Origin of the sequence: Microcoleus sp. AS-A8 (assembly GCA_039962225.1) — a bacterium.
In the GTDB taxonomy this organism is placed as follows: domain Bacteria; phylum Cyanobacteriota; class Cyanobacteriia; order Cyanobacteriales; family Coleofasciculaceae; genus Allocoleopsis.
This window is the reverse complement of sequence record JAMPKV010000020.1, coordinates 57,672-98,998: the sequence shown is the minus strand read 5'-3', so window position 1 is coordinate 98,998 and position 41,327 is coordinate 57,672. Positions and strand designations below refer to the sequence as shown.

Here is a 41,327-nt window from a genome sequence, read left to right as displayed (position 1 = left end):
CTACGTCAACAGATGGCGAACGCTTGATTAAATTGGAGCGCACACGGCAAGAGCACAATTGCCCTGAAGGGTAGGGATGATGGTTGGCGATCGCGCTTAACTAAGTGCCATTCGGCTATGACCCAATACAATCTAGGTCATGCCTATCACGCTCGCATTCTGGGAGAGCGAGCGGAAAATCTAGAACTAGCTGTTGCTTACTACGAAAGAGCCTTACAAGTGCGTACTCAAGGCTCATTTCCCGAACAGTGGGCAATGACCCAAAACAGTCTAAGTTCTGTTTCCCGATCGGGGATAACATGGAGAGAGATGCGATCGCAGCTTTGACTTGTTCCGAAGGAACCTCTAAGTATCTTTGCAGTTGTTCTAAGTTGCGATGTCCAGAAATCTTTTGAATCACGCGCAATGGGATGCCCGCGTTACTCATTTGAGTTAACGCAGTGCGGCGAAAGCTGTGGGTACTCACGCCCTGTAGACCTACTCTAAAGCAGGAGCTTGTCAAATGCCCGTATATAACCATTTCAGAGAAGGTAGATTTGGGAAAATATAGCCTCTTCAAGCTCTTCTATCTAGAACCTGAAAGCCTTTGAGAATATCGCTTTAAAAAATAGGCTACACTTCATGACAACGTCCTGCTTCTAAACCGACGTTTGTGTAAAAGTGCTCTCGAGTGACAGGAGAGTCGATGTATTAGAAAACCGTCGTTTTAAGAACACAGACCTAACTACCAGCTTAGTTTTATTCCCAAAAAACGCTCAGCCCACGCCATTTGGCTTAGAGCCTATCCGAAAAATCCGTTACGCTGTAAAATGACGTAATGAACACTGATAAAGTCTCGTCAATCTCAACTCCGGTGTAAGGCGAAAGCTAACAGTGACTTGCTAGCGATCGCCAACAAATCCGGTGATGTGTCAATTAATTTCCGCTACTTGAACAACACGCTTGCAGCGCTCAAGTACAACCTCTCAAGAGTTTACGGTACAAGATCAGGCAAGCCGCTAGCTGAATAAATGCCAAGTAGCATTCTGGCTGTTTTTCCCAACGGATGAGCAAACGTCGGAAGCGATTAAACCAGGAATGACCAACTTCTACGACCCATCGGCGTGGTGGATGACGGTTCTCTTGCTGTGGGCGCGGGGATTGGCGCATCTTTTTGTGGAATGTGAGGAATGTATCCTCGTTCTTGTGCTTCTTGCCAACAAGAAGAGTAATCGTAACCTCTATCTAGACACAGATGTTGTTCTACTTGTTGGCTGTCTGGTCTTTCAACAACCACCGCATCTAACAACTGTGCTAACTTCTTCATATCATGTCGGGCGTGCTCCGCTCAAAACTACTGCTAGCGGCACACCCCGACCATCGGTCAGGAGATGGCGTTTGCTACCAGCTTTGCCCCGGTCTGTGGGATTTCTTCCTGTGGCAGTAGCTTCTCCCTCGATCCCCTTTTTCCTAACGGGGCTTTGACGATACAGCCTCTACTCAGATTGCCACTGCCAATCAATTCCCAAGACTTGGTCATACTCTTGCAACAGCACTGCCCAAGCTTTTTGTAAGCAACCATGCTCCACCCATTCACGAAATCGATCGTAGGCGGTAGATTTCGGTCCAAATTCTGGCGGCAGCGCACACCACTGCCCACCCGTGCGAGCTAGATAAATCAAAGCCTCAAACAGGCGACGGTCATTGACACGCGGTCGTCCTGGTTTCTTGCGCGGTTTATCAATCACCAGCACTGGTGCAAGGCGTTGCCATAATTCATCAGGTGTCCGCCAGATAGTAGCTGGTTCGGTTTGACTTTGTTGAGCGCTGTCCATTACGTCATTTTACAACGTAACGGATTTTTCGGATAGGCTCTTAGTAAAATTCCGTAAATATACCAGGTGAGATTCGATGCCTCTTCGGTTAGCCTCGATAAAGACCATCTGGGAGACATCCCCGCCATGCCCATAACCGAATCGCTATCAACCGCTGTGCTTGTGAAGGAAACTCGGAAGCGCCTAGGGCTGACTCAATTGCAGTTTGCCCAATCGTTGGGAGTATCGTTTCAGTCAGTGAACCGCTGGGAACGGGGCAAGACAAAACCTTTGCCGATCGCTCTTAAGCAGATTGAGGTGATGGTCAAGGAGATGGGTAATCGCGGTCAGGATTTGTTGGAGCGGTATTTTGCCGAGTAGGAACCATTATTGAATCATGAGTAAGCTCAAGGATTTCTCAATTGCAACTGCCAGAATGATGCCTGTTATCATCTTGGCAGATGTCAGCGGTAGTATGAGTGCCTACGGCAAACTGGCAGCGCTCAATCGGGCGATTGCTGAGATGATCGCAACTTTTGCTGACGAGCAGGATGCTCGTGCAGAGATTCATGTCGCTGTCATCACATTCGGCGGAGACGGAGCTAAGCTCCACCAGCCGTTACAGCCTGCCTACCAAATTCAATGGACAAATATGGGAGCTAAAGGTTCTACACCGATGGGGGCAGCCTTTGAACTGGCAACTCGCCTCCTGGAAGACAAAACCGTAATTCCCAGCCGCTCTTATCATCCCAACCTGGTTCTAATCTCTGATGGACAGCCCACTGATGAAAGGGGGCGTCCTTCCGACAATTGGAAGGAACCGCTTCAGCAGTTACTCAACTCAGAGCGATCGTCCAAAGCACTGCGTTTGGCAATGGGAATTGGTCCCGACGCGGATGAAGAGACGCTTAAGGCATTTCTCACAGGTCAACACCCTGAAATTCCAGTATTCCGGGCTGATGAAACTAGAATTCAGAAATTTTTCCGTTGGGTTACAGTGACTCTCACCAGCCGCTCCAGAAGCGTGAACCCTAATAGCATTGCTCCCATCGATCCCGATAATCTTGATGACCTTCTAGAATTTTGATGTCACCTATCTCTCAGTCAAATTTGGCATGGTTTGGAGCGTCAGTGCGGGGACGGTTACATACTAAGCAGGATCGCCCTAACGAAGATGCTTGGATGGGAGCATCCGGTGCTTTTGGAACAGCCATTACCATCAGTGATGGCGTGGGATCGAAACCATATGCTCGAACTGGGGCAAAGATGGCTTGTCGAGCGGTGAAGGATGCTTTAAAACCTTGGGCAAGTGCAGAGAATGCACCCTCTGCAACCTTGCTGCGGTTAGTGCATCTCTTCTGGGGATTGCGTGTCCTACCCAATAAAGAAGAGGATAGTGCTGCAACTTGTCTATTTGCCGTTGTTGTGCCATCGGGTAAATTAACGATCGCCAAGCTGGGAGATGGAATTGCCGCAATTCGGAATGCGGATGGCAGCCTGGAGATTGTAGGGGATGAACGACAGGGATTTAGCAATCAAACAACAGGATTAGGAATTACTAAGTCAACCAAGGATTGGGCAGTCATTACCAAACCATGTCTCCTACCAGACACAGCAGTGTTATTAGCGACCGATGGGATTGCAGATGATTTGCTGGGCGATCGCATTGGGGATTTCATCCATACTTTGGTAACTGAGTTTGGCTCAATGGCTCCCCTGCAACGTAGACACGCCTTAGAGCGGGAGCTACGAAACTGGGCTACCCCTAATCATTTGGACGATAAAACGCTGGCAGTACTTTGGTGCAGCAAAGCTGAGGATGGGATGAGATGAACGTTGAAGGCAAACGAGTTGTCGATGAGCACCGAAATGTCTACGAGTTAGAGCGAGAGTTGGGCAGAGGTGGGCAGGGAGCGGTGTTTTCAGTCAAGGGGGGCAGACGAGCCATCAAAGTTCTTTTCGATCGCTCCAGTAGCCAACGTGAGTTGCTGCGACGACAGTTGAAATACATTCAACAGATGAATTTGGAGTTGCGGGAACTAGCGATCGCTCGTCCATTAGAAATGCTACAGCCGCCTCATTTGGGATATGTGATGGAATTGCTAACAGGCATGATGCCTCTATCTCGGCTCATCAATATTCCTCGAAATGTTGATTCACTGGCAGAGTGGTATTTAAGTGGGGGTGGATTGCGTCGCCGTTTACTGCTGCTGGCACGTTGTGCTGAAGTCCTCTCACAACTTCACAGTAAGGGACTGGTCTATAGCGACCCATCGCCGAACAATATCTTCATTTCTGCTGAGGTTGATGCCTGCGAAATTCGTTTGATTGATGCAGATAATCTTCATTACGAAAGCTCCACATTCACAAGGCGATTTCACACACCGGGTTATGGTGCGCCTGAACTAGTGCTGGGGCGAACGGGGGTAAATACATTAACTGATGCCTACGCCTTTGCTGTCATTGCCTTCCGAACCCTCTGCTTAATTCATCCCCTGATGGGAGATCTGGTTATAGATGGTGAACCAGAACTAGAACAGCAAGCCCTGGAGGGTTCTCTACCTTGGGTTGACGATCCTGAGGATCAAAGTAATGCCACGGTTCATGGACTTCCAAGAGACATAGTGTTATCTCCCAAGCTGACAAAGCTGTGCCAACGATGCTTCGGAGAAGGGTTACTCAAACCGGACAAGCGACCGGGAGTTAGTCAGTGGGTAGAGGACTTGTATTCTGCCGCCGATTTCACCCTGGAATGTCCAGAGTGCCACAGTACCTATTACGCAAATCAAAAATGCTGTCCCTGGTGTGGCTCCCCGCGACCTACCCTTGTGCAACTGCTGATTAAACGCTGGGAGCCTTTACCGGATGCCAGAGAGCATCAAAGATTTCTCTCGAATCAGAAGATATTGGCAGCTCTGGCATTTAGCGAACATCAGCCGCTTACCCTCACGAACCGGACTATTAGCGGCAGGACGGGAACCGATAGCCATGTACCTGCGATCGAACTTCGCCTTGAGAAAGCTAATATTCACGTCCGCAGCGTCAACGGGCAATGCTTTTGGCTGACTGCCGATGGGGAACAACAAAAGCCAGTTGAAGTGCAAGATTCATGGAAACGAATTCCGACTGATATGAAACAATATGGCACCTGGCTACTGCACTTTGCTCCAGTCGAGCGCTCACACCGTCTTGCCACCTTCAGGTTTATCCCCGGAGAACGCCAATCATGAGAGTCAGTGATATTCATAGTGGACGGATATACACCATTGAAGTTGAGCGGGGCGATCGCTCCCCATTTGAAGGGCAAGAACTTTTAGCTGTCAAAAACGAAGTTTTCCTCTACAGGTCTGAATTGACAAATGACATTCTTCTCTGTCACGGTTTAGACATTTGGGACATCAGAGGTAAAGATCAACAAAACCAGACTCGTCTGGAAGGCATTCTTGAACGAAATCTGCCCATCCTATGCTGGTTAATGGAAACCCGTCCGAAGGGTCAGTCTTCAACACAACTTTCCATTCAAGTTCACGAATTTCCGGGTAGACTCTACATCCGGGATGAAATGCAGTTTGGCGTTGATGAAAAGATTATTGAGGATGTTCGCAATCGGCATCTGCGACGTTCTGAACCCGTTGAGAAAATTATTGAATGGCTGAACGGTCAAGTTTTCTTGCCACCTGCGAATGAAACAGGAAAAGCGCGGGTTCTGATGCGTACCGGGAAGAATTATCAGGATGGACTGGAAAGTTCCTTTCAGGTGTGTGGCAACAGTACTACAATCGACCTGCGTCGAACTGAGGATGGACGGGTGAGAGTTGAGCGGGTTGCCAGGGCACGACAACCCAAAGACTTTGATGAACAGCGTCCCTTAATCTTGGTAGAGTCACCCATGTCCTTCTGTGACATCTCGATTGCAGGGACACTGCGAGGAGACATTCGCACGGAACTGGATGCGCTTACCAGGAATGCAGATACTTATCTATCCCTATGGCGGGAATATAACGAACTGGAACAGAAGGGAATTCTGCGGCGAGTACAAGAGTTTAGCTGGATTACCTACTCCTCTCAGGAGATGCTGGCAAATGGCGACTACCGCTTTAGAATGCAGATTCAGGGGAATCTGGAGCAGCAACTGCAATTGCTTAGAGATTTATCTGAGTTCTCCCTGGAAGCCAGTGATAAAGAACCTGATCTGAGCAGTCTGGAAAGTGCAGCCAGCAGCCAGAAAGCATTTTTCGGGCAAGTCATCGACATTGATCCTCAGAACTATACTCTGGATATTCGACCACCCGATCCAGATGAATTGCTTTCTCCACCGCCGAAGGGTTTCTTGTTCATTTCTCTTCAAGGCGATCGCACTCGTTTAGGGCGACGCAAGCGAGCGGAAGAGCTTATCCGGACAGCCACCTGTCCGATGCCTCAACTGGGACTCATTCTGCAAAATCAGAAAGTTCCCACCTCAAATCGTCGAAAGCACAAGCCCCTTTCCAGGGCAACACTCGATGTTTTTAACGGTTCGCCAACGACTCGTCAGGAAGAAGCACTGCGAGTTGCTATCAATACCCCTGACATTGCTTTGATCCAGGGACCACCAGGAACGGGCAAAACCAAAGTCATCACTGCTCTCCAAGTCAGACTGGCTGAAATTGCAGAAGACGCGAATGTAAGCCTTTTCCATCGCCTGTTGCTGACTAGCTATCAACATGATGCAGTAGAAAATGCGGCTGAACGGACAGTTGTGTTTGGACTTCCAGCAGTACGGATTGGCGGTAAAGCTAATCGCCGTGATGTACCAGATAATGTTGACCGCTGGCGTCGAGATCGAATTGAAACGCTTCAAGGCAAACTCTCCCAGTTTCCCGAACTGCCGGAAACCGTGCGATTGCGACAGGTACAGAATTTAGTGACGGGTTATGTCTTGACTCCTGGAAATTTACAGCAGACTGCAAGACTGCTTGAAGAGATTTATAACTTGACGAAGGGCAGAATTCCTGGAGAACTCAGCGATCGCTTGCTAGAACAGAGCCGCATCCTTGCTTTAGGAAAGCCTGTTACCAATTTAGTAGATACTGAGGCGAGGGAATCAGCGCTCCGGGCAGTCCGCTCGCTCCGTACCGAGCCGATCTCGTTCTCAGATGATGGTCCGACAACTGCGTACAAAGCTTTGCGTCGTCTTGAACCGCTGAACCTGTTATCGGATAGCGATCGCAGCTTGCTGGAAACAGCAGACAATTGGGATAATTCTGAGTCCCCCAATACTGACCCCCCCTTTCTGCATGACCTAGCATCTTTGCAAAGCCGTCTGTTAGACCAACTAGCTCCTGCTGCTAGTGCTCCAGTCACAACTCCTGTTGCTGACCCAGACATTGAAGCTCTGCTAGAACAGGTTCGAGAGGCACTAAATGAACAAGTTCGCCAGTCTCAATCCGGTGTCGAAGCTGTTTTAGAAGAATACCTAAACGATTTAAAAAGTGACCCCAGCGGTGTGCGAGAGATGCTACGGGATTACACCGTCGTTCTAGCTGCAACTTGTCAGCAAGCAGTCGGCAAGCAGATGGAATTAACAACAGGAAATGTAGACAGCGTTTTTGAAACAGTCATTATTGATGAGGCTGCTAGGGCGAATCCGCTGGATTTGTTCATTCCCATGTCCAAAGCAGAGCGGCGGATTATCCTTGTAGGCGATCACCGCCAACTACCTCACATCTTGGAGGAAGACGTAGAACGGCAACTCAGTTTATCTAGCGAAGCAACCCAGGATGCATTGAGAAAAAGTTTGTTTGAACGATTATTCAAGCAGTTGCAGGAATGGGAAAAGATTGATGGCATCAAGCGTACTGTGACGCTGGATACCCAATATCGGATGCATCCTGTGTTGGGAGAGTTCGTCAGCCGTACCTTTTACGAATATCATGGGGAACCTCCGATTAAAGCGGGTAGACCTGAAAAAGATTTTTTTCACAATCTCCCTGGCTATCAAGATAAGGTGGTTGCATGGATTGATGTTCCCTTTAACCTGGGAAGTGAAAGCAAAGGACAAAGCAAATCTCGGCGTGTTGAAGCTAAACGAATTGCGGACGAATTAAAACGCTTAATTCAATACGATTCCCATCTGACCTTTGGGATCATTGCCTTCTACAGAGCGCAGGTTACGGAACTTTGGCAAGCCCTTTGTGAAGTTGAATTAGCGGAAGTTTCGGATGATGGCACTCATCAGATTGCTCCGGCATGGCGAGAAACTACCAACTACGAGGGCAAACTCGTTGAACGGTTAAGGGTTGGCACTGTTGACGCATTCCAGGGTAAAGAATTCGATGTCGTATTTCTCTCTGTAACGCGCAGCAACAACATTAAAGCGGAGAGTCCAGAAACCTATTTGCGGAAATATGGTTTTTTACTTCTGGAAAACCGTCTTTGCGTTGCCATGAGTCGTCAGCAACGCCTGCTAATTGCCGCAGGTGATTTAGAGATGCTGAGGGCAGAAGCCGATAAACCGAAAAGCGAGCGCCAAGCTATTCGCGAATTAATTGGCTTCTACGAACTCTGTAAAACTCCTCAAGGAAAAGTTTTCTAGGACGAGCGCTATGCCTTTCCGCAAATATACCCCAATTCTCTACTACAATCCCCGCCCTGCTGTTCGTTGGAGTCGGCGACGATATTTTCTCTACCCTGTCCGAATGTACCGAGTCGTTGCACCGCGTGTCTCATCCCGTAAACTCAACATTTTGGAAAAGGCAGTTTTGGGAATGTGTCGCGCTGGAGTAATGGGAGTAGCTGAAATTGGCAGCCATTTGGATATTGGAAAGGATCTAGCAGCCCTCATCATCACTCAACTCTCCGATCAGGATTATGTTGATTCGCGTGGGATGCCAACTCCGAGGGGACTAGAAACGCTAGAGGGTGAAACTTTTATTACTCAGGATGCCACTGCTGGATTCGTCTTTCAAGATCCCTGGACGGGCGACTTATTTCCGCGTTTTGAAGAACGTGAAGCGTATGCTGACGTTCGTTTCAATCATGCACGCTTTCCAGAATTAATCCTGGGTACAACTGGCAAACCCGACTATCAACAACCGTTCATGCCACTATTCATTCAGGGTACAGCAAAAATGCAACCCTCTCCCATTGAAATTCTCAACGCTGTTCAACAACACCGCAGAACACTTAGAAATTCTAGCCGCATTAGAGATGATGATGACGAAATTTGGGCTTCCCAGCAACTTCCTGCTCTCGATCGCATTTCTTTTATTGATGAGGAACCAAGCGATTTGTGGTTGGCTACCTGTCTGTACCTACCTGAAAAAGGTTTAAGCGCAAACACATGGAATGTTTGCGATCCTTTTGGATTGGGTGACAGCCCACTACTGCGTCGCAGGCTAGAAAAACACATTCGAGAACAGACCATTCCGAAATTGCAATCGCTCCTAATGGACCTGCTTGGTGAGCAGCGTGAGGAATCCATCAATCTTGATGATTGGCTCAATTTGGCTGATCGCGAAGCTGGTTTAAAAGTTGAGTATAAATTGACCCCTGCAATTAGAAAATGGGAGGAGTTATTTGAAGATTTGGTCGCCGTCGAGCGAGCGTATATCGAAGCACAGGAGTTGATAGACTCCAAAATTCTTCTCGATAAGCTAAAGGATATTTTGGTCAAGTCGCAAATAGCGGCTGAAAGGCTTTTCAAAGTACTTCAGAAGGAACATCCCACGAAAGGTTACTGGAAGAGAATCTCTGAAAGAAGAGAACATAATCGTGAACCCCTTAATCGTTTTGCTCAAAATGCAGGATTCATAGAGCCACTGCCCGAAGGTTTGCTGAGTGTCGATCGCAAGGCAATCCGAAAAGCAGCAGATGACGGGAATGGATCGTTACGCGCTCTTATGCTGACTGCACTTCTAGCAACTCCAGATAACTCAGCGCATCCGTTACGATTAGCATCTCAACGGCATCCGGATCTGCTGCATTTGCTAGACCAGTTGGCACAGAAGCGCAATTCTTATGCTGGACACGCTACGAGCCAGTACGCTACTGCTCAACCACTAGAACTTTCAGATATTACACAACAAATCGATACCGTGTACAAGTTGGTTGCTGCAACGCTGCAACTGTCCTATCAACCGTAAACTTTCATCTTTTTGGAGAACAACATGGGTAAAAACCGCAGTAAGGCAGGTTTTCCGGGTAATCAAAGCCACTTTGGGAACAAAAACTCTGGAGGAAACGGTAAGAGCAATGCCAATTCTAGTAAACCAAATCCATCAACCTCAGCAAAGCCAGAATTATCCCAAGAACAAGTTGATGCTCTATCGAATAAAGCATTGGAACAACTTACAGAAGCAGAGCTAGAAGCCGCATTGACTTCCTCAATCCCAGAGAATTTCAACATCAAAGATTGGTGGCAGAAAACGCAAATCTTTGATGCCGCTACCAAACACTTGGAATTTGAAGTTCAGCAATTAGACAATCGGAAGCAGGAGTTAGATATTCAGCAAAGCCAGCTACAGGCTGAACTAAATGCTTCAAAAGAACAACATCAAAAACTAACTGAAGAATCCGTCCTTATACAGCAAGAACGAGAACAACTGCAACAGCATATCGTAGAGTTGAACCAACGGGAGCGACAACTTAGAGAACAAGAAGCCAATGCAGCAGCAGGTTTTCTTGCACAAAATCGTGCAGCCTTAACTCAATTGGAACAGCAAGTTCAGCAACTCAGCCAAGAATTAGCTCAAGCATACAACAAAAAAATTGAGATTCAACAACAACTAGAAATTGATATTACCCAGAAATATGCCGAGTTTGAGCAAGCAATTTCTATAACTCGCCAGGAAATTGAAAATGAACGAAAACAACTGAGGAAAGAACGAAACAAGTTAGAGATAGATCGAGAATTGTTGAACGAGGATCGGGAGTCTTTTGAAGAAAAAGTTGCTCAACGAGCCGCCGCAAATATTGAGAGTTTGGAAGCTCATCTGCGAGTGTGGAAAGAGCGTTACGAGAAATCTCAGGAATTACAACGCAGTTTAGAAACAAATCTGCGTAAGGCTGTTGATGCTGCAAAAAGGTTTGGTCAGCGTAGTCCAGAGGAAATCTTGGCAGAACTGGAAGACTTGCGTCGCCGAAATGATGAATTAGAGCAAAAATTGGCTGAACGCCCTACAGAAGCTACTGCAAAACGCCTAGAAGATTTGGAATCTCACAAGGAACAGTGGGAAGCTGAGCGTTTTCGACTAATGACTAGAGTGCAGGAGTTGGATCGATCGGCAGCGACTAATCGAATTGCAGTCGTTAATTTGGAAACCCTACGAGATGAAAAAGAAGCTCTGGAAGCCAGCAATAATCGTCTTCGGGCAGTATTAGACGAGTTGAGGGTGAACGTCAATGATGCGATCGCACAGTCCAAAGAGCGCAGTCCGTTTGAGAAATGTGTCCAGATGGATAAAGATGAAAGGCTGCAAACTGCCCCTGTTACCTCACACGAACCAATTAACCTTACAGAGTTTGCTGAAGACCTTCGTTATCGAATCGCGTTTTCTCCCCTAGAGAAGGACAAGCGGCTGTACTACTCAGAGCAGGACATCCGCACATTCTTGGGCGGTATCGCAATGAGCAAACTTCACATTTTACAGGGTATCAGCGGTACAGGCAAAACTAGTCTCCCGATTGCGTTTGCTCGTGCTCTGGGACAGCGGGGACGAAACAACTACAAACTGGTTGAAGTGCAGGCAGGGTGGCGCGATCGCCAGGATCTAATTGGCTATTTCAACTCTTTTGAAGGAAAGTTCTACGAAACCGAGTTTCTGACTGCTTTATACGAAGCTCAGTGTCCAGAATTTCAAGACCAGATCTACATCATCATTCTAGATGAGATGAACTTGTCCCGACCAGAGCAATACTTTGCAGACTTCCTATCTAAATTAGAGCAGGATTCTCCAGAACTTAGATTGAATACCGATCTAGAACGTCCTTCACCCAAACTCTTCAAAAAGAATGACACACAAATTATTCCACCTAACGTCTGGTTTGTTGGAACTGCTAACCAGGACGAGACTACATTAGAGTTTGCCGATAAGACATACGATCGTGCCCATATTATGGAACTGGAACGCAGTCACGCAAACTTTAACATTCCCAATAAACCTTCGGCAAGACATCCAATTTCCTACAAATTGCTAACTGACGCATTCAAGGAAGCTCAACGACAACATTGTGGAGAGGCTGCCAAAGCCTTTCAGTTCCTAAATGAAGCTCTGTCTGAGCTGCTAGGACGTAAATTCAAGATTGGTTGGGGAAACCGCCTACAACGACAGATGGATGACTTCATTCCTGTGGTGATTGCAGCAGGAGGTTCTCTGACTGAGGCAACCGATCATATTCTGGCAACTAAGATTTTGCGGAAGATATGCGATCGCCATGACATTCAGCCGGAAGGCTTGAGAGAACTTCAGAAGGCAATCGAGACTGACTGGTCAAGCTTGGATACAGGTGAACCAGAAAAGTCGTTGAAGATTATCGAAATAGAATTGGATCGGCTTGAGCGGGGAGCATATTGATTATGCAATTCCACAATCGGCTGACTGGAAAAACGAGCAGAATGCTACCCCAGAAACCAGTACTTGGTCAGTGGCAAATTTTGACTGACGCAGAATCGGCGATCATCAATGCTGTTCAAATTTCGCCCCAGTCCAGGCGATATGTCTTTCCAGATGCTAACCAGCATTTTTCGCTGCGCCTGTCCAATGAAATTTCACACGAAAGAGTTTTTCCTATTTGGCAGATTCCCTCTGACCTGTTGCTAGAGAGCATTCGGTTTTTTGGATGGGAGCGGCAAGCATTAGTTGATCAAGATAGTGCATGGGAAGAGTGGGTGAACATATCGCCTCTAGTGCAGAAGCCTGACATTGAGAAAACAATTCGTCTCCAGCGCCTAGAAGAACTCATTAAAAAGCATCTTGGGCATATTGAGGAGATTTGCCATCGTCCCAGAACTTATCTCAAGATGGAAACCGAGCGACTGCCTGTCTCCCGTGTACAGCGAATCTCGCCTCATGCTACGGAATTTTTGACGGCTCATACTGAGGACTGGGAGAAACGCACCTTTCGTAAGGTACGCCCTAAACGAGTTTTATGTCTAATTCGGGAAGATTTGTTAGACATCTATGAGAACAAAGTCACTGCCCGATTGATTGAGCATCTACTGAAATACCTCCAGACACGAATCCTAAAGGTGCAAGCTCTTCAGAGAGAATTAGAGCAGGCAGACGATTTTTCTAAAGATACTCAGAAGATTCATTGGAGAAATCGAGACCGAATTTGTAACCTGTGGGGTGAACAATTTGAGGCTGGAACTGCTCTAAAAACGGCGGAAGAAACTCTCAAAATACTGAAACAATTGAAATACAAGTTACTCGGCTTGTTAGATACAGAACTGTACCGTACCCTTCCAAAACATGCCGATGTTGGCAACACCCTTAAACGAACAAATATTCTGATCAACGATCAGCACTATCGCTATGTCGATCGCCTTTGGCAAGCTTGGAGTCCTTGGAAACGCGGACAGATGAAAAATGCCCAGCAGGTCTTTGATGCTTTTCAGGAAGTTTTTAAGGGATTTGAGGCATTTTGTTTATTACTGATTAGCCGTGCTTTAACAGGAAACAGTAAGGCGAATGATGAAGGATTAGGATTTAAAACTAGCAATTCTCGCCTTCCAAATCCTGGTGATTCCATCCAATTCAAAAGTTTGAGAGGTAATATTAGCCTAACATGGCAACGGGATGGAATTTTCCTGCTGGAAGCAGAGGGGATTCAACGTCTACGGTTAGTTCCACTTCTGCTACCACTGACTGCTACGTCAGATGAAGATACAGTTAATCCTATCCTTAGCGAATTTGCATCAATTTTTTCTAATCAACACCGAGAGCAGACAATCATTCTATATCTAGGGGGAGAAGATAAGCAGCAGGAGCTTTTGTTCTCATTGCAGCGACAAACTAATACCTTGGGCAATGACCGCTTTACAGAAGAATTGGCTCTGGCTCTATTGCCCGTCAGTCCATTGGAAGTAGTCAGTGTTGAGCGAGTTGCTCGTGCAATTCAATGGTGGTTTTGCAGCCAACATTATCAAGCCTATCCCTATACAATTGAAGGAAAATTGCATCCCCTGCTACTGGAACAAAATACCTGGATTGTTCAGCAAGGACGAGAATACAAACTGTTTCGTCCACCTGCTCCAGATGAGCAGAGCCTTTTCAACGAGCGTCTCTCAAAACTAATTAATCAAGCTAAGTCTCGCGGATCAGCAGCTAAGGGGGAGTTAGTTGAACTGCAAAAGTTTAATAACTTACCTATTCAAACACAAGACCGATTCAAGCCACTGTTGATATGCCCAACCTGTTATCAGGAGACTGATCGCTTCACGCACCTAGACAGTCAATGCTTCCGCTGCGACTGTGAAAAGTGTGGTAGTACTTGGGGAACTCGAACTTGTAGAAACTGTGGCGAAAGATATCCTTACATTCAGATGTCTAGTTCAGACAGCATTCACTCACTCCATCACCAGCAAGTAGGATGGATCGATGGCGCGTTTGGCAGAAATACTCTAGCTATTCCCTGTTGGAATGATAAGAGTGGCAGCAACTTTATTTGCTCTTCTTGTGGAGCTTGCAGTCGAGCCGCATCAACTCACTGTGGGAGCTGTAGCCGTTGCGATAATCCTCGCGACCAAGGAATGCCTTAAGGTTTCATCCCCCACCCTCCACTCTAGGAATCATACAGCCTTGAGCGACCGAAAAAGGGAATTAGCGAGGGCAGGCTGAGAGCATGGTAGAAAAATGCTTGCCAATTGAGGGTGAGCTGCCTGACCTGTTGCTCAAAAAAGCTTCGCTTCTGGGCTTGCAGGCAAAATACTCTCAAGCCGCTAAGTTGCTACTATCATTGAATCGGGAATACCCAAATCGTCCAGCTATCCTTAAGCGACTCGTTTTGGTCTTCGAGCAGTTGCGAGATACTGGGAAAGCAGTAGCTTTTTTAAGGGCTTACTCAAAGGTATGCCCCTAACGATCTGTGGGCTACACGCAAGCTTGACCAGTTCGCTGCCCTTGGGTTCCGTTAATCCTCTAGTTTCTTAGGAGCCATTACGAACAGATGCCGTTGCCTCAACAGTAGAAGAGTTCCACTCGGTTGGCTCATTGTGACGTAGCTCGCAAATCTCACTATAAGAACACCCCCGACAGTTTTCCTGAGACGGCACAGCAGGATAATGTCCATTTAAAATGCCCTGTACCAGCGTTTGTACTTCCTGACTTGCTATTTTCAGTTCAGTAGCATCAAAAGTGTGCAATTGGTTGTGCCGCAGATAGGCGATGTGAGCCTTTTGGCGTGCTAAAGCCCAGGCATAAGCCCAAAGCTGAAAACGGTGGTGCTGGGGAGTTACCTCTTGGTCTGTTTTGAAGTCTAACACCCAGTCATTGCCAACTAGATCGACAACACCGTTAAGCCTTAGCTGTTCCACGGTTAATGTCACAGCCTGTTCCCGACTCGCCAATGCCTCCTGGAACAAAGCAAAAGCTGGGTCTCGATCGAAACGTTGTGCCAGCGCGATCGCTTCTTCTACCCATTCTCGACTAACACTTCCCTCAGCGAAACGAGCCAGAGTGTCTGCATCTCGAATACCGCGTTCCAGTGCCGAGTGAACGAGAGTTCCCACCTGCGACGCACGAGCAACACCCTCACCCAACCCCGGATGTCCCTCGACAAAGCGGAACTGAAATCGCTTAGGACAGCGGGCATACTCGCTCAATGCGGTTACTGGCAATTCAAATAGTCCCGAACCAACCGAGTTAATTAGAAGTTGGGGCAATGCGTCAGGTATCGGCGGTGCTGGGGGGACGGGAGGCAGGGCGTTAGCCGGATTAAAGGGAAGCTCTTCAATCAAAATACCTGCCGCCTCAAGACCGGGACGCAGCCGCTCTAACCCTGTCCCACGAGTATCGGCGGCTGTTAGAATGAGCTGGTCGCGGACTCTCGTTAAAGCCACGTACAAAACTCGCAGCGCTTCGGCTTCTTCTCTCTGTTTTCGCAAGTGTTCTAAGCACCGATAAAGCACAGGTTTTTGCTTTTCCCCAGCATCATTTTCCCAAGCGAGGGCAACTCCGAATTCTGGGTCAAAGTAAATTGGCTCAGTGTTGGTGTTAGGCTTTGAGCGTGTCAGGTCAGTCACGACAACAACAGGCCACTCCAAGCCTTTCGCTGCATAAATCGTCATCAAAGCCACAGCATCGCCAGCTTCCAAAGGCAGTCGAGGGACGTTGACCTCTTTATCAACCAAACGCTTGAGACGGCGCACCACACCAAACAAGTCGCCCGTTCCTTGCTCCAAACTCCGCACCAGTTCCCGAAATCCTCGCCAGTCAGCTTCCCGTCGAGCAGCTCCTGGTAAGTTAGCAATAACGGCGGTGTATCCTGTTAATCGGTCTGCTATCTGTAGGAGGCGTGTCGGCGGTTCTTCGTTGCGTTTAAAAAGGAGCTGATTGAGGACGTTCACCGCTATTGAAAGTTCTGGAACATCTGCGCCTTTAACGTGCTGCCACCAGGACGTTTCTTTCGGCAGGGTTTGGACAACGGCAAACAGGACGCGATCACTTACAGCAAAAAACGGACTCCGCAGTACAGCAATCAGCGCTAGGTCATCATTCGAGTCAGCCAAAAACCGCAACAGCGCCCAAGCATCTTTGGCTTCTCGCGTAGCCATAAGATTACCGCCTCCCGCTGGAGCAATGGGAATTCCTACAGCCGCTAGCGCTTCCCCATAAATTTCCAAAGGTTCCCAGGTGCGTGAGAGAATCGCAATATCTCCCGGTGTCAGCGGACGCAATTGGTTAGTGCGTTTATCATGAATTGGTGTTTGAGCATCAATCATTGCCTTAATCCGCTGGGCAATGTGGTGTGCTTCAACCAACTGGCGTTGGGCTTTGTTTACTCCATCTTCCCCTTGAACGACTTCAACCCGCAGATGAGGATGAGGGTGAGGGGCTTCGTTACGATGTGCGCTTAAGTCTTGGTGGAGTTCGCCTAAAACGGGTGCAAATATGCCGTTAATCTGAGTGATGAGGGATTGATGGGTGCGGAAACTTTTGTTGAGTATGACTTCAACGCCATCCGTATTCAGGATGCGATCGCGAAACTGATTGAAGACTCTAACATCGGCTCGCCGGAAACCATAAATGGATTGTTTCACATCCCCGACAATCGTTAGCTGGCTGTGGTGAGTCAAGACCTCCAGTAACTCGGCTTGAGTGGGGTTGGTATCCTGAAACTCATCAACTAAAAAAACCTGCCAGCGCTGTTGGTAGTAAGATTGCACTTTTAGGTCAGACAGCGCCCGGAGGGCGTGAACTTCTAAGTCAGCGAAGGTCAGGATTCTCGAACGGCGCTTTACACTGTTCAAGTAGTCCAGGACTGACCCATACGCTTCTCGCAGTGCTGGGAGCATTTCGAGGAGTTGGGTGTCTATCGAGCCGAATTCGAGAGTTATTAAGTCAGCATCCAGTGCCTTTTCGACTTGACCCCGCAGGTTCTTGAGGACATCTTTAACGATTTCTAAGGCTCCTGCCTGCCAATTTTTTTTGCTCCCGACGTTGAGTTTAATGCTGTTGATTGCTGCCAATGACTCTTGGAGGTTCTCTTTGCTCTCTATAGCCGTCATGGCTTGCACTGCAACTTGTCGAAATTCCTCAAGGCGATCGCCTGCTTTTCCTACAAATTGATTCAGGGTGTTTCGAGCTTCTTCCCAACTCGGATGGTTTAACAACTCCTCTAATGCCTGCTGTTGTAACTGCGCTGCCAAGTTCGACCAATTTTGCGTTCCCTTACACAAAGCGCGTTCGGCAGCAATGGGGTCTGCAATTAAGCTCTCCAATGCCTTAGACATTAAAGAGTAGGGAATTAGCTCATATAAGCGAGCCGGTAACTGAGCTAATGCAGCTTCCAGACAATCCGACAGCCAAAGTTCGCCCTCTAGTTCGTCTAGGATGGTAAAATCTGGTGGAACCCCCGCCTCGTTAGGGTGTTCGCGACAAATGCGGCTGGCGAGGGCATGAAGGGTACTAATCTGAGCGGCTTCTAATTCCGCTAACAGGTCAGTTCGATCCGGAAGCTGTTTGGCGACTAAGGCACGAATGCGCGATCGCAATTCCTTCGCAGCCTTCTCAGTAAAGGTCACTGCGACAATTTCCAACGGGGAAAAGTCGTTCTCCCGCAAATAGTAGAGGTAGCGTTCAGCCAGCATATGGGTTTTACCCGTTCCCGCACCGGCTGTTACGGCAACGCTAGTTTTGGCATAAGCGGCGGTTTGCTGTTCAGTCGTCAGACTCATGTTGAAGCTCTAATAATTGTTTGCGGCTCAAGCGGGTTCCCTTGCGACAAACCAAGTCAAAGGGACAGGTTCTACAGGCATTTCTGTCAACATCAGGTTCAACGGGGTAGTGTCCCATCTCCAGATGAGATTTGACCCGCTCGGCAAAAGCTGCTAGTGCTGCCTCGTCTCGTTTGGGTTTAATTGGCTTGCGCGTCTTTAGCGAGTAGTAGTAGGCATCAGTGACTGTCTCACTGGGAAAAAGCGTTCCCACCACATCCATATATATAGACAGTTGGATATCCAACTCCGCTTTGCCAAGCGCGTTTTTTACTCCTGCTGGTTTTGTAGAACTAGTTTTGTAATCGAGTAGAGCCAGCCCGTTGGGAGTTCGGTCAATTCGATCTACTTGTCCCTTAACCCTGAGTCCCTGCCATAGGGCTTCCTTAAACTCCGTCTCTAGAGAAACTATCTCCACACCCGCTTCCAGAAACTTTGGCTCGGTAAGATTGAGGCTCAAAACCTTGAGATGCTCGTCTCGGCGCACATCCCACGCAGAAAGGGCGGGGAATTCTAAATCCTGCTCGGCTTGCAGGAATGCCATTTTTAGTTGTTCGGGTCCAACCAAATGCAGGTCAGCAGCACTTGTTACAGGAGCTAGGGCTAACTCTAGGCTGCGGTGGTAGAGTTGTCCTTTAAGTGCAAAACCCAAATCCGACTCAGCTTCCTGTAGTTCCTTGAGACGGAGTACCTGTTGAGCGAACCATTTGAAGGGACATTGCCCTAGAGTTGTGAGTTGGGAGGCGCTGAAGACTCGCGAAGTCGGGTCAATCGCTAGACCAACCACCCCGTCAAACTCATTGGCTGGCTCTGGACTCTCACGCCGCTGCTCGATGCCCCAAGCACGGACAGCATTTGCAAATACTGAGTCGGTTAGTAAAGCAAAGCTAGGTTCTTGAGCGTCGAGCAAACCATCTCGTCTGAGGTAAAGCCGACGGGCTTCTTCCAAACTGGCAATTGGTAACAAAAGAGGAGGAAACGCTTCCAAGCCCAACTGTTTTAGATAGGGCGTTGGCAGGGATGGCTCTTTCCCAATTAGCTGGGGATAGGAGAAAGTCACGGTGGTTCCTGCCACCTGCAAAAGCGTCCAGAAGGAAAATGCCTCCCGTTGAGCGGATTGGGCAGCGGTTTCAAAAAGAAATCCGTGTCTGACTAACCGTTTGCGTTCGTGGAAGTCCAGCACCGGGTCATTTTCAATTGGGGCAGGCAAAAGTCCCTCGGCGGTTCCCAGGACGAAGACGTGTTGGTAGTGAGCGCCAAATAGAGAGAGTGGCGTGTGCAACTCTACCCCACCCCGACCGGGTTGGGCTGGAACGCTTAGCAGCGCCAGGGTGTCAGTAACATCTTGAATAAAGTCCTCCAGACTAATCCTCTCGGTTTCCGGTTTAGCCAGGTCTACCAACGCTTCCTGCACTCGATAGAACGCAACAATTTCTCGCGCCCAACGTCTGCCACGTCGTCGCAGCTCAAAGGTATTGAGTACGTCTTGTAAGCGCTGCACCCACTCAGCACGTCTATCCCGTTTCGGCCAGTCAAGTAATGACAGGTCAACTCCCAACTTCTGCCAATCGTTGCGATTGCTGGGATGGCGCTTGCGAGCCTCTGCCCAAATATTGGCAGATAACTTTCCAGCCATTGGGTGACTCAGCAGTTTCGCTGTAGACTCGAAGGGGAAGTTATCTCTGATGACTTCGAGTAATAGTTGTACCCACGCACCCAACCGAGTTTCCCGCAAGGGGATGCCGTAGAGAGCGCGGACGGGTAGGTCATATTCCCAGGCAATATCAATTACGGTAGGACCGTAGAAGGCATCATCGCGGGCAACCAGCACGATTTCATTAGCAGCTACTCCCTCGTGCAGCAAGTTTTTCACCTGAGCAAGAACTCCCCGCACTTCAGCTTCCAGGTTGGGATAGACGTGAGCGCTGACCCCAACTGGGACGGCTGTGCTATCAAGAAAACACGCTGATAGCTGCTCTCCCAAGAGTTCGCGATCGCTCCAGGTGTTTGGCTCTCCTACTATTTTCCTTTTGAAGTCTGAATTTTGAATCTTGAATTCATCCACTACCCAGCCTTGTTGCTGTAGCCAGCCTATGGCTTCTCGATTACTGGTGAAAATATCCTCCTCGGTACAGGGCAAAATCATCACGCTGCCCTCGCCAGCTACAGCATTCAAAAATGCCAATTCGTCCCTACGGGGATGGAAGTAACCATAGATAAAAATTGACTGTCGTTCGGGTTGGAAGCGGGTGGCTTGCCAAAAAATTTCTGCTGGGTCAATTGCTCCAACGGCTCTCAGCCTTACCTGGTAAGCATCGGCTAAACGTGCTAACTGCTGCACCCGCTCACCCAAAAAATTTTTCAAAGCCTCCAAATCTACACCAGCTCGGAGGATGGCTTTGAGGGCTGGTGTAAGAGCGCGAGCGGTTCCTTCGATATCTAAGGGATTGATGACTTCACGAACAGCACTACGCAGGGTTCGGTAGGCTGTTAAGGGAGAGGCGACAGTCAAGCCGTTAGTGCGAACCCACTTCTGCGCTAAGGTTTCCAAGTTTTGGTGCGGGACTTGCAACGCTCGCGCTGCTTGTGGCGTGGGAGCGAGCGCTCTGAAATGAGGGCGATTGGCTAACTGCTGGAGTAGCGGCTGAGGTATTGAACTGAGATAGAGAGTTCGCTGCATTTACCTGCCGCTAAGTTCTGAAATGTTCCTGACTATACTGACACTGGTCATAGATTAATGGCTAACGATTATTGAATAGCGATCGCTGAAGAAGGAACGAAGTCATTTACCCTACAAGGGTAAATGACACCCGCCTACACCGTTCTGGCACAATCTTGGAGTTGGTGCAACATACGTAATCCATCACAATCCTCTGGGAGTGTAAGTTCTTCTTTAAGTGTTCCCACCCGTAGAGGCGAGTTTGACAACTCTCTCAAATGAATTTATTGATTCCAAGCTATTCGACTCAACGCAATAGGCTCGTTTTTGTTAGGCTATCGAAACTCTACACCTCAACTTGTCGGTCACCCCGTTGACAAATTCCAGCCGACTGGAATTTGTCAACGTATCAAAATAACGTAATATAATCCGTGTCCTGGTAACAGGACACGCTCGCATTTTCTTTTCGCACGCTTGCTGGGAAAAAGGGAACAGAGGGTATCCGTTAAAGGGAAAAGTCGAAAAACGGGTTCCCCATATCACGACTGCGGCATGACCTACGCAGCATGAGGTGAAAGCAAGAATTCTTCTAGTTCTACGCCAGACGACGCGAGAAACTCGCTTGGAGGCTATCGAGATGAGTTGCTTAAAATGCTTTTAACTTTGTCTATTGACCACCACATAGGTTGGTTCTGTCACGCGGTATGTTCCACCTGCTCTTGCTTCTAAAAAGGCCATCCCTTTATCAAAAATAACCTTGTACTCCTGACCATCTTGTCGGTAGATTTCCAGATCGCGGCCATGAGGGAGATCAAAACGTTCGTGCCAGCGTTTAACGTGAACTTTAAGATTATTCTTGGTCGGCTGGAGTCGAGTGAACACTGTTGTTAACTTCTTTGATAGCTCGGAAGCATCCCTAGCATCCCTATCCTCAACAGTTAAAATGAGTACCTGAGACTCAGAGTCTAATCCGTCGCCTTGCAACAGGTCGGCCAGAATTTCGGCTCCTGCCACTCTCAAGTAGCGATCGCGATACACAAGCTTCTTCACCTTGCTCCCCAACAAAACACGCTCTATTTCAAGTTGCTTTCGGAGTTCTGGCAGGCTGAGGTCGCCGTGCCAGTTGGGGTTTGTAGGTTCTAGGGAGAGTACCCAGGTATCTGGGTCTTCCAGCTCTTCTGGTTGGATAACTCTGGCACGCTCACGCAACTCTGATAACCGATTGAGAACCGTCTCAACGCCTTCAGAGCTGCGGGTTTGAAACCATACCCGCGATTCATCCTCTAAGTGCTGGTACAACTGTAGCGCTATCCGACTGGTTTGTTTGGTGCTTAAACAGAGAATTGGGAAAGCCTCAGCATCAGCAGACGCCTGGTAAAGCTTCACTAGACCTTGGTCTATCCACTGCTGTAAGCGTTTACGCCATACCTTGACGTGATCTCGCTTCCCTAAGTCTGAATCGGAAACCGCATTGGGTTCTGGTAGATGACTCACAATCAATTCCAGTGGAAAGCCACTACGCTCCATTGAGTAAACTGCATCTGTTAGCAGATTTAACCAAGGCAGAGTTGAACCCTTATTCAAACCCAACTCATCTGTTAGCTGAGGCAAATAAATCAGGCTATCTGGTCCAGCCATCCGGCAAAGTGCAGGCAGATTATCTGCAATCTGAGACAAACTGACTCGGTTGGCATTGGGGGCAAAATTTTGCAGGTCTTCATCAGGACTAACCCGCTCAACTATCGGTCTGAGAAAGTTTGCCACCAGATGACGGTTCAACTGGGCATGAAATGGCTGGTTTGAGTAAGTTTTCAAGCAGTCATAGCAACTGGTTTCACAAGTGCAGGAAGAAACGATTTGATCGGTTTTTTTCAAGACTTCATCGAAGCGATTGGCAATGCGCCTGCTGTATCCTGCTCCCCCTGGAACATTGTCATAAATAATAATCTCAGCTCGTCTGTCTGCTAGGGGTACAAACAATCCATCCAATTCTGTTCGAGGTACATCAATCACTTGGGCAGCTGCCGCCAGCAGTGCATAGGTGAGAGAGAGCCAAAACTGCAAACCAGGGTTCTGATTGTCTGCATTTAAAGCAATTGTTCCGTCATCTTCGTATTGAATATCTGACCCAAACAGGGGTATGGGTTTTGTATTGAGGTCGAAGACAATTTTCAGCAAATCGCTGCGGAATTCATGCCCCAGATGAGTTAGCTCGTACCAACCCGAACACTCCTTGCCTGTAATTGGATGATAATGAGTAGATCGCGATGATGTAGAACTGAGTGAGGACTTTTTACCACGTTTCTTTTTGCTATTTTTTTCGCGTTCTTGTTGCACCCAATCACTGAGATCGCGTCCACAGCTATTACAAATCGCAAAGCCCTGCTTGTCGAAGCCTTTACCATTCCCCAATGAACCCTGATTCGCTAGAAAGAAGTTTCCTCCTTTGCTCACAGTGAGGGTGTACAGATCTAACTCAGACGGCAGACTCTCTGAAGAATCGCCATCATTTATTAAGAAAATCTGCGAGATCGGCTGGCGCTGACTCTTGATGTAGGGTGTCACTTTTGAACCTGCTGTCCAGTCAGTTGTGAATGCTTTGGGAACCTTATAGACCTTCATTTTTTGGGCAGCAGGTGAGGGTGGCTCCTGGCGACAGACGGGACAATCTTCTACTAAGTCGTCTTCCCTATTGGAAGCTATAAAATTATTACAGTTCTGACAAACCCAATAGTATTTCTTTTCTAGGTCTCCTGGTTTGAGAATGCCAACACTTTTGTAAACCCGGTCATCTACAACTATTTCCTGGTCCGGAGCATATTCACCAAGAGCAAGGCGGCGATCGCGCTCTAGTCGATGCCTTCCGTGAGCAGAGTTGTATCGATCGCTCTCCCCAGTCAGGAGGCGAACCACATCAATCGGAAAGCCATAGATGGGTAAAATACTGGCTTGGGCAAGTTCGTCATGTAGGCGACGTGCGGCAATCTTGTCTAGTTCACGCTTTGTGTAACTAATGAGTTTGGCAATCTTCTCCAAGTTTTTAGTTTCAGATGGATCGATAACCCGCTTTTGCAGCTGAGCCATTACTTCTGCTAAGCTATCCCAATCTTTAAGCTGCTGCTGTTGAAACTTAGTAATCTCTTGGGCAAATTCCTCAAGCACCGTAGCAGCTTGACCCCCCTGTTCGCTATCTAACCGAGTTAGCCAAAGCACAGTTAGGTCAAGAGCTTCATCCGTGTTCAGCCATTCTTGTAGTTGGCAGCTCATTGCATCAATTGGGGGAGTGAACTTCCCAGAAGAGGCTGGAGCTTCTACAGGTAACTTTAGAAATTGGGCAATCGTTACTTCTTCTGCACCGAGACTCTGCTTTCTCAAAAACGCAGCTAGTAATTCTGCTCGAATATGGCGCTGCTGAATTTGGAAATTACGGGAATCAAGTTTAGGGATCTGATTGCTACCAGCAATTAGCTGTTCGGGTTGCTCAAAATAAAAGCGGTCATGGGGACGGCGCTGCCCATACATTAAAGTAACAGCCACTCCATCTGTTCGGCGTCCGGCTCGTCCAGCTCTCTGCTGGTAGTTGCTCACATGGGGGGGAAAGTTACGAAGAACCACAGCTTGTAGCTCACCAATATCTACACCCATCTCCAATGTTGTAGAACAGCTAAGCAGATTGATTTGACCACGACGAAAACGGTTTTCGCGTTTTTCTAGTTCGCCGACACCTAACTGAGCTGTATGTTCTTGCGATCGCAGCGGCAACGGTGAGCGTTTTTTAATGAGATACTGCTGATGATGTTCGTTTGCAGCCTGTTCAATTCTTTCGGCTATGTAAGCCTTGAGTTCCCCATCACACTTATAAGCCGGACATCTCTCCACATGGAGTGTCCGCTGATTGATTTCTAATAGGCTTGATAATTCTGGAACATGAAAAATCTGTTGACAGCGATTACACTGATACCAATCTTGCTGCGTCTCAAGAATATTTAACCGCTTCCAGTTGAGTTGATAGCCATTCTTAGCTGGAACCAGTAAGCGATACTCTTTAAGCCGCTCAAAAAGCCAGATAAAATCTTCTCTATTAGGAAATTTATCGCCAAAGAGTTGTAAGAAATACCAACCCAACCGATTTGGCGGTTGCCTGACCTTACCGTCTTTCCAAGGCATAAAAACGGGAGAGTCTTTAAATTTTTTCTTTTCATCTTCCGACTTTTCCAAAAACAGATAATTTTTTGATTTGCCCTGAGCATCTACCATTTCAGGACGCCCTCCATCAACTCCTCCAGTTTCTGGGAAATAGCTAGATGCTCCTTCAATACTGACAATTCCCGTGCGCCGAATAATGTCTGTAAGAACAATCAAGAAAATTCGAGCTTCACCCTTGGTTATTCCAAATTGACGAGCAACCCAGTCAATCAGGCGCTCGTCTAATTGAATATGACAAGTTAATAGTGCAAATGCTTCTAAGGTCGAACGGCGGTTAAAAGGAAGGGCAAATTCCCGAAGTAGTATCTCCTTAGCGCGTTTCTCAGCACTATCTTGGCAATCCCTCTCATTTTCCAGACTTTCCGGGTCTTCTGGACAATAGCTGAGGTAATTACGCCTAGAATCTCGGTCAGGATGGGAGATAGAAATTTCAAAGAATTTATTCTTCAGTTTATCTGTCACCTGAGTGACCGAAGCGAGACCAACAGCATCCTTGACCTCTTGGAATGCTTGCCAAAGCATCTGGCGATAGACCATCTCTGTGTGAGTCCGTTGATAGTCTGAGGCAAAAAATGCAGCATCCTGACGCCCATCCGAAAAGGTTAGTAGTTTGCGCTTCGAGGAGTTTCTTTCAGTCTTTTCTGGTTCGGGTAATAGCTCAAAGAGGCTATCAATCATTGCCTCTAATGGAGCATCGGTGTAAGCGACAAACCGATTAATGGCTTGGGCACGAATTGGTCTGGCACTACAAGCAGCACACTTGGGTAAATAGCAGCCATCCAGATTTTTATCATCTTGTTTGTAGCGATGCCATGCTAAATAAAATTCACCTTCTGCTGCTGGTGTTGATGTGAAGGGTTTATCTGAAGGAATACCAATCCAAGCATTCCGCCGAAATCGAATTGTAAAAGTCTTTAGTGCTTCTGATTTTTGTTCTTCCTCCTCTTCGCCGACTTCCTCTTCTTCTGTCACGCTGTCTAAGATGCTAGAAGTCAGAGTGTAGATTTTGGTATTCTCTCTTAACCCTTGAGTCGATCTGGGCAGGGATTGTAGTTCTCCCGAATCCTTGCGTTGAGTAAAGGCATAGGCTTGACCGCATTGCGAACAGCTTCCCAATTCCAGTACCGGGGAAGTACAGGAATCACAGGTGGTTTTTTCATTCAGATAAAGACGCCCGTATTGTAGCGGACGCTCTGAATGATTTGGATCGCGCACAGCCCCCGAACAGTCAGGATTGATACAGGTATAAAGTCCTTCTAGACTGCGAAAGAGAAGATGAAGTCTAACGGGTAGTAAAGGTAAGTCCTCTGGGTTTTCACGAGCTAAACTACCTAACTGGAGTAGATAAGCCAGTGCTAGCTTGGCATCTGTATCATCGACCGAGCCATCTAATTTAATCGGCAGATTGACACCCCACAATTCTGTAGAGCGAACAACCTGTTCCCAAGGCTGAGGCTCACGCTTGAGTAGGTTGATCAATCGATGCACTAGGGGATGTTGTTTGAGGGCACACCAGAGAAATTTGTGGATATCTCCGTCAGCTTGAGACTGTGCTGCCTCTAATTGCTGGGCAGGTACAATTGCACTGAGTTGATCGAACCATTGACTTATAGGGGCATCGGGTTCTGGCAATTCTAGAATGCTCAGATACTGCAAAATCTCTTCATTCGTCAGTTCAGCCGGTAGAGTGTGAGGCTTGCCAAGTCTAGCTTCGGCAGTGAGGCGATCGCCCCGAATTACCTGACTAAACGATTCCCCAAAAAGCTCTCCGGCAAAATCCTTGACGTTCTGATCAACTCGCTTATCCCCTAAGCTAGCACTGGTAGCAATGCAGCGAATTTTACCCTTTTGTTCCACACCTACAGAAGCTTTAAATCGCTCCAGTAGCATGGAAACTTCAGTACCCTTAGAACCATCGTAAGTGTGAGCTTCGTCTACTACCAACATCTTGAAGGTATCCACTGAAGCCTCAAAGATTTTCCTTCGCTCTATAGGGCGAATTAACATATGCTCCAGCATAGAGTAGTTGGTAATCAGAATATGAGGCGGTGCTTCCCAAATTTCCTCTCGTGAGAGCAGTTGAACCTGGCTTGTTTTCTCAATAGCTTGCTCGATTAATCTCTCATCATTTAAAGATTCTCTTTCTGCCTCGGTAAATAGCTGGCGTAGTTCCTCTGGTTCATAGGCTTCAAATTCTGCTGCCAGGGACTCTAATGCCTTTTTTTTCTCTTTTTCAGTCCGGCTGGTGTAAAATCCAAATCGAATCCTCGCTGTCTTTTGACGACACAGTAATTGCCGCAGGCGTTTAACCTGGTCATTAACCAAGGCGTTCATCGGGTACAAAATTACTGCCCGTACTCCAGCTAATGATAAGTTATCTCCTTCTTTGAGCAGCATATCCAGCATTGGAATCAGGAAGCACTCTGTTTTTCCTGACCCCGTGCCAGTGGCAACGACAATGTTTTGCTGTAGCTGAATAACTGCCCGGAGTGCTTGTTCTTGGTGTTCGTAAAGGGGACGGCTACTGGGTGTGAACAGACTCGCCATGTCTTTTTGCAAAACCCCCTGATTGACCAACTCGCTAACACTGTTTGCAGTTCGATAGGGTTGGGACCCTTCCAGGTAAGGGTGCTGCCAAACGTTTCCAGGTTGCTCCAGTAGTTGCTTCAAACCGTAGCGTAGATGGGGGTCACGCAGCGGGTAAGCTGTGAGCAAGTGACGGATAAAGTCTTCACGGGGCTGTTCGACTGCTGCAATGGGGTCAAGATAACTTTTCATACTAATACACATCCCAAACGATTAAATGCTGCTTCCACGAGGTGACGGTTAGCTGGTTGAAAATAACGAGTCCTGTAGTGATCGCTATCAGGCTTAGACAAAGCCCAAAGCCATCGAGCGTAAGCACTTTGGAGAATAATTCCCTGTAGATTAAGTTTGCCTTGTGCTTTATCCCAAGGGATTTTAATAGGAAATCCTGTTTCCTTGTCTCGCTCAAACATTGCCAAAATTGCTACATCTGGCTCTAATTCATAAAAATGTGGTTCTTCAAACCAGAGATACTCACCAGTCGGGATTTTTAATAAATCCTGGTTTTTGAGACTTTTATGATGACACTCTTGCCATCGATCTTTCTGAACTGCATCTCCGGGGATATATCGCCGTACACTCTTGCCTTTTTCCCAGTTAATTGAAAATGGATCGGCTGACCAAGGAGAGCGCAATTCAGATTTCGGCTTGCGGGGAGATGGTAAACGCTCAACGCTATCATCGACTGTAAGTAAACGAATGCCAACTTTGCTGAGGCACTCCTTCATTCTGTGAAGGTGCTGTACTTCCACATCTAGTTGCAATGGATTATGGCTATTCTGTTGAGTGTGAAGTGCTTGATGAGCCAAATGGAGATAAGCGCGATCGCCCCGAAATAGCAAACCTGTTAAGTTTTCCTGCTCTGCTAAGACTAAGCTTGGTGGAGCCATACAATAACAGTTCCGAGTTCCTGCCAGAATCTCTCCCTGTGCTTGTAATTCATGGAGAGCGTCCAGAACTTTAGCCTCAAAATCTTGTTGCTCCTCATTCGGAGAAAGACTTGAACGTAGTAGAGAGACAATCTGATATCTGGTTAAAGCCAATGGCATTGCTGGATTACTGGGATGACGATGACTGCTTAGCAGTAAAGTAATTTTTTCAGTTAACATTCTTGTATGATTTTTTTGTTAATTTTATAATTTTATTTTTTCTTGCTTTTATGTTTTGTATGGTTTTATGAATTTGTTCGGTTTTTATTGCAATAAATTTAATCTCAAAGTCACAATCTTTATGCTTAATACTGTTTAATACAAAGCGTAAATTATTTAATTTAAGTAAATCTAGTTCTCGATTATTTAAGTTTTTCAATTCTATTAAAAATGAAAAATGATAATTTCCATTCTTTAAACTTGAATCTAGATACATTTGGTTTAAAATCAAATTTTTGAGTCCACCATTTTTAAGCGTTCGCTTGGTACTAGATGCTAGGCGACGAGATACTAAGCTATAGAAACTATCAATGAATCTATTTTTTGTTAAAGAAAATTTGTAGAAACACAACTCAAGCTTATACCATTGAGAAATTAATGGTGATGGCGGTTCTAGTAAAGCTTGTAACTTCTCTAAAATAGCTCTGAAATTCAACCATTTAGGAAAATAGTACGGATTAGTTTGTAGGCTAGAGATAACTGTTTCTATCCATTGGCAGTCATAGTCATAATTCAGGCAATTAATTGCCTCCCAGAAATCTCTAATAGGTTCGTTATCTAGGATGGTGTAGCAGTAAATTTCCAAATATTCGTTTTCTTTGGTTTCATCAGGTAGCTCATATTGATTACTGCTGCACCACCAACCAAAATTTTGAGGAGATGACTCTGAGCTGAGTAACTGGATATGATAAATCCCAGCCGGGAGCTTCAAAGGAACACTGATTGATTCTTCTGGTTGTTCAGCTAATAAGATTTCAATGTCTACTGGTTCCCTTTGAGGTAGTAGGAAATTCCAGCAAGACAGGGAATACTGACAATTAAGTTGCAATCCAGAGATACTAATTGCTTGATTTTCCCAGGTCCAACTTATAGGCTTCGTCTCAACCAGTCGCTGCCATTCTAAACCTAAGCGTTGATAATCTAGTGCATACCAATCTGACTGGGGCAATAAGTCATACAGGGCAGCCAGACTAATATTTAAGTGTCCTGATGAATCTGCTCGCACTATCGAAAATCTTTTATCATGTCTATTTGACAATAACAACGTGACTTCTTCTAGAGTCCATAATTCTTCAATCTTGACTTCTTCTGCCCAAAATTTATCTAAAGATTTGTACTGAATCGGTAATTTATCTACTCTGCCCTGAATATTGCTATGCTGAGGCGTTGCAGGTAGCCTCTCTACAGATGTTTTGAATAACTGATATGCTGATTTAATCTCAAAGATATAAGACCAGCGATGCTCTTGATTATAGAAACGAACTTCATAAGCGCCTGGTTCAGTAATCCATTGCTCCAGAGGAATTGATTGCCATTTGTCACTTGGTAGGAATTTCTTAGTGATAATATCTATAGATTGCTGACGGATGAGGTTCTCAAGGGATATTTTAAAGCACGTTTCTTGATTGGTAGGAGGATACCAAAAGGTAGGAGTTTCTAGATAAATAGATTTATTGCCATTAAGCTTCAATCCTGTTAAAATGGGCTGTTTATTACTAGAAATTTGCCAATGTATCAACTGAGGATTGTGTTTATCATTAGAAGGAAAGATAATAGCAGATTTACTCGCATTCAGCCTAAAGCGTTTACCCTGCCAGCCTCTAATACTTGAGGGCACACAGCTATCTAATATTTCAATCCCATTTGATAAATCTAACTGAATCTCTTTGGGAGTAAAGCAAATAATTTCTTCAGTTCCCCTGATGATTGGACTAGCCATGTTGAGCGGGAGGCGATCGCCACTCCAGGCATCAAAAATCAAACAAGGCAAATCACTAGCTACACCTTCAAGCTTCCAATCAATTAAGCATTTACCCTGGTGATCCAATAACTGCCATGTCCATAGCTCTGCCACACTCCTTACATGAACAACTTGTTCGGGAATTATGAATTCTCCAGAAGTAAGAATTTCCCCCTGCCAAGAGACTTCCGGAATTTGACAGTAGGTTCCACCCAAGTACTTCCATTCCTTTTTCCAAGGACTTTGTTCTGGCAGCACTAGCTGAATATATAAGGAGTCAGCAACATCCAAGACTAGGGATAGAGGCTTTTGGCGACGGCTGATAATTTTGCCACTACTCCCCTTAGGACGCTCCTTAGGAGTTAAAACTTGAATCAGGCTATCCCAATTTCTCAAAAAAAAGTTCTTTGGTAAGTCATAGTTTCCTAGCAGTTGCTCGCGCTGATTCTCATCTTTTAGCTTTTCGGGTGATATTCCTTGGCGTTCAAGTTCTTGAGCCACTGTAGCAATGCCTTGAACTAACTGCCCAGAGATTGGCTCAACTTCATCTTCTTCCTTCTCCGAGCAACTAGATTTGAGGAAATGAATTAGAGTTCTCCATTGAGGATGCTTTTCCTGGCAAAAATCAAGTAGTTCCTGGGAAAGCTCATGACTGCGGGTGTGGGCAAGTTCCCACCATCCATACTCATCTGAAACTTCCTGAACTAACAGGGAAAAGTGTTTAAGGTTTGAAGAGGGGATGCCGCTCTGTAACCATAAAGTTGATACATACTTATGCCCTCCCTTAGCTCTGACAAGACCCAGATTATCAATACCTTTATCAATAATGTGACGGAATGCGTTTTCTACCTTTTGGCTATGAGATAGCTTCAGAATACGGCAAAAACCTTGCCAAAATTTTTCGTCAGAACTTGAATCGTAATAGGCATACTCAGATGCAGTAAAAGTTAGAAGCTTGAGCCAATCCTGGTGAGATTTGTTAAACCGCTCACGTAGAGAGTCATAAGTAAGGTTATTGGAGCCTAATCGCCTTAAGTTGGAGCCAAGACTATTCCGAATTCGATCTGTGTCTTTTTTGGGAAGGCGGACACTACCCAAGAACCTAGAACCAGCGGGGCGATCGCGATGAGTCCAGTGTGATGAGATTTGCTGCCAAAGCTCCTCTGTGTGTTCAGATATAGAAAAGTTAAAACTAGTCATTACTGGGTAGATAGATAGCCAAACTGATTAACTTAAGTAATTCCTTTAACAGCGTTTCCACTTTGAAATGCTATTGCTCCGAGTTCAGAGGTTGCCCTGACTGACAAATCGAGAGAGGACTTACTTATAGAGTTCCCGGAATTTCACACGAAGTAGCAATTTTGACTGAAAAAGCACAATCAATATAGAAGGCTGCTTAGACGGGAGCTTAGGACGTTATGTCAGTCAATCAGGGCGTAGCCTGAATCCCTTTTAGCACCCTATCTCAACTGCATAGTAGCAAGGTTCTCTCCTACCCCCCTAAAAATTCCCAGTATTTAGTCAATTAACTAAAAATACCTAAAAAGCTTGTCTAGGCAAGCTTTTAGACATTAACCTGAGTACATACTGATTATTTTTTTTAACTTGACACATAAAATGGTCAAGAAGGCTACCACCCATCCCTATGCTGACCTCCCTGCTTTTGAGCGGTTAATACTGCTGATTGCTACCTTTGTGCAGTATCCCGGTGTAGGCAGTAGTGATTCTAGTGATGCAGTCGATAGTAAATCTGGAGAGCATCATGATGCACTGGTTGAGGTGTCGCTGCGCTTGCAGGAAGTAGCTCGTGACTGTGGTATCGACTTGCCAGCCTATTCAGTGCATACCCTGCGGAAAGATTTGCGTACATTGCGTCGCTACAAACTTCTAGACGATCGCATGTATCGTTGGGGCTACTACCTAGGTACTGGAGCAATGAGTCGAGCCGAGTTACAGGTTGCTCTTAATGCCCTGCGATCGCAGGCTAACTATCAACAGGAGCCTCAAGTCAGCCGAATTTACCAAACATTAATGCGGCGGCTCCGCGGATTGGAGCTAGCTGGTGAATTTTGCTACCCAGTTCGATCCCAAATCAACCGAGCGATCGTCTACACCAATCCTGAAGAAATGATGGCTCACAGCAAGTATCGCGGCACCCTCTTTGAAAGACTAGAAGAACTAGAAGCCACCATTATCCGAGGGCAAGCGATTGAACTTTACCGAAGTCGTAATGCTTATCAAACAGGAGTTACTCACTATCTCACTGTCTGGCCTGTGCAACTCATCTACTCTGACATTGCCTGGTATCTCCTGCATGAGGATTGTCAGAATGGGCATCTTGCTGCGTCAAGGCTTGATCGCTTCAGCGATCACTTCAAGCGGCTTGATGTAGAGGGTCGTGGTTCAACAGCACAGTGGCAAAGTCTCCAGGTTGCCAATCGGCTGATCGAAGCTGGCTGGGGTCTCTACTTGGGTACAACAGAGGAGCAACAGCTAGAACGGCTTGGGCAGTTGGACTTTACCAGCGTGACTGTGCGTTTTTTCCCAGAAGTGATGGCATTCATTCTGGAAGGCGAAAAACGTCATTCCAGCCAGAAAATTTACGAGGGACCCAAAGCTCCAGATGGCAAACCGACCTACGTGGACTACAACGTCAAACTTCCACCCCGCTCGCTCAATGAATTCAGCCGTTGGGTTTATCGCTTTATGAACAGTGCCCAATTCCTAGAACCTTTAGAAATGGTCGAAAAGCACAAGCAAGCTGCTCAGGATTTGCTCACTCGTTATCTTTAAATTTCTTGCTGGCTGAATTTTGTACAGCGGCTGATACTGAGTTGTAAACGAAGGTGGATTCAATCTATCGTCTGTCCATTAGGCTAGTCAAACTAGAGATAACCGCGATTAGTTCGGATGGTTCAACGGGTTTTGTGATATGCATCTGATAGCCAGATAACAGGGCAAGCTTTCGATCCTCCTGCCGTGCATAAGCGGTGAGTGCGACAGCGGGAATTTTTCCGCCCTGTGTTGGAGGGAGCGCTCGCACAAGGCGTATGAACTGATAACCGTCTTCTTCGGGCATACCAATATCACTCACCAGCACGTCAGGTTTATTGCTTTCCAGCAACTCCAAGGCTTGCACAGACGAGCCAGCCGTGATCACAGATGCTTGGGCTTGTTCAAGAATCACCTTAATTAATTCACGCGCATCTGGCTCGTCATCCACAACTAGCACGTTGACTCCACTGAGGTTAGGTGCGTCAGGGTCAGTGGAAGCGTTGTCACCTGTTTCTAAAGTAAGCTCCTGGAATTCAACAGTTTTGGCATGAACCGCAACCAGCGGTAGGGCAACCACGAACGTCGCACCAAGTCCTGCTCCTGCACTTTCAGCCCGAACCGTCCCCCCATGCAACTCGGTCAAACTGCGGACAATAGAAAGACCCAGTCCAAGTCCTCCATGACGGCGGGTGGTAGAGCCATCGGCTTGTCTAAATCGCTCGAACACATAGGGTAGAAACTCTGGCTCAATTCCTTGTCCGGTGTCAATGACGCTAATTTCAACGTGCGATAGCACCCGCTCCAAAATTACTAGAACCCTACCTGCTTTTGGGGTGAATTTAATCGCATTTGATACTAGATTCCAGATGATCTGTTGTAATCGTGCTGGGTCGCCTGAAACAACCCCGGCTAGGGGATCTAACACCTTCTGTAAGCGAATCTCTTTAGCTTCTGCTGCCAGTCGCACGGTTTCCAGCGCGGCTTCAATCACTGACACCAAATCTACCCGCTGCACATCCAGCCGAATTTTGCCAGAAATGATGCGGTTCATGTCCAACAAATCCTCGATCAGTTGCGCTTGCATTCGCACATTGCGATCGATCGTATTCATGCCTTGCTCAACCATCTCTGGTTTGAGTCCGCCTTTGCGAAGCAGTTGCGACCACCCCAAGATGGCGTTAAGTGGCGTGCGAAGCTCATGAGACAGCGTTGCCAGAAACTCATCTTTCATGCGACTGACTCGCTCAGACTCCGTTCTGGCTGCCCGTTCCCGCTCTAGCAATTGTTCTCGTTGTTCCAATAGCTGTCTCTGATCGTCGATATCAGTACAGGTGCCAAACCAGCGGATGATGTTTCCCTGGCGATCGTGGATGGGAAGTGCCCGCCCAATGAACCAACGGTAAGCACCATCAGAAGCCCGACGAAAGCGATATTCAACCTCGTAAGGTTCACCCGTTTTGAGGGAATGCTGCCAAACTTCTACAGCGCGATCGTAGTCATCAGGATGGAGGTAATCTTTCCAGTTCCAACCTTCGTCATGGGTGTGGGGCATTCCCGTGTAGTCGTACCACCGCTGATTGAAGTAATCGTGATAGCCGTCGGTTGTGGTACTCCAAACAATCTGCGGCATCGTATCGGCGATCGTCCGAAACTTCGCTTCACTTTCACGGAGGGCAGTTTCTGCCTGCTTGCGTTCACTGATATTGTGGAAATAGACCGACAGCCCTTCGGTCGCGGGGTAAATGCGAAGTTCAAACCAGGTGTTGAGGGCTGGATAGAATTGATCGAGTTCAATCGTAATCTGTTGTTCGGCTGCCTGACGCAACGCCTCCTCAAACGGTGAACCGACCCAATCAGGAAAGGCCTCCCATATCACTTGACCCAGTATCTCAGATCGGCTTTTTTGCAACAAATCTTCTGCTTCCTGGTTGGCGTAGACGTAGCGCCACTCGCGATCAATCGCCACGAAGCCATCCGTAATACTTTCTAGGATAGATTCGATGCGGCGACGAGCGGTTGCTTGACGCGATCGCCCTAACTCTAAATTCGTTGCCACCCGTGCCAACAGTTCCCGCGCACTAAATGGCTTCACCAAATAATCATCGGCTCCGGCTGCCAATCCCTCAACGGCGGCTTCTTCGCCCGCACGAGCCGAGAGCAGCAGAATCGGAATGCCACGGGTTTGTGGATCAGCTCGGAGTTCCCGGAGCAATCCAAACCCATCGAGCCTTGGCATCATCACATCCGTTAACACTAAATCTGGAACTTGAACACGAACAGCTTCCAGGGCAGCTTGCCCATCGGCAACCGCTTCTACGTCATAGTGTTTGCTCAAGAGCCGTTGCAGGTAATGACGCATATCTGCATTGTCATCTGCCAACAAAATCCGAGCAGAAGAGCGGTGAGGCAACGCTTCCCCTACAGACGAGGGGTCTTCTCTGGTTTGGGCAACCCACCCTAGGGCTTCCTCAATATAAGAAATTGCGCCTGAATCGGTTGAGGTTTGGGTTCGGGTCGCCTGAATACATTCTGGTGGCAGGTGAACCGAACCCATTGGTAGCCGCACGACAAAGGTACTACCTTCATCTACAGCACTATTGACGGCTACCGCGCCGCCATGCAATTTGACTAATTCCTGCACTAGCGACAGCCCAATGCCTGACCCCTCGTAGGAACGGCCCTGTGCCCCTGCAACGCGATGGAAACGCTCAAACAAGTGGGGCAATTCCGAAGCTGGAATGCCGGTTCCCGTGTCTTTAACAACCAGTTCAACCCCATCTTCTACAGAGTGCAGTGAGACTGAGATTTCACCCTCAAATGTGAATTTGAAGGCGTTAGAGAGCAGATTGAGTATAATCTTTTCCCACATATCGCGATCAACATAAACTGGATCGGGCAAAGGTGGGCAATCGACGACAAGTTGCAATCCTGCCTTTTCGATCGCGGAGCGAAACACACTAGCCAGATCGGCAGTGAGGGTTGCTAAATCTGTCGGCTCATAGACGGCTTGTATCCGATCGGCTTCAAGGCGGGAGAAATCTAGCAGGGTGTTGACGAGTTTCAACAGACGCAAGCTATTGCGGTGGGCTACAGCGATTTGTTCCCGTTCTGCGGTTGGTAAGTTGCCGCTAGAGAGGACATCTTCGAGCGGATTCAGCATCAAGGTCAGCGGTGTGCGAAACTCGTGGCTGACATTTGAGAAGAAGACTGTCTTCGCCCGATCGATTTCTGCCAGCATCTCGGCGCGGCGGCGCTCTTCCTCATGTACCTGGGCATTGCGGATAGAAACCGAAACCTGCCCAGCCAAAAGTTGGTAGAACGATTGGTAGCTTTCATCCAAACCGCAGTTGGGACTAATGCCAGCGATCAGCACTCCTAAGGGCGCACTCACATTTGATGAAGGAATGGGCAACGCGATCGCTTGATGAACACTTTCACCCCAAGGTCCGCCAGGAATCGTAATGTAGCGGTCAATCCCTTCCACAATCGCGGTGTCACCTGCCATGACTTTTGTGAAAGGCCATAAGTTCGTTGAGGTTTCAATCGCGACAGTAGTCGGGGCGATTTCCTCATTGGCGTCCACCCTGACGCTGCCGTACAGCCGCAGTGTCTGGTCATCCGGCTCGCGCAAGTAGATCAAGGCAAACGGCACATCGAGCGGATATTCAGCGATCGCCGCCAGGATATCACTACAGGTAGCATCCACGCTGCGTGTCTCACCCCCCCGTGCTGCCAAATCGCGCTGCAACCGCAAGCGCCGTTCGCCGAGTACCTGAATCGTCACTTCGCTACAGACGCAGAGCATCCCGCGAATCACCCATTCGTCGTCCTCCACAGCGCTGTAAGACAAGCTGAAGTGAGCTTCCTCGTTGTAGCCCTTTCGATTCACTGCTAGCATTTGGTCTTCCACCCAGTTGGGAATCCCGGTTGTCATCACTTGCGCGATCATCGGTCCTATAACATCCCAAGATTCGGCTTGCGTCTGGCGAATCGAGCGTCCCAGCGCACCCGGATGCTTCGTTCCGATTAAATTGATGTAGGCGTCGTTGTAAATCTGAACTAGCTCCTGCTCCCACAGCAAGATCATTGGATAACGCGAACCTAAGAGCGTGCGAACGGTTGATTTCAAACTCTGTGACCAGGATTCCACTGGCCCTACTGGAGTTTGTGCCCAATCTAATGCCTGCATCCGCTTTCCCATCTCACCGGAATTGGGAAAAGGACTCGTTCTTTGTCCGTTCATTCGCTCTCCTCCCTCTCCTCCATGTTAGGCATCTCGCGGTTCGGGTTGGGAGAGTCGGGGTTGGTATCGACGATATTGCTCTTAGCTCGAATCAGGTCTGCAATGTTACATCCGATTGTCCATCAAAGGATAGAAGCCATGCTCTGTCGTTAGGGATAACTGTGGAATTGCGATTGCTCGGGCGGCAAACTGAAGTGGGCAAGCGATGTCGTCGCTACCCTTTCCTGGGAAAATTGGACGAGTGCGCTCGCTCTTGTTGGCACTTCATGTTGGCGTTTCGACAAAAAAGGGGTTTGGTGTCCCCACTATATATACCCAGCAGGTACAAGAACTGTCAAACAATGTGGCAGAACTGGACGGGCAAAATCTGCCACAGGCTGTGGCAGCAATTCCTTGAGGTCATAATGTTCTGTTGCTCTCAAAATCAAAGTTCTGGCAAATGTTCTATATTGTAATTTCTCTCTATGCCTCAAGCATTTTTTGAATTTCACTAAAGGGTAAAAGCAATGTTGTTTGGATATATTCTCTAGTCTCACGATTGACATAACATTGCGAATGAAGGCAATCTAATAATAATTTGTTAGCGTAACAATAGGCTCTTAACATTCCCCATTCTTTATTACTATCTAATTGCCAGTCATAATCAATATTGCGATATTTCCTATTTAAGTCTTTGAGTTTAGCCCCCCAAGTACCACTATCATTCTTATACCACTGATAATATTCATCCCAATGCTCGTAAACACCTTGTGGTAATTGTTGATATAGTTGAACAAGCTCATCGAGAAACTCTTCATCCTCAGTCACCTCTATTGCTAAATATAAAGCCTCAGATAATGTATAGAAATTAGTGTCATCAATTGGATGTTGATTATCCATCTCATCAAAATCATCGGCTTTGTAACCATCGGATTGACAGAGAACAATAGATGTAAATTCATCATTTTCAATATCTCTATTGGCAATCCTATCTAACAAAGAGGCTTGAGCGCGAGCATGAGTCAAATTAAAGTCTAAAGCTAGATTTGTATCATCAAGAGAAGCATGAAAATTTCCCATGCCGAAGCCCATACCAGAGCCTATGTAAAAACTTAATTGTAGGCGGGGGTCTAACGACTCTAATAAATCACTCATGTCTAAGGATTGCCACTCTTCCAAAAATGGATAATTGGTATTATCTAATATACAAATACCCGCAGCTAGACAAAGGTAAAAGGCTCTAATTGCATTAGGAAGATGAGAGCTAGATACTTGAAGAGATTTTTGATTAGCCCAAGTTAATAATTCCTGAATATGTCTATCCTGTGCGGCTGCTCTATCAATCTGAAATTTCATTAACAGCAAAAGGACATCAGCACTTGTTAACATTTCAGCAGTTAGCAGGAAAACTTCATGCCATTTTTTATAAAAAGTGTATTTGACTAAGAGCTTCAGAGCCAAATCATCAAATTGCTCAGGATTGGCTTTAGATACAATTTCTCTGGCAGTAAAGTACTCATGGAAGGTTAGATGAGAAAATGAATAAACTTCTCTGGCTCTTTCCACTAATAACCCATGCTGGGACTCAATAGATTTTAAGACAGCTTCACTATCTAGCAGTAAAGCATCTGGGGCATCAGAGGATTCGGGAAAGTTCTTAATATAAGAAGCGATATATTCCTGCACATTCCGTTGTTTCCAAAAATACTCCCCTTTTTCAAAGGTTATCAAAGCTAAATGGCTAAGTAAATTTTCTTTACGTGGTACTGAAAGATGTTTATAAGCATTATCCCGTTCAATAGCACGAGTAGCGTCCCATTTTCTTAAAAGCGTATGGGTTGCCCTTTGATATAATTCAGTACGGCTATTAGGGAAATCTCCAGCGTCTTCAAACTCAATACATAATAAAGTTAGTAGGAGCGGATTATTAGCTAGTTCTTTAACTGATTGATTGTTTCTAATGTTTTCCATAAAGCGTTTATCGAGGTTAGAATTTTTGGCTGAGAACCATTTACTGACAAAAGCTTGGATTTGTTCTTGGTCAAAATCAGCAACTTCTACATCTCTAAATTGCTCAAATGTATATTCCTTTGCAGCAATTCTGCAAGTCACTATCAATTTGATGTTAGAAAATCTTTGACAAATCTTATTAATCTCTCTTAAGACACGCTTGTCGTATTCCTGTCGAACTTCATCCAATCCATCTAGTAATAATAGTATTCGTCCGGCTTCAAACAAGCAAACTACTTCGCTCCTGTCAACCTTGTTATTGGATACTTCTTTGCAGATGTAATCAAGTAAACCTATTTTTAAATCAGGATTTGCAAAATCCCTGAGAGATACAAAAATTGGGAGATAATTGCTGAAAATACTTCCGGATATACATTGGATTGCTAGATACCTTAAAAAGGTTGTTTTTCCGGCTCCTGGTTTTCCTAGAACCATCAATTTTTCATACTTTTTGGCAGCTTCTAACCCAGATACTCTTTCCTGAGAAACTTTAAGAAACCTTAATTGCTCAGAATAATTTGATGAGTATTCGCGGGTCAGCTCATCAATGCTTTTTCGCTGATTCTTACTAATTTTTTCCAAAATATTTACCGTTGTATAAATATGCTTGACCTCAATAGAATGTTGCATATCTAGTACGCGCATTATTCCGCATTTTTGAATAATACTTGATTGGCATTTTTGCCGAGCTTCTATAACTAGCTCGTCGATTAATTCAATAGTCTCAGGCTCAGATAAATCAGCAACCTCTTTAGGCTCTAGTTGAAGAATTTGACAGAGTTTGATGAAGTTTTCTTTTTCAACAGGCTTACTAGCAAAGAAGTTATAGATAGTAGCTTGAGATAGTTCAGCTTCGATCGCTAATTTTTGTTTTGTATACCCAACATTGTCAAAAGATTTTTTAGCGATTTTAGAGCCTTGAACTGATAGCCTAGAAGAACGTTTCGACATAATTAGTTATTTGTGGATTAATAAACTATTCCACTCTAGCAATCAGTCATAGGAAGTTTATATAGCATACCTATGGCTTATCTCTAAGTTTTCTATAAGATGATTATTCTCGCTTTATTTCCCCTAAAACTAGGTGTGATTACTCCCACGGTTCCCCATTTCCTCCAGAAAACCCTTATTCCATGTTTTCCCTAGTCCTTGAAGGGTAGGGCATATATCGAGAGGGAACTAGCGATCGTTCAAATTGTGGAAGTTGTGGGGTGGGTGTAATTCTTTTTCTCGCTTCGTCGAGAACAGCGATCGCCTGCGTTCATTGCAGCCATCTGTGGAAAGGAACTCTCTTAGTATCGCTTATGGCACGTCAGCGTGAGGTAGTTCGATGTCATAAGGTAGTTGTTGAGGCGTAAGTGCCGCAAGTCGAGCTGTCATGGTACATATTGCTGCGGCGATTGGACAACTCAACAAGAGAGTGGAAAATAGAAAGGCACCATTCAGAAGATAACCCCTGGAACCGACTCAACTCAATCTATTCTCAAATCTTCCACGCCACCCCAAGTCACCAAGCAGACAAGATCGGTTGGTGATGAGCGCTGATGCTCTGTTAGCGTGGAAAGCGAAAATTGCCACTTATCAGCAGCAGGCGAAAGCAAGCCTGCCAACCAAGCAGGACACGCTGTTCGATCTACCTGGTTTGGGTATCTCCCCGGCCCACGTCGATCCAGACACGATCGACCCCTTCAGCTTACTGCTGCAACCCATGTCATTTTGGAGATGGCCTGTAGACAGTCCAGGGGATTCCTGTATCTACATTGTTCTCGACAT

The 41,327-nt window shown here is 46.6% G+C and carries 22 protein-coding genes and 2 pseudogenes (1 of these 24 only partly in view); 13 read left to right on the top strand and 11 right to left on the bottom strand.

Going from position 1 to position 41,327, the window contains the following annotated elements; all coding sequences use genetic code 11:
• Positions 1-117: 117 nt before the first annotated feature.
• Positions 118-327, top strand: coding sequence for a tetratricopeptide repeat protein (locus NDI48_24775; GenBank protein MEP0834382.1), 210 nt, complete (start codon positions 118-120; stop codon positions 325-327).
• Here NDI48_24775 and NDI48_24770 read toward each other — a convergent pair.
• From NDI48_24770 to NDI48_24755, 4 genes and pseudogenes are all read right to left on the bottom strand, one after another.
• Positions 293-493, bottom strand: a pseudogene (locus NDI48_24770) (tyrosine-type recombinase/integrase). The gene NDI48_24775 and the pseudogene NDI48_24770 sit on opposite strands and share 35 nt — an antisense overlap.
• A gap of 458 nt (positions 494-951) precedes the next feature.
• Positions 952-1,107, bottom strand: a pseudogene (locus tag NDI48_24765) (IS5/IS1182 family transposase).
• Positions 1,067-1,306 (bottom strand): hypothetical protein, encoded by a 240-nt coding sequence (locus tag NDI48_24760; protein MEP0834381.1) that lies wholly within the window; start codon positions 1,304-1,306, stop codon positions 1,067-1,069. Before NDI48_24760 ends, NDI48_24765 begins: the two are co-directional and overlap by 41 nt.
• A 169-nt stretch (positions 1,307-1,475) precedes the next feature.
• Positions 1,476-1,814 (bottom strand): transposase, encoded by a 339-nt coding sequence (locus tag NDI48_24755; GenBank protein MEP0834380.1) that lies wholly within the window; start codon positions 1,812-1,814, stop codon positions 1,476-1,478.
• 66 nt (positions 1,815-1,880) lie between these two features.
• Here NDI48_24755 and NDI48_24750 point away from each other — a divergent pair, with 66 nt between their 5' ends.
• The 9 genes from NDI48_24750 to NDI48_24710 all read left to right on the top strand — a co-directional run bounded on the left by NDI48_24750 (position 1,881) and on the right by NDI48_24710 (position 14,852).
• Positions 1,881-2,174 carry a helix-turn-helix transcriptional regulator gene (locus NDI48_24750; GenBank protein ID MEP0834379.1) on the top strand — a complete coding sequence of 98 codons (294 nt, stop codon included), beginning with the start codon at positions 1,881-1,883 and terminating at the stop codon, positions 2,172-2,174.
• Positions 2,175-2,190: 16 nt separating this feature from the next.
• Complete coding sequence (locus NDI48_24745; GenBank protein ID MEP0834378.1) at positions 2,191-2,880, top strand: VWA domain-containing protein; 690 nt, start codon at positions 2,191-2,193, stop codon at positions 2,878-2,880.
• The gene (locus NDI48_24740; GenBank protein ID MEP0834377.1) at positions 2,880-3,626 is read left to right on the top strand and encodes a protein phosphatase 2C domain-containing protein; all 747 of its coding nucleotides are present in this window, start codon (positions 2,880-2,882) and stop codon (positions 3,624-3,626) included. The genes NDI48_24745 and NDI48_24740 overlap by 1 nt, the downstream gene beginning before the upstream one ends.
• The gene (locus NDI48_24735; GenBank protein MEP0834376.1) at positions 3,623-5,023 is read left to right on the top strand and encodes a serine/threonine-protein kinase; all 1,401 of its coding nucleotides are present in this window, start codon (positions 3,623-3,625) and stop codon (positions 5,021-5,023) included. The genes NDI48_24740 and NDI48_24735 overlap by 4 nt, the downstream gene beginning before the upstream one ends.
• Positions 5,020-8,367 (top strand): AAA domain-containing protein, encoded by a 3,348-nt coding sequence (locus NDI48_24730; protein ID MEP0834375.1) that lies wholly within the window; start codon positions 5,020-5,022, stop codon positions 8,365-8,367. The genes NDI48_24735 and NDI48_24730 overlap by 4 nt, the downstream gene beginning before the upstream one ends.
• A gap of 10 nt (positions 8,368-8,377) precedes the next feature.
• Positions 8,378-9,916, top strand: coding sequence for a hypothetical protein (locus NDI48_24725; protein MEP0834374.1), 1,539 nt, complete (start codon positions 8,378-8,380; stop codon positions 9,914-9,916).
• A gap of 24 nt (positions 9,917-9,940) precedes the next feature.
• Positions 9,941-12,346 (top strand): hypothetical protein, encoded by a 2,406-nt coding sequence (locus NDI48_24720; GenBank protein ID MEP0834373.1) that lies wholly within the window; start codon positions 9,941-9,943, stop codon positions 12,344-12,346.
• Positions 12,347-12,387: 41 nt separating this feature from the next.
• Entirely contained in the window at positions 12,388-14,532 is a 2,145-nt protein-coding gene (locus tag NDI48_24715) for a DUF2357 domain-containing protein (GenBank protein ID MEP0834372.1), read from the top strand.
• An 83-nt stretch (positions 14,533-14,615) separates the two neighbouring features.
• On the top strand, positions 14,616-14,852 hold the full coding sequence (locus NDI48_24710; protein ID MEP0834371.1) for a hypothetical protein: 237 nt from the start codon (positions 14,616-14,618) through the stop codon (positions 14,850-14,852).
• 67 nt (positions 14,853-14,919) lie between these two features.
• Here the strand turns inward: NDI48_24710 and NDI48_24705 are convergent, their stop codons facing one another.
• The 5 genes from NDI48_24705 to NDI48_24685 all read right to left on the bottom strand — a co-directional run bounded on the left by NDI48_24705 (position 14,920) and on the right by NDI48_24685 (position 31,747).
• Positions 14,920-18,168 (bottom strand): UvrD-helicase domain-containing protein, encoded by a 3,249-nt coding sequence (locus NDI48_24705; protein ID MEP0834370.1) that lies wholly within the window; start codon positions 18,166-18,168, stop codon positions 14,920-14,922.
• Positions 18,152-20,887: a PD-(D/E)XK nuclease family protein gene (locus tag NDI48_24700; protein MEP0834369.1), complete on the bottom strand. Its 2,736-nt coding sequence runs from the start codon at positions 20,885-20,887 to the stop codon at positions 18,152-18,154. The genes NDI48_24705 and NDI48_24700 overlap by 17 nt, the downstream gene beginning before the upstream one ends.
• Positions 20,888-21,523: 636 nt before the next feature.
• Positions 21,524-27,850, bottom strand: a complete 6,327-nt coding sequence (locus NDI48_24695; GenBank protein MEP0834368.1) for a DEAD/DEAH box helicase — start codon at positions 27,848-27,850, stop codon at positions 21,524-21,526.
• A complete protein-coding gene (locus NDI48_24690; GenBank protein ID MEP0834367.1) occupies positions 27,847-28,767 on the bottom strand; it encodes a hypothetical protein in 921 nt (306 codons plus the stop codon). The genes NDI48_24695 and NDI48_24690 overlap by 4 nt, the downstream gene beginning before the upstream one ends.
• Positions 28,757-31,747, bottom strand: coding sequence for a hypothetical protein (locus tag NDI48_24685; GenBank protein MEP0834366.1), 2,991 nt, complete (start codon positions 31,745-31,747; stop codon positions 28,757-28,759). Before NDI48_24685 ends, NDI48_24690 begins: the two co-directional genes overlap by 11 nt.
• 417 nt (positions 31,748-32,164) lie before the next feature.
• On the opposite strand from NDI48_24685, the gene NDI48_24680 reads away from it, so the two are divergent.
• Positions 32,165-33,340, top strand: a complete 1,176-nt coding sequence (locus tag NDI48_24680; GenBank protein ID MEP0834365.1) for a WYL domain-containing protein — start codon at positions 32,165-32,167, stop codon at positions 33,338-33,340.
• A gap of 64 nt (positions 33,341-33,404) precedes the next feature.
• Here NDI48_24680 and NDI48_24675 read toward each other — a convergent pair whose 3' ends face one another.
• Positions 33,405-37,565 carry an ATP-binding protein gene (locus NDI48_24675; protein ID MEP0834364.1) on the bottom strand — a complete coding sequence of 1,387 codons (4,161 nt, stop codon included), beginning with the start codon at positions 37,563-37,565 and terminating at the stop codon, positions 33,405-33,407.
• Positions 37,566-37,770: 205 nt separating this feature from the next.
• Here NDI48_24675 and NDI48_24670 point away from each other — a divergent pair, with 205 nt between their 5' ends.
• Positions 37,771-37,962 carry a hypothetical protein gene (locus NDI48_24670; protein ID MEP0834363.1) on the top strand — a complete coding sequence of 64 codons (192 nt, stop codon included), beginning with the start codon at positions 37,771-37,773 and terminating at the stop codon, positions 37,960-37,962.
• Positions 37,963-38,027: 65 nt separating this feature from the next.
• Here NDI48_24670 and NDI48_24665 read toward each other — a convergent pair whose 3' ends face one another.
• A complete protein-coding gene (locus tag NDI48_24665) occupies positions 38,028-40,505 on the bottom strand; it encodes an NACHT domain-containing NTPase (protein ID MEP0834362.1) in 2,478 nt (825 codons plus the stop codon).
• Positions 40,506-41,088: 583 nt separating this feature from the next.
• Between NDI48_24665 and NDI48_24660 the strand changes: the two genes are divergently transcribed.
• A protein-coding gene (locus tag NDI48_24660) for a hypothetical protein (protein MEP0834361.1) crosses the window boundary here: on the top strand, positions 41,089-41,327 show its 5' end (the start). The gene runs 313 nt beyond the window's last position; only the first 239 of its 552 coding nucleotides appear in the window; the start codon lies at positions 41,089-41,091; its stop codon lies off the right edge, out of view.

Excerpts from the sequence above, each read along its gene's own strand:
- NDI48_24720 (MEP0834373.1), top strand. The coding sequence starts at position 9,941 with ATGGGTAAAAACCGCAGTAAGGCAGGTTTTCCGGGTAATCAAAGCCAC.
- NDI48_24755 (MEP0834380.1), bottom strand. The coding sequence starts at position 1,814 with ATGGACAGCGCTCAACAAAGTCAAACCGAACCAGCTACTATCTGGCGG.
- NDI48_24675 (MEP0834364.1), bottom strand. The coding sequence starts at position 37,565 with ATGAACGGACAAAGAACGAGTCCTTTTCCCAATTCCGGTGAGATGGGA.
- NDI48_24715 (MEP0834372.1), top strand. The coding sequence starts at position 12,388 with ATGCTACCCCAGAAACCAGTACTTGGTCAGTGGCAAATTTTGACTGAC.
- NDI48_24665 (MEP0834362.1), bottom strand. The coding sequence starts at position 40,505 with ATGTCGAAACGTTCTTCTAGGCTATCAGTTCAAGGCTCTAAAATCGCT.
- NDI48_24705 (MEP0834370.1), bottom strand. The coding sequence starts at position 18,168 with ATGAGTCTGACGACTGAACAGCAAACCGCCGCTTATGCCAAAACTAGC.
- NDI48_24730 (MEP0834375.1), top strand. The coding sequence starts at position 5,020 with ATGAGAGTCAGTGATATTCATAGTGGACGGATATACACCATTGAAGTT.
- NDI48_24695 (MEP0834368.1), bottom strand. The coding sequence starts at position 27,850 with ATGAAAAGTTATCTTGACCCCATTGCAGCAGTCGAACAGCCCCGTGAA.
- NDI48_24775 (MEP0834382.1), top strand. The coding sequence starts at position 118 with ATGACCCAATACAATCTAGGTCATGCCTATCACGCTCGCATTCTGGGA.
- NDI48_24735 (MEP0834376.1), top strand. The coding sequence starts at position 3,623 with ATGAACGTTGAAGGCAAACGAGTTGTCGATGAGCACCGAAATGTCTAC.
- NDI48_24670 (MEP0834363.1), top strand. The coding sequence starts at position 37,771 with ATGTCGTCGCTACCCTTTCCTGGGAAAATTGGACGAGTGCGCTCGCTC.
- NDI48_24740 (MEP0834377.1), top strand. The coding sequence starts at position 2,880 with ATGTCACCTATCTCTCAGTCAAATTTGGCATGGTTTGGAGCGTCAGTG.
- NDI48_24745 (MEP0834378.1), top strand. The coding sequence starts at position 2,191 with ATGAGTAAGCTCAAGGATTTCTCAATTGCAACTGCCAGAATGATGCCT.
- NDI48_24710 (MEP0834371.1), top strand. The coding sequence starts at position 14,616 with ATGGTAGAAAAATGCTTGCCAATTGAGGGTGAGCTGCCTGACCTGTTG.
- NDI48_24685 (MEP0834366.1), bottom strand. The coding sequence starts at position 31,747 with ATGACTAGTTTTAACTTTTCTATATCTGAACACACAGAGGAGCTTTGG.
- NDI48_24760 (MEP0834381.1), bottom strand. The coding sequence starts at position 1,306 with ATGAAGAAGTTAGCACAGTTGTTAGATGCGGTGGTTGTTGAAAGACCA.
- NDI48_24725 (MEP0834374.1), top strand. The coding sequence starts at position 8,378 with ATGCCTTTCCGCAAATATACCCCAATTCTCTACTACAATCCCCGCCCT.
- NDI48_24700 (MEP0834369.1), bottom strand. The coding sequence starts at position 20,887 with ATGCAGCGAACTCTCTATCTCAGTTCAATACCTCAGCCGCTACTCCAG.
- NDI48_24690 (MEP0834367.1), bottom strand. The coding sequence starts at position 28,767 with ATGTTAACTGAAAAAATTACTTTACTGCTAAGCAGTCATCGTCATCCC.
- NDI48_24680 (MEP0834365.1), top strand. The coding sequence starts at position 32,165 with ATGGTCAAGAAGGCTACCACCCATCCCTATGCTGACCTCCCTGCTTTT.